The sequence below is a fragment of the Porphyrobacter sp. AAP82 genome (genome assembly GCF_000331285.1).
Classification (GTDB): Bacteria; Pseudomonadota; Alphaproteobacteria; order Sphingomonadales; family Sphingomonadaceae; genus Erythrobacter.
On sequence record NZ_ANFX01000012.1, the window covers coordinates 173,014 to 222,317 of the forward strand.

General features: G+C 68.6%; 45 protein-coding genes, 1 tRNA gene and 1 riboswitch (1 of these 47 running past the window's edge). Of the genes, 34 read left to right on the top strand and 12 right to left on the bottom strand.

The features are described 5' to 3' along the window. Positions 1–2,607, top strand: partial view of a translocation/assembly module TamB domain-containing protein gene (locus D620_RS0102905; protein WP_017664289.1) — the 3' portion only. Its footprint begins 1,638 nt before the window's first position; the window shows 2,607 of its 4,245 coding nt (coding positions 1,639–4,245); its start codon lies beyond the left edge, outside the window; it ends in the stop codon at positions 2,605–2,607. A gap of 21 nt (positions 2,608–2,628) precedes the next feature. Here the strand turns inward: D620_RS0102905 and D620_RS0102910 are convergent, their stop codons facing one another. Beyond that, on the bottom strand, positions 2,629–3,195 hold the full coding sequence (locus tag D620_RS0102910; RefSeq protein ID WP_017664290.1) for a lysozyme: 567 nt from the start codon (positions 3,193–3,195) through the stop codon (positions 2,629–2,631). A gap of 203 nt (positions 3,196–3,398) precedes the next feature. On the opposite strand from D620_RS0102910, the gene D620_RS0102915 reads away from it, so the two are divergent. Then, positions 3,399–3,620 carry a helix-turn-helix transcriptional regulator gene (locus tag D620_RS0102915; RefSeq protein ID WP_017664291.1) on the top strand — a complete coding sequence of 74 codons (222 nt, stop codon included), beginning with the start codon at positions 3,399–3,401 and terminating at the stop codon, positions 3,618–3,620. After that, positions 3,617–4,288, top strand: coding sequence for a hypothetical protein (locus D620_RS0102920; RefSeq protein ID WP_017664292.1), 672 nt, complete (start codon positions 3,617–3,619; stop codon positions 4,286–4,288). The genes D620_RS0102915 and D620_RS0102920 overlap by 4 nt, the downstream gene beginning before the upstream one ends. Positions 4,289–4,364: 76 nt before the next feature. Here D620_RS0102920 and D620_RS0102925 read toward each other — a convergent pair whose 3' ends face one another. The 6 genes from D620_RS0102925 to D620_RS0102950 form a co-directional block, all read right to left on the bottom strand. Further along, positions 4,365–7,751: an autotransporter domain-containing protein gene (locus tag D620_RS0102925; RefSeq protein ID WP_017664293.1), complete on the bottom strand. Its 3,387-nt coding sequence runs from the start codon at positions 7,749–7,751 to the stop codon at positions 4,365–4,367. A 305-nt stretch (positions 7,752–8,056) separates the two neighbouring features. Then, on the bottom strand, positions 8,057–9,466 hold the full coding sequence (gene glnA, locus D620_RS0102930) for a type I glutamate--ammonia ligase (RefSeq protein WP_017664294.1): 1,410 nt from the start codon (positions 9,464–9,466) through the stop codon (positions 8,057–8,059). 64 nt (positions 9,467–9,530) lie between these two features. Further along, positions 9,531–9,869, bottom strand: a complete 339-nt coding sequence (locus tag D620_RS0102935; protein WP_017664295.1) for a P-II family nitrogen regulator — start codon at positions 9,867–9,869, stop codon at positions 9,531–9,533. A 240-nt stretch (positions 9,870–10,109) separates the two neighbouring features. Further along, a complete protein-coding gene (gene argC / locus D620_RS0102940) occupies positions 10,110–11,042 on the bottom strand; it encodes an N-acetyl-gamma-glutamyl-phosphate reductase (protein ID WP_017664296.1) in 933 nt (310 codons plus the stop codon). 6 nt (positions 11,043–11,048) lie between these two features. Beyond that, the gene (locus D620_RS0102945) at positions 11,049–11,411 is read right to left on the bottom strand and encodes a hypothetical protein (protein ID WP_017664297.1); all 363 of its coding nucleotides are present in this window, start codon (positions 11,409–11,411) and stop codon (positions 11,049–11,051) included. Between the two features lie 104 nt (positions 11,412–11,515). Further along, positions 11,516–12,916: a leucyl aminopeptidase family protein gene (locus D620_RS0102950; protein WP_017664298.1), complete on the bottom strand. Its 1,401-nt coding sequence runs from the start codon at positions 12,914–12,916 to the stop codon at positions 11,516–11,518. 67 nt (positions 12,917–12,983) lie between these two features. On the opposite strand from D620_RS0102950, the gene D620_RS0102955 reads away from it, so the two are divergent. Both D620_RS0102955 and map read left to right on the top strand, forming a co-directional pair. Next, the gene (locus D620_RS0102955) at positions 12,984–13,835 is read left to right on the top strand and encodes a DUF4163 domain-containing protein (protein ID WP_155799952.1); all 852 of its coding nucleotides are present in this window, start codon (positions 12,984–12,986) and stop codon (positions 13,833–13,835) included. A 32-nt stretch (positions 13,836–13,867) separates the two neighbouring features. Beyond that, positions 13,868–14,695, top strand: a complete 828-nt coding sequence (gene map / locus D620_RS0102960; RefSeq protein ID WP_017664300.1) for a type I methionyl aminopeptidase — start codon at positions 13,868–13,870, stop codon at positions 14,693–14,695. 67 nt (positions 14,696–14,762) lie between these two features. Here map and D620_RS0102965 read toward each other — a convergent pair whose 3' ends face one another. Genes D620_RS0102965 through ccmA form a run of 3 tightly spaced genes read right to left on the bottom strand, consistent with a single transcriptional unit; the run spans position 14,763 to position 16,683 of the window. Next, a complete protein-coding gene (locus tag D620_RS0102965) occupies positions 14,763–15,425 on the bottom strand; it encodes a hypothetical protein (RefSeq protein WP_033376049.1) in 663 nt (220 codons plus the stop codon). Next, on the bottom strand, positions 15,425–16,075 hold the full coding sequence (locus D620_RS0102970; protein WP_017664302.1) for a heme exporter protein CcmB: 651 nt from the start codon (positions 16,073–16,075) through the stop codon (positions 15,425–15,427). Before D620_RS0102970 ends, D620_RS0102965 begins: the two co-directional genes overlap by 1 nt. Beyond that, positions 16,072–16,683, bottom strand: coding sequence for a heme ABC exporter ATP-binding protein CcmA (gene ccmA, locus D620_RS0102975; protein ID WP_017664303.1), 612 nt, complete (start codon positions 16,681–16,683; stop codon positions 16,072–16,074). The genes D620_RS0102970 and ccmA overlap by 4 nt, the downstream gene beginning before the upstream one ends. A 64-nt stretch (positions 16,684–16,747) precedes the next feature. Here ccmA and D620_RS0102980 point away from each other — a divergent pair, with 64 nt between their 5' ends. Continuing rightward, the gene (locus D620_RS0102980; RefSeq protein WP_017664304.1) at positions 16,748–17,050 is read left to right on the top strand and encodes a 4a-hydroxytetrahydrobiopterin dehydratase; all 303 of its coding nucleotides are present in this window, start codon (positions 16,748–16,750) and stop codon (positions 17,048–17,050) included. On the opposite strand, the gene D620_RS0102985 is transcribed toward D620_RS0102980, so the two are convergent. Together D620_RS0102985 and D620_RS0102990 are read right to left on the bottom strand one after the other, a co-directional pair. After that, positions 17,039–17,842: an SDR family oxidoreductase gene (locus D620_RS0102985; RefSeq protein ID WP_017664305.1), complete on the bottom strand. Its 804-nt coding sequence runs from the start codon at positions 17,840–17,842 to the stop codon at positions 17,039–17,041. The genes D620_RS0102980 and D620_RS0102985 overlap by 12 nt on opposite strands. Before the next feature lie 68 nt (positions 17,843–17,910). Then, the gene (locus D620_RS0102990) at positions 17,911–18,528 is read right to left on the bottom strand and encodes a DNA-3-methyladenine glycosylase family protein (RefSeq protein ID WP_017664306.1); all 618 of its coding nucleotides are present in this window, start codon (positions 18,526–18,528) and stop codon (positions 17,911–17,913) included. A 375-nt stretch (positions 18,529–18,903) separates the two neighbouring features. Between D620_RS0102990 and D620_RS0102995 the strand changes: the two genes are divergently transcribed. From D620_RS0102995 to D620_RS0103130, 28 genes are all read left to right on the top strand, one after another. After that, the gene (locus D620_RS0102995; protein WP_017664307.1) at positions 18,904–19,221 is read left to right on the top strand and encodes a 2Fe-2S iron-sulfur cluster-binding protein; all 318 of its coding nucleotides are present in this window, start codon (positions 18,904–18,906) and stop codon (positions 19,219–19,221) included. Between the two features lie 26 nt (positions 19,222–19,247). After that, the gene (locus D620_RS0103000) at positions 19,248–19,619 is read left to right on the top strand and encodes a DUF1905 domain-containing protein (protein WP_017664308.1); all 372 of its coding nucleotides are present in this window, start codon (positions 19,248–19,250) and stop codon (positions 19,617–19,619) included. A 47-nt stretch (positions 19,620–19,666) separates the two neighbouring features. Next, positions 19,667–20,689 (top strand): cysteine synthase A, encoded by a 1,023-nt coding sequence (locus tag D620_RS0103005; protein ID WP_017664309.1) that lies wholly within the window; start codon positions 19,667–19,669, stop codon positions 20,687–20,689. Next, entirely contained in the window at positions 20,686–21,105 is a 420-nt protein-coding gene (locus tag D620_RS16530) for a hypothetical protein (RefSeq protein WP_017664310.1), read from the top strand. The genes D620_RS0103005 and D620_RS16530 overlap by 4 nt, the downstream gene beginning before the upstream one ends. Further along, the gene (locus tag D620_RS0103015) at positions 21,086–21,865 is read left to right on the top strand and encodes a hypothetical protein (RefSeq protein ID WP_017664311.1); all 780 of its coding nucleotides are present in this window, start codon (positions 21,086–21,088) and stop codon (positions 21,863–21,865) included. Before D620_RS16530 ends, D620_RS0103015 begins: the two co-directional genes overlap by 20 nt. Positions 21,866–22,282: 417 nt before the next feature. Then, positions 22,283–22,768 carry a division/cell wall cluster transcriptional repressor MraZ gene (locus tag D620_RS0103020; RefSeq protein WP_017664312.1) on the top strand — a complete coding sequence of 162 codons (486 nt, stop codon included), beginning with the start codon at positions 22,283–22,285 and terminating at the stop codon, positions 22,766–22,768. After that, a complete protein-coding gene (gene rsmH / locus D620_RS0103025) occupies positions 22,768–23,712 on the top strand; it encodes a 16S rRNA (cytosine(1402)-N(4))-methyltransferase RsmH (protein ID WP_017664313.1) in 945 nt (314 codons plus the stop codon). The genes D620_RS0103020 and rsmH overlap by 1 nt, the downstream gene beginning before the upstream one ends. After that, complete coding sequence (locus D620_RS0103030) at positions 23,709–24,260, top strand: hypothetical protein (protein ID WP_017664314.1); 552 nt, start codon at positions 23,709–23,711, stop codon at positions 24,258–24,260. Before rsmH ends, D620_RS0103030 begins: the two co-directional genes overlap by 4 nt. Continuing rightward, positions 24,257–26,029, top strand: a complete 1,773-nt coding sequence (locus D620_RS0103035; protein WP_017664315.1) for a penicillin-binding transpeptidase domain-containing protein — start codon at positions 24,257–24,259, stop codon at positions 26,027–26,029. The genes D620_RS0103030 and D620_RS0103035 overlap by 4 nt, the downstream gene beginning before the upstream one ends. Next, entirely contained in the window at positions 26,026–27,495 is a 1,470-nt protein-coding gene (locus D620_RS0103040; protein ID WP_017664316.1) for a UDP-N-acetylmuramoyl-L-alanyl-D-glutamate--2,6-diaminopimelate ligase, read from the top strand. The genes D620_RS0103035 and D620_RS0103040 overlap by 4 nt, the downstream gene beginning before the upstream one ends. Further along, positions 27,496–28,971, top strand: a complete 1,476-nt coding sequence (locus tag D620_RS0103045) for a UDP-N-acetylmuramoyl-tripeptide--D-alanyl-D-alanine ligase (RefSeq protein ID WP_017664317.1) — start codon at positions 27,496–27,498, stop codon at positions 28,969–28,971. It begins immediately after the preceding gene. Between the two features lie 49 nt (positions 28,972–29,020). Continuing rightward, the gene (gene mraY / locus D620_RS0103050; protein WP_017664318.1) at positions 29,021–30,091 is read left to right on the top strand and encodes a phospho-N-acetylmuramoyl-pentapeptide-transferase; all 1,071 of its coding nucleotides are present in this window, start codon (positions 29,021–29,023) and stop codon (positions 30,089–30,091) included. A gap of 15 nt (positions 30,092–30,106) precedes the next feature. Then, the gene (gene murD, locus D620_RS14550) at positions 30,107–31,489 is read left to right on the top strand and encodes a UDP-N-acetylmuramoyl-L-alanine--D-glutamate ligase (protein ID WP_017664319.1); all 1,383 of its coding nucleotides are present in this window, start codon (positions 30,107–30,109) and stop codon (positions 31,487–31,489) included. Then, a complete protein-coding gene (locus D620_RS0103060) occupies positions 31,486–32,718 on the top strand; it encodes an FtsW/RodA/SpoVE family cell cycle protein (RefSeq protein WP_017664320.1) in 1,233 nt (410 codons plus the stop codon). Before murD ends, D620_RS0103060 begins: the two co-directional genes overlap by 4 nt. After that, positions 32,715–33,953, top strand: coding sequence for an undecaprenyldiphospho-muramoylpentapeptide beta-N-acetylglucosaminyltransferase (gene murG / locus D620_RS0103065; RefSeq protein WP_017664321.1), 1,239 nt, complete (start codon positions 32,715–32,717; stop codon positions 33,951–33,953). The genes D620_RS0103060 and murG overlap by 4 nt, the downstream gene beginning before the upstream one ends. Then, entirely contained in the window at positions 33,950–35,383 is a 1,434-nt protein-coding gene (gene murC, locus D620_RS0103070) for a UDP-N-acetylmuramate--L-alanine ligase (protein ID WP_017664322.1), read from the top strand. The genes murG and murC overlap by 4 nt, the downstream gene beginning before the upstream one ends. After that, positions 35,380–36,345 carry a UDP-N-acetylmuramate dehydrogenase gene (gene murB, locus D620_RS0103075; RefSeq protein WP_017664323.1) on the top strand — a complete coding sequence of 322 codons (966 nt, stop codon included), beginning with the start codon at positions 35,380–35,382 and terminating at the stop codon, positions 36,343–36,345. Before murC ends, murB begins: the two co-directional genes overlap by 4 nt. Continuing rightward, the gene (locus tag D620_RS0103080; protein WP_051020519.1) at positions 36,315–37,331 is read left to right on the top strand and encodes a D-alanine--D-alanine ligase; all 1,017 of its coding nucleotides are present in this window, start codon (positions 36,315–36,317) and stop codon (positions 37,329–37,331) included. Before murB ends, D620_RS0103080 begins: the two co-directional genes overlap by 31 nt. Then, on the top strand, positions 37,309–38,253 hold the full coding sequence (locus D620_RS0103085) for a cell division protein FtsQ/DivIB (RefSeq protein ID WP_017664325.1): 945 nt from the start codon (positions 37,309–37,311) through the stop codon (positions 38,251–38,253). Before D620_RS0103080 ends, D620_RS0103085 begins: the two co-directional genes overlap by 23 nt. Beyond that, entirely contained in the window at positions 38,253–39,596 is a 1,344-nt protein-coding gene (gene ftsA, locus D620_RS0103090; protein WP_017664326.1) for a cell division protein FtsA, read from the top strand. Before D620_RS0103085 ends, ftsA begins: the two co-directional genes overlap by 1 nt. 167 nt (positions 39,597–39,763) lie before the next feature. Continuing rightward, entirely contained in the window at positions 39,764–41,500 is a 1,737-nt protein-coding gene (gene ftsZ, locus D620_RS0103095) for a cell division protein FtsZ (protein ID WP_017664327.1), read from the top strand. A gap of 65 nt (positions 41,501–41,565) precedes the next feature. Continuing rightward, positions 41,566–42,966 (top strand): SPOR domain-containing protein, encoded by a 1,401-nt coding sequence (locus tag D620_RS0103100; protein WP_017664328.1) that lies wholly within the window; start codon positions 41,566–41,568, stop codon positions 42,964–42,966. A gap of 174 nt (positions 42,967–43,140) precedes the next feature. Further along, on the top strand, positions 43,141–43,647 hold the full coding sequence (locus tag D620_RS0103105; protein WP_026091913.1) for a YbjN domain-containing protein: 507 nt from the start codon (positions 43,141–43,143) through the stop codon (positions 43,645–43,647). A 15-nt stretch (positions 43,648–43,662) separates the two neighbouring features. Then, complete coding sequence (locus D620_RS0103110; RefSeq protein ID WP_017664330.1) at positions 43,663–44,454, top strand: pyrroline-5-carboxylate reductase family protein; 792 nt, start codon at positions 43,663–43,665, stop codon at positions 44,452–44,454. A 143-nt stretch (positions 44,455–44,597) separates the two neighbouring features. Next, positions 44,598–45,377, top strand: a complete 780-nt coding sequence (locus D620_RS0103115) for a Bax inhibitor-1 family protein (RefSeq protein WP_017664331.1) — start codon at positions 44,598–44,600, stop codon at positions 45,375–45,377. 192 nt (positions 45,378–45,569) lie between these two features. Further along, the gene (locus D620_RS14555; RefSeq protein WP_017664332.1) at positions 45,570–46,505 is read left to right on the top strand and encodes a hypothetical protein; all 936 of its coding nucleotides are present in this window, start codon (positions 45,570–45,572) and stop codon (positions 46,503–46,505) included. Between the two features lie 112 nt (positions 46,506–46,617). After that, positions 46,618–46,693, top strand: a tRNA-Ala gene (locus tag D620_RS0103125). A 217-nt stretch (positions 46,694–46,910) separates the two neighbouring features. Next, a riboswitch (cobalamin riboswitch) is annotated at positions 46,911–47,109 on the top strand. Positions 47,110–47,229: 120 nt separating this feature from the next. Next, positions 47,230–49,206, top strand: a complete 1,977-nt coding sequence (locus tag D620_RS0103130) for a TonB-dependent receptor plug domain-containing protein (RefSeq protein WP_017664333.1) — start codon at positions 47,230–47,232, stop codon at positions 49,204–49,206. The last annotated feature ends 98 nt before the right edge of the window (positions 49,207–49,304 follow it).

The following is a 49,304-nucleotide window of genomic DNA, read 5'->3' on the forward strand; positions in this document are numbered from 1 at the left end:
AAGGGCGAGCTCGGCATGGGGGCGGGCCAGCCGATCATCTTCAGGAACACCGCCATCACCGCCCCGCGCCTCACCGCACGGCTCGACAGCAAGGTCGTCACCGGCGGCGGCGTGACCCGCACCGTGCTCGCAGGGCAAGGACGGCAGGCACAATATGGCCCGTTCCGCTTCGATGCCGAGATCGCCGCCGATGGCCCGCGCGCGGTGCTGGTGCTCGCCGATCCCTACCCCGCAGCTGGGCTCAAGGACGTGCGCATCGCGCTCGCACTCAGCAAGGAGCGCTTCGGGCTCGATGTCGAAGGCCAGTCGCTGCTCGGTGCATTCGACGGCGCGCTCGAGCTGTTCCTGCCCGAGAACGCGCCGACGCGGATCGCGGTGGGCCGGCTCGATGTCTACCGCACCACCGTCACCGGCGAGGTCATGCTGCTCGACGCGGGCGTCTCGGGCGATCTCCGGCTGGCGGGCGGCGGGGTTGACGGGACGCTCGTCTTCCGGCCGCAGGGCAAGGGTGTGATCGGCTTTGCGGTCGATCTGGCGGCCCGCAATGCGAGCTTCGGCGGGGCGACCCCGATCACCATCGCCCGCGCCGATATCGATGCCACGGGCCGCATCGCTGATGGCAGCACCAGCCTCGATGCCGACATCACCGCGAGCGGCTTCGAATATGGTGGGCTGTCGCTGGCGAACCTCACCGCGAGGGCCGCCATCACGGACGGGCGGGGCAAGGTCACCGGCACGCTCTCCGGCCGGCGCGCGGACCGCTTCGCGCTCAATTTCGACGCCAATGTCGCTCCGGACCAGATCGCCGCGGCGGCGCGCGGGCAGTATGGCAATGCCCGGATCACCATGCCGCGCCGCGCGGTGCTCACTGCACAGGAGGCAGGCGGCGGCTGGAGCCTCGCGCCGACGCAAGTCGGCTTCGGCGGGGGCTTTGCAATCGCCCAAGGCAGCTTCGGTGGCGGCACCACCGCGCTCAATCTGCAATTGTCGAAGATGCCGCTGCGGCTGCTCGATCTGGCGGGTGCGGACTTGGGCCTCGGCGGGCGGCTGACCGGGATCATCGACTATCGCCAGTCGGGCCGCGACGCCCCGACCGCGAAGGCGCGCGGGCGGATCGAGCGGTTCAGCCGCGCCGGGCTGGTGCTCTCCTCCAAGCCCGTGGGCGTGCTCGCCGTCGTCGATCTCGGCGCCGACCGCCTGACCGCCGCCGCGCGCCTGTTCGAGGGCGAGGAGCGGCGCGGCGACGTCTCGCTGGCGGTGCTCGGGCTTGCTCCCGATGGCCCCTTGGGCGAGAGGGTGATGCGCGGCCGGCTGGGTGCACGGCTCGCCTTCGATGGCGCGGCCGAGACCCTCTGGCGCCTCGCCGCGGTCGAGGCCTTCGACCTTGCCGGCCCCGTCAGGATCGATGCCCGCGCCACCGGCACGCTCGCCGATCCGCGCATCACCGGCAATGTCGCCAGCGACGATCTCACCGTGCAAAGCGCGCTCACCGGCACCCGAATCACCGGCGTCAAGGCGCGCGGACGGTTCGCCGGATCGCGGCTCGAACTGGCGAGCTTTGCCGGGCAGACCGGCGGCGGGGGCACGGTGAGCGGCAGCGGCACGGTTGACCTTGCGCAGATGAGCCGTGCGCGCGGCCCCACGCTGGATCTGCGCGCGGCGGTGAGGAACGCGCGGCTGCTTGATGCCAATGGGCTCGAGGCGACCATCACCGGCCCCTTGCGGATCGTCTCCAACGGCATGGGCGGCACCATCGCCGGCCGCGTGAGCGTCGATCGTGCACGCTGGGCGCCGGGCAACGCCGCCGAGGACCGCGCCCTGCCGCGCATCGCCACGCGCGAGATCAATGGCGAGGACGGGCGCACACGGGCGCAAGGCTCGGGCCGCGACGCGGCGTGGCGCTACCTCGTCAACGCCAGCGCCCCGGCGCGCGTCACGGTCGAGGGGCTGGGACTGGAGAGCGAATGGGGCATCGACATTGCCTTGCGCGGCACCGTCGCCGACCCGCGCATCGGCGGCACCGCGCGGCTGGTGCGCGGCGATTACACCTTCGCCGGCACGCGCTTCGATCTGAACCGCGGGCGGATCCTGTTCGACGTGGGCGAGGCGATCAACCCGCGGCTCGACATCCTCGCCGAAACCGCCAAGAACGGCACCAATGTCGATATCGCGATCACCGGCAATGCCCGCTCGCCGAGCATCACCTTCTCGAGCGATCCCTCGCTTCCCGAGGAGGAAATCCTCGCGCGGCTGCTGTTCGGCGGTTCGGTCACCTCGCTCTCGGCAACCGATGCCGTCCAGCTCGCCGCAGCGCTGGCCGCACTACAGGGCGGGGGCGGGGGGCCCGACCCGATCGGCTCGCTGCGGCGCACGATCGGGCTCGACCAGCTGCGGATCGTCAGCGCCGACCCGCTGACCGGGCGGCAGACAGGGATCGCGATCGGCAAGAACATCACCCGGCAGATCTATGTCGAACTGGTCACCGACGGGCGCGGATACAGCGCGACCCAGGTCGAATACCGCATCACCAGCTGGCTGGCGCTGCTGGGCACGGTCTCGACCATCGGGCGCGATTCGGTGCTGGTCCAGGTGAGTAGGGATTACTGAGGAGGTGCGGCCCCGCCAGCCCTAGCCGCCCTCGCTCATGTACAGTTCCGCCTCCGCGGCGCGGCGGCGCACCAGCCCCTGCAACACCCGCCCGCCCGCGCGCGTCCAGCGCGAGAATTCGTGCGCGGCGCCCGCGTAATCGCCCGCGATGTGCTTGCGGGTCAGCGTCGCGGTGCGGATCGCGCCGGTGTTGTAGTGGAAGCTGACCATCGCATCGAACTGGCTCTGGGTGGTGAGCGCGGGGCCGATCGCCTCGGCGACATCGGCGGCATAGCGGACCAGATCGGCAGCAAGGCGCGAATCGCATTGCGCCTGCGTCCAGCGCGTGCCGGGGCCGATCCACGAGCCGTTGAAGAAATCGCGCCCGGTCGCGCCCCAGCCGATCGTCCACGGCTCGTCGCCGGTGGCGGGATCGGGATAGGCCTCGACGGTGCCGTCACCGCACAGGCGCGCGCAGCCCTCGAAACGCTTGATGAGCGCGATGCCCGCCGCGCCGACATTGCGGCTGGACGAGGCACGCAGATTGGCGGGCAGGCCGGCAAGCTCGCGCAGATAGGCGATCAGCTTGGTCGAATGCGGGTAGGTCATGGAGAGCCTCTTCTTGCGTGAAGTGAGGCCCGACGATTCAGCACGTTTCTTGCGAGTAGGAAAATGGTTTCGTGCAGCGCGAGGCACGGGGGTGACAAGAGCTCTTGACTGACAAGAGTTCTTGTCTGTAAAGAGCTCTTGTCAGGAAACGGGGCGATTCGGAACAATCCCTGCTCCGGGGCCGGAATGCGAACCATCAACAGATGTCGGAAGCGAACGTGGAAAACCGTCTGAAACACTACCGCGACGAAAAGGGCTGGAGCCAGGGCGAGCTTGCCCGGCGGCTTGGCGTGTCGCGGCAGACGATCAACGCGGTCGAGACCGACAAGTACGATCCCTCGCTCCCCCTCGCGCTGCGCATGGCGCGCCTGTTCGGGGTGGCGGTGCCGGATCTGTTCATCGATCACTGGGAGCCTGTAGAATGATGACCGAGGAAAAGTCCCCCGAGACCCCGCGCACCCAGACCCCGAAATGGGTCAGGAAGCTGCTGATCCCGATGCTGATCGGGGGCGTTGCGGGCTATGCCGGCGCTGCCGCGGCGCTGCATTTCATCGACAGTTCGGCCGTTGGCGGGCTCGGCAAATCGGCGACCATCGCCGCGCTGGTGGCGGTGCTCTACATCATCATCGGCCTCGGCGTCGCGCTGGGCACGGCGAGCCCCAAGGTCGGCGCGCGGTTCCTCAATGTCGAGGATGCGGACGAACTGCGCGAACAGAAGAAGGTCCTGACCGGTTCGGGCGCGGCGATGGTGCTGTGGGGTGCGGCGCTGATGGCGCTGGCCTTTGCGGCCCCCGACGGCCCGCTGCCGCAGGCTGCGGCGCTGGCGCTGGGCGCGGGCGGGCTGGTGATCGGCACGCTGCTCTCGATCCCGGCCTACCGGCTGAGCGACGAGCTGATGCGCGCGGTCAACCTCGAGGCGGGCGCGCTAAGCTACGGGCTGATGCTGCTGTTTGCCGGCGGCTGGGCGATGTTCGCGCACCTCGGCTATGTCGCCGGGCCCGCGCCGCTCGACCTGCTGTCGCTGTTCTATGTTGTGGTGCTGGTGGCAAGCTTCATCGCCGTCGGCCGCCGCGGGATGCTGATGCCGCGCTGACCCCCGGGGACGCGCAAGAAAAAAGGGGCGCCTGCCGGCTGGCAGGCGCCCCTTTTCGTTGGGTGTGCCGGCGGCCTCAGAACTTCCAGGTCGCGGTGCCGCGGATCACCTGCGCATTGGCATCGGCGCGGGCGATCGTCGAATCGAGCGCGGCGCTGATCTGCACCGGCCCTGTGCCGAAGGTGGCGCTCACGCCCACTTCGCCCCAGGTCCGGTCGGCCGTGCCGAGCGCGAAGGCCGCGTCCGGGCCCGTGCCGCTGGTGAAGTTGGCGTTGAGCACGTTCGGACCCTGCTCGAGCTCGCGCACCAGCTGGGCGTTGGCATTGAGCACCACCGACTTGCCCTTCTTCTGCCAATCGAAACCAGCGCGCAGCTGCGTGCTCTTGTAGGTTTCGCGGTCGAAGCTCAATGCCAGCGTTCCGCCGCTTTCCTTGGTGCGGGTGAAGGCGATGCTGGCATAGCGCGCCTCGATCCCCGGGGAGATCGTGCCGGCCGAGGTTTCCAGATCATAGGAGACGCCAAGCGCGCCCGAGACCAGCAGGTCGTCAGAACTGGATTCGAGCGTCTGCGGCGCGTTCAGGAAGGTCACGGTGCGGCGCGTGTCGATGCCCACGCTGCCCATGCTGAACTGGCCGTCGACTGCAACGCCGCTGGCGAAATCGTGACGCATGTAGAGCGAGGCCGCATAGGTGTCGCTCTGGATGCTCTGGCCCAGCGGCACGTCGGCGTCGATCGTGCTGTAGTGGCCCGAAATGCCGATCATCGTGCTGTCGCCCGGGTAGAACTCGGCCCCGCCGGCCAGATACCAGCCCGAATACTCGGTCGGATCGGCGAGGAACTGCCCGGCGATCTGGTTGCCGGCTTCGTAGCCCGGAAGCGAAACTGCCTCGCCCGAGATGTAGCCGCCCGACAGGAACAGGCCGACATTGTCGGGCAGGTCCGCATCGTGCAGCTCGGTCTCGCCGTCGCCTTCCTGCATGCCCATCAGCGCCCCGCCCATCGGCTGCATGGCGGGCGCGAGCCCGGCCTGGGCCATTTCGAGCGGACGCCCGGTGATCGCCACCTTGCCCCCGGCGCGCGACTTGTCGGCCTCGCGCAGGCGGGCATCGTTGAAGTTTTGCAGCAGGTTGACCGATTGCGCCGCGAGCGAGCGGACCGCCTGCTCGTTGACCGGCGCAAGCCGCGCGAAGGTGCCGCGGATCGTGTCGACCGTCGCGAAGTCAAGCCCGTAGAGCGCGCTCAGCGAGGTGTTGGCGCGGTTCTGGTCGAACAGCTGGGCATAGGCGACCTGGGCCGGATCATTGGCGTTGATCACCGTATTGTAGCTCGCCGCGTTGACCTCCATCAGCACCGCATTGGGCTGGTAGATGAAGTTCTGGCTGAGGATCGGCGAGATCGTGCGCGCGGTGAAGGTGCCGCTCACCCCGCCCGTGGCGGTGAGGATGGTGTAGCGCTCGCCGAGGCCGTTGACGCGCGAGCTCACCCCGGTGCCGATGCCCACCACGCCGCCGACACTGGCCTGCCCGGTGACCGCGAGGCGATCGGAGGCGGTGCCGGTGCCGAGGTCGACGAGGAAGGTCGAGCCCGAGGACATCACCAGGTTGCCATCGATCGTCAGCGTGCCGGCGGTGCCCATCGTCGCGGGCGAGAAGACGCCGGTGACGCTGGTCAGGAACGGCGCGCGGACCGTGCCGGTTCCGCCCAGCATGCCGGCGAACAGGGTGTAGTCGCCGACCGAGGCAAGCCGGCCATTGACGTTTACCGTCCCGCCGAACTGGCTGACGTCGATCAGCGAGGTGAGGTTGCCCGCGGCAGCGACGCTGAGCCCGGCAGCGCCGCGCACCGTCAGCCGGTCGATGGTGACCGTGCTGGACAGGGTGGTGGTGCCGGTCTGGCTCAGGGTCACATCGAAGAAGCGCGGGTCGACGCGGGTCGTCGGCGTGGTCACCGCGTTGACGTTGTTGGCGACAAAGCCGGTCGCGCCGGGCAGGCCGTTGGCGAGCGTCGGGGCGGGCAGGGTGACGGCGTTCGCCTGCGGGGCGACTTCCGACACCAGCGCCGTGCGCGGGCCGGTGGTCGTGGTGGTTGCAGCGCCTTCGCCGGTGCCGGCAGTGGCGAGATTGAAGGTCGCACCGATCCCGCCGACATCTTCGAGCGAGACTTGCGCACGGCCATTGGTCATGTTGCCGGCTGTGTTCTGCGAAGGCGGACGGGTGTCGATGAAGTTGCCGGTCGCCTGGTCGACGCAGCCGTCACCGGGAGCTTCGAACTCGACGCAGATCGCGCCGAAATCGCCGCCGGTCCCGTTCGGGCCGAGCTCGGGCGTGGTGGGCAGGCCGTTGACGACCTGGCCTTGCGCGTTGATCACGCGGTAGGCCGGGTCCAGCAGTGTCACCCAGCGGGTCGAATCTTCCCAGTTACCGTCGCCGGCGGTGGTGCCGACATAGCGGTAGGGGTTGGTCGCGGCGATATACTGCCAGTAAAGCGAGAGCGGCTGGTAGAAGCTGGTCGTCCCGATCGAGCTGAACGCCTGGCCGCCGAAGAAGCGCGAACCGCCCGACAGCACGCCGATCACCAGATCCTCGTTCGAGAGCCGGTTGTTCGCCGCATCGAGGATCAGCGGACCGCCCGAATCCCCGCCGGCGGTGGTGCCTTCGTTGGGCAGGGCATTATCGCGGTGAACGTTGATGTCGCGGGACGGCACGCGGTTCTGCGAATCGAAGTCGAGCTGGTAGAGGTTCTGCGGGAAGGTATCGGGCCCGGGGCCGAACAGGACATTGTCCTGGTCATCGAGCGAGAAGAACCCGCCGAGCATGTTCTCGGCCGCGCGGCGGCGGAAGTCGATGCCGTTGATGGGGCCCTGGGTCGCATTGCCCGAAGCGCCGTAGCCGGTGATGTTGACGTGGTAACCGGTGCCGCGCACCGGATCGCTGGTCGCAGGGGTCGGCAGGGTGCTGAACAGCAGCGCCCAGGTCGGGATGCCGACCGCCGGGGTATCGAGCGCGGCGAGCGCGATGTCGGCCTCGATGAAGCCGAGCCCGCCCGCGTCCTGCAACGAGCGCTGGTCGTAGAACACGCGGCTGATGTTGTAGACGGCAAGGTTCGGGTTCGAACGGAAGTTGTTGGCGAACCAGTTCTGGAAGCCGGGCAGCGCGTTGACGTTGAACGAGAAGGCGGCGGCGATGTTGGCGGCGTTGTAGGCCTCCTCGGGCACGTCGTTGACGCAGTGCGCGGCGAAGATGACGGTGCGCGGGTTGATCAGCGTGCCGGTGCACACGAACCCGTCGGCGCGGAAGAACATGCCGACGCCGCGGAACTTGTCAGGGGTGTCGACGATATCGGCGCGGGTCTTGGTCTCGTTGGGAACCACGGCGTGGGCCGGGGTGGCGAGAGCGGCGATCGACAGGGCGGCAAGGGCCGTGCCCGCCAGAAACTGGCGGCGCGGAGCGGACAACGTCTTCATGGGCGTTCTCTCCATTGGGATTCGGTCGTGGGATCGACCGTCTGATGGCAGTCTAACGGCGCACAAGAGCTTCCGACAATTGCGGTTCGCCAGCTGTGGCTGCAAATGTGTCCCACTGTTGCAATAATGTGTCAGCGCCGCAATGTGCAGCCGGATGCGTGGCAGGTGTTGGCGCCTGGGGGCCGCGCGCGCGGACCGGCTGCGGCAGCGCACGCCTGCCAACCCCGGCGGGCGGGAAAGTCCAAGCAAAAGGGGCGGGAGGATCGCTCCTCCCGCCCCCTTGTGACGCATTCGGCCGGGCCGGATTACATCGAGTAGTACATGTCGAATTCGACCGGGCACGGCGTGGTTTCGGTGCGGATCACCTCTTCCCACTTCAGTTCCATGTAGGCTTCGATCTGGTCCTTGGTGAACACGTCGCCCTTGAGCAGGAATTCGTGATCGGCAGCCAGCGAGTCCAGCGCTTCACGCAAGCTGCCGCACACGGTCGGCACCTCGGCGAGTTCGGCCGGGGGCAGATCGTAGAGGTTCTTGTCCATCGCCTCGCCCGGGTGGATCTTGTTCTCGATCCCGTCGAGGCCCGCCATCAGCAGCGCCGAATAGGCAAGGTAGGGATTGGCGAGCGCATCGGGGAAGCGGAATTCGACGCGCTTGGCCTTTTCGCCGGCACCGTAGGGAATACGGCACGAGGCCGAACGGTTGCGCGCCGAATAGGCCAGCAGCACCGGCGCCTCGAAGCCCGGCACCAGACGCTTGTAGCTGTTGGTGGTCGGGTTGGTGAAGGCGTTCAGGGCCTTGGCGTGCTTGATGACGCCGCCGATGTAGTAGAGGCACATTTCCGACAGGCCGGCATATTCGTTGCCCGCAAACAGCGGCTTGCCGTCCTTCCAGATCGACATGTGGGTGTGCATGCCCGAGCCGTTATCGGCCTTGATCGGCTTGGGCATGAAGGTCGCGGTCTTGCCATAGGCATGGGCGACCTGGTGCACGACATACTTGTAGATCTGCATGCGGTCGGCGGTCTGCACCAGCGTGCCGAAGGTCAGGCCGAGCTCGTGCTGGGCAGCGGCGACTTCGTGGTGGTGCTTGTCGCAGGGCAGGCCCATTTCGAGCATGGTGGAGACCATCTCGCCGCGGATGTCGACCGCAGAATCGACCGGCGCGACGGGGAAGTAGCCGCCCTTGGCGCGCGGACGGTGGGCGAGGTTGCCGCTGTCATATTCCTTGGCGGTGTTGGTCGGCAGTTCGATATCGTCGATCGAGAAGCCCGAGCCGGCATAGCCGTCCTCGAAGCGCACGTCGTCGAACATGAAGAACTCGGCCTCGGGGCCGACATAGACGGTGTCGCCAAGGCCGGTCGACTTCAGGTAGGCTTCGGCGCGCTTGGCGGTGGTGCGCGGGTCGCGCGCATACCAGTCACCGGTCGAAGGCTCGACGATGTCGCAGTTGATGATCAGCATCGGCGTGGCGCTGAAGGGATCGACCCAGGTTTCGGTGAGGTCGGGCTTCAGGATCATGTCGGATTCGTTGATCGCCTTCCAGCCGGCGATCGACGAGCCGTCGAACATCAGGCCGTCCTCGAGCTCGTCCTCACCCATCACGCCGGCGACCATGGTGAGGTGCTGCCACTTGCCCTTGGGATCGGTGAAGCGCAGATCGACCCACTCGATTTCCTCGTCCTTGATCTTCTTCAGGACGTCTTTTGCTTTCGACATTTTGGTATTGCCTCCAAGTATTTGGTGCCGGCCCGCCCCCGTGGCAGGCTGGAGAGGAAAAGGGTCAGATCGCCTCGTCGTCGGTCTCGCCGGTGCGGATCCGCAGCGCGCTTTCGATGGCGGTCACGAAGATCTTGCCGTCGCCGATGCGCCCGGTCTGGGCGGCCGACGCGATCGCTTCGACGACACGTTCGGCCTGCTCGTCGGCGACCACGACTTCAAGCTTCACCTTGGGCAGGAAGTCGACGACATATTCGGCGCCGCGGTAAAGTTCGGTATGGCCCTTCTGGCGGCCGAAGCCTTTTGCTTCGGTGACGGTGATGCCGGACACGCCGATTTCGTGCAGCGCCTCCTTCACCTCGTCGAGCTTGAAGGGTTTGATGATCGCCTCGATCTTTTTCACGTCGTCCCCGTTCGGTTGGGCCCATCCGCGCCTGGCAGATTGCTGACCGATTCTTAACAAGAACCGTGCCAAGCTGCGTGCCAGGCCCAGGGTGCGGCCTTGAACGATCCTTGCCGCTTGAAGACTCAAGGGAGCGGATGTCTTTCGCCTGTCACGGCCGGTTAGCAACATTATGGTGCACCGCGCAATGGTGCACAGCATCTCATCGCGCCGTGCCTATATTTTAAGCAAACCTTGCCGTCAGCCTAAGCGCAGACCCGTTGTCTCGGGCAGGCCGCACATGATGTTGAGGTTCTGGATCGCGGCCCCCGAAGCGCCCTTGCCGAGGTTGTCGAGCCGGGCGATCAGGCGGGCCTCACTGCCGTCGGAATTGGCGAACACGAACAGTTCCATACCATCGTGCGGGGCGCTGTCTGCATTGATGAGCAATTCGCCGGGTGCCTCGTGCGGGCCGTGCACGGCGATGACCGGACCCGCGAAATAGAAGGCCGCCAGCGTCTCGCGCATCGCCTCGATCTGCGGGGCATCCGGCATGGCACCGAGCGCCAGCGGAACATCGACCACCATCCCGCGATGGGCAGGGATCACGCTGGGCGAAAACACCGGCGGGCGGGCAAGGCGCGCATAGGCCTGCATCTCGGGCAAATGCTTGTGGCCAAGGGCGAGGCCATAGGCGCGAAAGGAGATAGTCGGATCGGCCTCGAACCGGTCGATCAGCGCATTGCCCCCGCCCGAATAGCCGCTTACCGCGTTGACGGTGTAGGGAAAGTCGGCGGGCAGCAGCCCCGCGCGCACCAGCGGCGCGACGAGGGCGAGGAAGCCCGTGGGGTAGCACCCGGGGTTGCTCACGAATTGGGCATTGGCGATCGCCTCGTGCCCGATCAGTTCGGGAAAGCCATAGGTCCACCCCTCGGCCACCCGGTGCGCTGATGAGGCGTCGATGATGCGGGTGCCGGAGCCCTCGGCCAGCTTCACCGCCTCCTTCGCGGCCTCGTCCGGCAGGCACAGGATGGCGATGTCGGCAGCATGGAGCGCGTCGCGGCGGGCGGCCTCGTCCTTGCGCTGGGCATCGTCCAGGACGATCAGGTCGAACTCGCCGCGCCCCAGCAAACGCTCGCGGATTTCGAGGCCCGTGGTGCCCGCAGCCCCGTCTATGAACAGCCGGACCGCCACCGCGCGTCAGGCGTCAGCGGGGGCGAGGTCGCTCGCCCGGCACCAGCCGGCAGGGCCCTGAGGCCCGGGGCAACCCCACACCCATTCGCCCGCCACATCGAGCAGCTCGAAGCGGCTGGCGGGGGGAAGCTGGGCGAACTCCTCGGCATCGGCACGCGGAGAGAGGCGCAGCCCTGCGCCCGCCGCGCCGACGGTGCGCACATGGGGGATGACATAGTGCGCGGCGAGATGCGTTCCTGCCAGCGCCATGTGCGCCAGATCGCCGCGCAGGGGCAGGCTGCCGGGCGCAGGGCGCTCGACCGGACCTTCGAGGCCTAGCACGCCCGCAGGCACTGCATAGTCACTGTCGTTGCGCGTCGCGCCGTTCATCTGGCTTCTGGCTTCCCGATTTTGGCCGATACTGGTGCCGCCGCTGCGTCTCCCCAAGCGCGGTGTGGCAGGCCCGTTAGCGGCAAGCGGCCCGCTCGGCAAGCTTAGCCCGCGTAACGGCTGCGGATGGCATGCCACGATGCGCGCAGGCCGAGGCCGCGTCCGCCGCGCGCACGGCCGGGCTTGGGAGCGGGCATCCAGGCGAACGTGTCGAAATGGACCCAGTCGATCGGCGTTCCGTCTTCCCTCGCGCCGACGAAGCGGTCGAGGAACAGCCCCGCCACGCTCGCTCCGGCAAAGGGATTGGGCGCGGAGTTCGCCATGTCGGCAATGTCCGAGGCGAGGTATTCGCGGTAGGCATCATGCAGCGGCAGGCGCCAGGCGGGGTCGTCATTGGCGCGGCCCGCGGCAAGGAAGGCCTCGGCGGTCTCGTCGCGGCGGGCGAAGAGCGCAGGGAGATCCGGCCCCAGCGCCACGCGCGCCGCCCCGGTCAGCGTGGCGAAATCGACAATCAGATCGGGGTTCTCCTCCGAGGCGCGGGTCAGCGCATCGCCGAGGATCAGGCGGCCTTCGGCATCGGTGTTGTCGATCTCCACCGTCAGCCCCTTGCGGGTCTTGAGAATATCGCCCGGGCGGAAGGCATTGCCCGAAATGGCGTTCTCGACCGCGGGGACGAGGAGGTGCAGCCGCACTTTCAGCCGCGCCGCCATGATCAGCCCGGCAAGCGCGATCGCATGCGCTGCGCCGCCCATGTCCTTCTTCATCAGGCGCATCCCCGCCGGCGGCTTGATGTCGAGCCCCCCGCTGTCGAAGCACACGCCCTTGCCGACCACCGCCAGAACGGGGTTCGCCGGATCGCCCCACACGAGGTGCATCAGCCGCGGCGCGTGGTGCCGCGCGGCGGCGCGCCCGACCGCATGGATCATCGGATAGTCCTGCTCGAGCGCATCGCCGCGAATGACCGTCAGTTCGGCCTTGTGCGCCTTGGCAAGCCTTTCGCACTCGGCCTCGAGCGCGGCCGGGCCCATGTCCTCAGGGGGCGCGTTGACGAGGTCGCGCAGAAGAAGTTCTGCTTCTGCTTCAGATACATAACCGTCAATCTGCCCGACCTGCCCGGTCAGCAGCACGCGCGGGCCTGAGGCCTTGTCCTCGCTCTTGTAGCGGGCGAAGCGGTATTGCCCCGTCACCCATCCGAACATCGCCGCGCCCGCCTCGGCATTGGCGAGGCGGTAGGTGCCCTCGGGCAGTTCCTCGGCGAGCTTGGCGAGGCACCAGGCAGAAAGGCTTTCGGGGTTTGCCACGCCCCCCACCGCCATCCACGCATCGCCATCGGGAAGGATCGCGGTCTGGAAGCCGACCCCCTCGAACTTCTGCGCGGCAAGGCTGGCGCGCTGGACCGGCAAGAGCGCCTTGGCGAAGGCTTCAAAGCCGTCCTTGCTCATGAGATGGATGGCAGTCGCGGGCTCGCCGCGGTCGGGACGGATCAGGGCTTTGGCTTCATGCATTGCCGTTCCATAATCGCCGGCGCCCCGATGTCACCAGCAGATTCGGGCCGGGCGAGGGAGAGTGCGGATGAAAGTTCCTGAAATGTTCCACGTGAAACATTGGCTGTCCGGCCGCGCAGGGGCAGCTGCGCTGGCGCTGGCGGTGCTCGCCGCGTGTTCCTCGCCCGAGGAAATTGCCGCCAAGACCGGCACAGCGGCAAGCGCCAAGCCCCCGGCCCCGCCCAAGCCGCCCGCGCCGGCGCCCTCCAAGGTGACCTTCGAGGACACTGCCAGCCAGGGCGAGGCAACCCGCGACTTCCCCTATTCCTGGCCCGCCAAGGCCACCGCGATCCCCGTCCTTGCCGCGCACCTCACCGCCGAGCGCGACCGGCTGCTCGCCGAACAGAAGGCCGAATGGCAGGAGGCGCTGGTCGAGCTTGCCGCCGACGAATGCGGGGCCTGCACCAACCGTTCCTACGAAAAGACCTGGGACGTGGTCGCCGATCTGCCGCGCTTCCTCTCGCTCTCGGCGGCGTGGAATGCCTATTCGGGCGGGGCGCACGGCAATTACGCATGGGACGCGCTGGTCTGGGACCGCGAGGCGATGACCGCCTTCGATCCCAAGACGATGTTCACCTCGCCCGCCGCGCTCCAGGGCGCGCTCGGGGGGGCATGGTGCAAGGCCCTGACAGCCGAGCGGATCAAGCGGCTGGGCGAATACGCCGATGACGGCATTTTTCCCTGCCCGCCGATCGCCGATCTGACCGTTCTTGTAGGATCCTCCGACCGCAAATCCTTCAACCGCATCGGTCTGATCGCTGCGCCCTATGTGGCCGGCTCCTATGCGGAAGGCGAATACGAGGTGACGCTCAAGGTCACGCCCAAGGTGCTGGCTGCGGTAAAACCCCGATACCGGGCGGCTTTCGCGGTGGGAAAGTAGCAATCGGAGCTTGGCCACGCTATGTAGGGGCCATGCACGATTATCAACTCGTCGACGGCGACACCACCGTCTACCGCGATGGCTCCATCAAGCTCCACACGCCTGCGGGGTTCGAAGGGATGCGCAAGGCCGGGCGCCTCGCCGCCGAAATCCTCGATGCGCTGGCCGATATGGTCAAGCCGGGAGTGACGACCGGCGCATTGGACGATGCGATCCGCGGCATGATGCTCGATGCGGGCGCGATTCCCGCGACATTGGGCTACCGCGGCTATGCGCATTCCTCCTGCATTTCGATCAACCATGTGATCTGCCACGGAATTCCGGGCGACAAGGTGCTCAAGGATGGCGATATCCTCAACATCGACGTCACCCCGCTGGTCGATGGCTGGCACGGCGATACCAGCCGCATGTTCTACGCGGGCGAGCCTTCGCTGAAGGCAAGAAAGCTCGTCGAGGTGACCTATGAGTGCATGATGCTTGGCATCGCTGCGGCCAAGCCCGGCGCGAGGCTCGGCGATATCGGCGCGGCGATCGAGGCGCACGCCAACCAATTCCGTTACGGCGTGGTGCGCGAATTCTGCGGGCACGGCCTCGGCCGCCTGTTCCACGACGCCCCCGAAGTGGTCCACGCCGCCCGCGCCGGCACGGGGCCGGAATTGAAGCCGGGGATGTTCTTCACCATCGAGCCGATGATCAACCTCGGCAAGCCCTGGGCCAAGGTGCTCGGCGACGGCTGGACCGCGGTGACGCGCGACAAATCGCTCTCCGCGCAGTTCGAACACTCGATCGCGATCACGGAAGACGGGAACGAGATTTTCACGAAGAGCCCGACGGGGCGGGACTGCCCGCCTTATGTGTGACGGCACAATCTGACCTTCACGCCTCTCCGGGCTTGACGCGGGACGGGGGAGCGGAGGTGAGGGGTGGCTACAGGAAAAGCACTGCCAGACCTACGCTCATCACCACCACCAGCCCCACCGAAAACCCCAGCATCGCGATCACCGGTTTTGTCACGCGCCCGTGCAGCACCCAGTCGTATCCGGCCGAGACGAGCACCGTGATCGGCACCTGCACCGCGATTGCGACCGGATCGGGCAGGCCCAGCACTTGCACCACGCGGGCATAGGCCGGGGTCATCAGCGCCAGCGTCGCGATCAGCATCGCCTGCCGGTGGGCGGCGATGTCGCGGCGGCGGGCGTAATGGATCGCGAGGAAATAGAGCGGCACGAAGGTCGCGAAAGCGGCGAGGTTCACCACCGTCACCTCGGGCCGGCCGAGTTCCAGCCCGATGCGCCACGAGATCACCCCGCCGCTCACCAGCATGGCGCCGACGAGTGCGATCGAGGCGCGGCCGGTCGCGCGGTGGGCCGCAAGGCGGTATCTGGCGGCGAGGAAGCTCTGGCTCGCCAGCAGGATCAGCCAGGCAATCATGCTCCCGGCGTGGAACACCACGATAGGCGTGTAGCGCGCCTGCACCTCAGGGTGCGCCGCAGCCTTGAGCGCGAAGGCGAACAGCGTGAACGCCAAGAGACCGAGCGCAATCCGGCCCATCAGCAGGTGCCCGCGGGTGTGGCTTTCTGGCGCTCTCACTAGTTCTCCCTCGCGGCGCGGATCGCGGCCCCGGCGGCGAAGGGGGCGATGGCCAGCAGCCCGAGACTTATCGCTCCAACGAAGCCGAGGCTCACAGGATCCTGCCGCGCCAGCGCGCCCGCGCCGAAGATCAGGATCGGCAGGGCCAGCGGGATCAGCAGCAGCCCCGAAAGCGCCGCGCCTGCGCGCAAGGAAGCGGTCAGCGCGGCGATCATCAAGCCGATGGCGGCAAGGCCCGGCGTGCCAGCCAGCAGCCCCAGCAGCAGGATGTCGAAGGTCTCCCCCTCGATCTTGAGCAGGGCTGCGGCGGGGAAAGTCGCGATCAGCAGCGGCGGGCCGAAGCTCAGCCAATGGGCGAGGAGGCGCACCGCCATCATCGCTTCCTCGGCCAGCCCGCGCAGCTTGAGCTGGTCGAAAAAGCCCAGTGCGATGTCGCGCGCCACCAGCTTCTCGAGCGGCAGGATCGCCGCCAGCAGCGCCGCGATCCACACCACCCCGCCGCCGGTCTTCGCCAAGAGGTTGGCGTCGGGCCCCACCGCAAAGGGGAACAGCATGGCGACCGCGACGAAGAACACCACGGGAAGTGCGGCACCACTGCCTGTAAACGGGAAGAATTGTCCGAGGTCGCGGCGCAGGAGGGCGAGGATCATGCGTCATCCTCTTCAGGAGCGGGCGCGAAATCCTCGATCGCGAAGCTCGTCATCCCCGGCACGTCCAAAGCCTGGTGCGAGGCGATCAGCGCGATCCCGCCGCCGCCGACATGGAGCCGGATCAGGGCGGTCACCTTGGCAATCGTCTCGGCGTCGAGCCCCGAAAGCGGCTCATCGAGCAGCCAGATCGGCACCCCGCGATTGAGCAGCGCGGCGAGCGCCGCACGCTTCTTTTGCCCGGTCGATAGAAACCGCACCGGCACCTCGAGCAGCGGTGCCAGCCCGAGGATCGTGATGGCGCCGTGCGGACTGGTGCAGCCGTCGACCTGTTCCCAGAAGGCCAGCGCGCGGCCAAGCGGCAAGTCGGGATCGAGCCCCGTGCGCTCGTCGAGCAGGCCCAGGCTGCCCGCGCTGCGCACTTGCCCGGCATAGGGCGTCGCGAGGCCCGCCAGCGCGCGGATCAGCGTCGTTTTCCCTGCGCCGTTCGCGCCGGTCACATGGCATGCCGCGCCTGCCTCCAGCCGGAACGACAGCCGCCGGAACAGCAGCCTTTGCCCCCGCCGGCAGGCGAGGTTTTCGGCGGCGAGGAAGGGGGAGGGCGCTTGCATTGGGCCGCAGCGTTAGGGAAAAGGGCCCGCCTAAACAAGCGACCCCGCAACCGGAGCCCCTGTCATGTCTGTCCCCGAACTCACCGCCGAAGAAACCGCCGCGCTGCTCGCGGCGCACCCCGCATGGGAACTGGCGCGCGAGGGCAAGGCGATCGCGCGGACGTTCCGCTTCAGGGATTTCTCCGAGGCCTGGGGCTTCATGTCGCGGGTCGCCTTGCTCGCCGAGGCGCAGGATCACCACCCGGAATGGTTCAACGTCTACAACCGGGTGGAGGTGACGCTGACGACGCATGATGCAGGCGAGACCGGCGGCCTGTCCGCGCGCGATGCGCGGATGGCGGCGGCGATCGAGGCCTTACTGGCCTAGCGGGCGCAGGCTGTTTTTCAGCTGTTTTCTCACCCGCCCCGGCATCCAGCGCTTGGCGAAGGCCATGCGCCTGGCAGTGGCGCCCACGTAATAATCGAGCTTGTCGCCGTGCACCGCGTCCCAGATCGTCTGCGCGACGTGCTCTACCGGCGTGATCTCCAGCCCTGCGGCCTGCACCCGCGCGCGGATCGGCTCGTTCGACTTGCGGTTGCCGGTGCCGTTGAGGAGCGGCGTCTCGATGAAGCCCGGGCATACCGAGGCGACGGTGATCCCGTCCGCGACCCATTCGGCATCGAGGCTTTCGGACACCGCGCGCACACCGAACTTGGTGGCGCAATAGACGCTCATCCCTGCGCTGCCGACGATCCCGGCAGCGCTGGCGATGTTGATGCAGGCCGATCCCGGACCGCTCTTCTGCAACCACGGATAGGCGGCCTGCGCGCCGTAGAGAACGCCCTTCAGATTGATGTCGAGACAGCGGTCGATCTCTTCGGGGTCGAGCTCGGAGAGCGAGCCGCCCGTGCCGATCCCGGCATTGTTGACCAGCACGTCGATGCGGCCCCCGGCGGCTGCGGCGAATTCGGCGAGCGCCTCGTCCCACCGCGCGCGGTCACGCACGTCGAGCTTGCCTGACCACTTGGCCTCGCCGGCGATGAGGGCGAGGGTTTCGGCCATCCCCGCCTCGCTGATGTCGGCGACCCCCACGAACCAGCCCTTTGCCGCGAAATGCTGCGCGGTGGCGCGACCGATACCCGAGCCGCCGCCGGTGATGAAGATGCTGCGCTGTGTCACTCCCGGATCCCTCTTCCCGATTGCTGTTTGCGGGCCTGTCTAGTGCCAACTGACATGCTTGTCAGCAGCTAGAGTGCGGGGTTCGCATAGAAGTGCCAGGTGAAGATCGCCATCGCCCCCCTTTGGGGCGACCACGGTTCCGCCAGCGCACGGGTCGCCTTCTCCCCCGGGCGTTCTTCCAGCCCGAGCAAGCGCTTCACGCCTTCCTGCACGGCCAGATCGCCCGCCGGCCAGATGTCGGGGCGGCCCTCGGCGAAGAGCAGGTAGATCTCCGCCGACCAGCGGCCGATGCCCTTGATGCGGGTGAGCAGCGCGATGGCTTCCTCGTCATCGGCGGGCAGGCTTGCAAAATCGAGTTCCCGCGCCTCCACCAGCTCGCACAACGAGCGCGCATAGCCCTGCTTCTGGCGCGAGAGGCCGCAGGCGCGCAGGGCGTCGAAGTCGCGCTTCAGCAGGCAGCCGGGCGTGAACTCCGGCCCCAGCTCCGCCTCGAGCTTTCTCCACATCGAAGCCGCCGCCGCGACCGAGACCTGCTGGCCGACGATGGTGCGCAGCATCGTCACGAAGCCGCGGTCGCGCAGCCGCGGTTCGGGGTATCCGATGCGCTGCAATTCGGCCGCCAGCCGCGGCTCGCGCGCCGCCAAGGCATCGAGGTCTTCACGCAATTTTTCCGCCGTCAGCCCCACTCGCACTTTCCCCTGAGCCTGTCTCACCAAGGTGGGAGCACTTGCATCTCACCAGCAAGCCCGCTGGACAGGAGCGGCACGTAGCAGGGGCTGTCTGCCCCTGCCAGTGCCGTGACGCAGCCAGCGGGCTTGCTGGTGCGACCCCGAAGGGGCGGGCCGCATTTGGCCCAGCGCGACGTCTCTCGTCGGTCACTATGCTTTGGCATGGCTCCCTCCTCGTTCCTTGCGCCGGGCCAAATTCGGCTCCGTGCAAGCGTTCCCACCTTGGTGAGACAGGCTCCCGCTTGCACTGGTCGCCAGACTATCTTAGCAGCGCGCACGAGCCTCTCACAGCGCAGTGTCTTGCGCCCAATAGCCGAAAAGGAACACCGATCCATGCCCAGACTGGTCGTCACCAACCGCGAAGGCGCCACCAGCGAGATCGAGGTCGCAGAAGGTCTCACCGTGATGGAAGCGATCCGCGACAATGGCTTTGACGAGCTGCTGGCGCTGTGCGGCGGGTGCTGTTCCTGCGCGACCTGCCATGTGGTGGTCGATCCGGCCTTCGCCGACAAGCTGCCCAAGATCAGCGAAGACGAGGACGATCTGCTCGAATCCTCCGATCACCGCGCGCCCACCAGCCGCCTGTCGTGTCAGATCCCCTTCACCAGCGATCTGGATGGCCTCCACGTCACCATCGCACCCGAAGATTGATGGGCCGCGGGTGAGGGGCGGGGCCGGTGGATGCTGACCTTGCCCGTTTCCTGCGCGATGAACTGGGTGTCGCACCCGAAAGCGGTGCGGCTGGCCCCTGGACGGCCAGCGGCCCCGTATGGCTGTGGCAGGGCGCGGACGGCGCGCCGGCCAAGGGATCGTGGTATTTCCTGACCATTGCCGGCGAGACCGCGCAGGCGATCCGCGCGGGCGCATCCAAGGCCGACGCCTGGGGTTCGGTGCGGATCGAGGCAACCATCGGCGGCACCACCTGGCGCACGTCGCTGTTCCCCTCCAAGGCCCACGGTGGGTGGCTGCTGCCCCTGAAGGCCGCGGTGCGCAAGGCCGAAAAGATCGCCGAGGCAGCGGTGGTCGAGGCACGGCTGGCGCTGGTCTGAGGGACTTCGCCGTTGCGGCCCGCTCTCCGAGCGCCTAATTCAGCCCCATGAACATCACCCGCCCCTTTGGCGACACGCTCGCGCTTATCGGCAATACCCCCATCGTCCGCCTCGCCGGCCCCTCCGCTGCCGCCGGCTGCGACATCTGGGGCAAGTGCGAATTCGCCAACCCCGGCTCCTCGGTGAAGGACCGCGCGGCGCTTTACATCATCCGCGATGCCGAGGTGCGCGGGGAACTCCAGCCGGGCGGCACGGTGGTCGAGGGGACAGCGGGCAACACCGGGATCGGCATCGCGCTGGTCGCCAATGCGCGCGGCTACCGGACGATCATCGTCATGCCTGACAACCAGTCCAAGGAGAAGATGGACACCCTGCGGGCCCTGGGCGCCGAGCTGGTGCTGGTGCCGCCCACCAAGTTCGCAGACAGCGGCCACTTCGTCCACACCTCGCGCCGCATCGCGCAGGAAACGCCGGGCGCGGTGTGGGCCAACCAGTTCGACAATATCGCCAACCGCCGCGCCCATATCGAGGGCACCGCGCCCGAGATCTGGGAGCAGCTGGGCGGGCGGGTCGATGGCTTCACCTGCGCTGCGGGCACCGGCGGGACGATCGCGGGCGTGGGCCTCGGGCTCAAGGCGCTTGATGAAAACGTCCGCATCGCACTCACCGACCCGCACGGCGCGGCGCTCTACAACTACTATGCCCACGGCGAATTGAAGGCCGAAGGCTCTTCGGTCGCCGAGGGGATCGGGCAGGGCCGGATCACCGCCAATCTCGAAGGCGCGGCGATCGACACGCAATACCGCATCAGCGACGAGGAAGGCCTTGTCTGGGTCGAGCGCCTGCTGCGCGAGGAGGGCCTGTGCCTTGGCCTGTCGTCGGGCATCAATGTGGCGGGCGCGGTGATGCTCGGCAAGGAACTGGTCGCCGAGGGCCGCGACAAGCCCCAGGTGGCAACGATCCTGTGCGACACCGGTTTTCGCTACCTCTCGACGCTCTACAACCCCGAATGGCTGGCATCGAAGGGCCTGCCCTCGTTCGACTGGCTCGAGAAGGGAGCCGCGGCATGAGCGGGCTGTCGTGGCGCGAGCGGATGCGGCGCATGAACCAGCGCAGCCTGTTCCGTCCCGCAGCCACCCCCGGCGAGCTGGCCGGCGCGTCCGATGATGCGCCGCCCCTCACCACCGTGCGCGCCGAGGCGATGCAGCGCCTTCAGGTCGGCGTGTTCGGGGTCGGCGCGATGGTGCTGCTGGTGGGCCTTGCGAGCATCATCGGCGGTCAGGCAGAGCGCAACGACAAGCTTGCCGTGCCCGAGGCCGCGCCGACCACCGAACCGAGCGCCGCGCCCGCGCAGGCCAATCCGCTCGCCGATGCCGGGGTGGTCCCCGATATCGCCGCGCAGCCGAGCCCCTCGCCTTCGGTCAAGCCGCTCGACCTGCCCCCGCCGGGCCAGCGCGCCCCGGGCAATGCCGCGCCCTCGCAATAGCCGCGCGCGCGCGGCGGCGCTGCTGCTGCTCGCGCTGCCGGTGGCCGGGTGCGACACGGCGCCCGCCGCGCCGGACAGCGCGCCCCCCCGCGACAAGCTGGGGCTGATGACCAGCCTGCCGCTCTACTGGCCGCTCGAGGCCGGGGTGGAGGAGATCGCCTCCGGCCGCGCCCCCGTGCCGTGGCAGCGCGCGGCGCTGGAGGCGGCCCATGTGATCGAGCCGCTCGACAGCCTCGCGCCCGTCCCCGGCCTCGGGGCCGGTGCGCCCGCCCTTGATCCCCTCGCCGGACTTGCGCGCCTTGCGGTGATCCAGCCGCGCGGGCTTTCGCCTGCCGATAATGTCGCGCTTGACGCTTGGGTGCGCGCCGGAGGCCGGCTGCTGCTGGCGCTCGATCCGGCGCTGACGGGGGAATACGACCTTCCGCTCGGCGATCCGCGTCGCCCGGCCGAGGCTGCGCTGATCCCGCCGGTGGTGGCGCGCTGGGGGCTTGCGGTGCGCTTCGACGAGACGCAGGACGCAGGGCTTTCCGAGCGGGCGCTGGGCAAGACCGCGCTCCCCATCGCGCAGGCAGGCGAGGTGACAGTGATCGATCCTTCAGCAGCGGATTGTGCGCTCCTTGCCCAGGGGGCGGCGGCGCAGTGCAAGGTCGGCAAGGGGGTTGTCACCCTCATCGCCGATGCCGCGCTGTTCGAGCACCGCGAACTGGCGGGCGGGGATGCCCGGCGCCTCGGCGCGCTGGTCCGCGAGGTGCTGGGGTGAGCGGGCCCTTCGGGGAAAATGCGGGACGGGCCGGATTCGGAGTCGGGTTGTCCGGGGAAATTGCGGGAGAGACACGATTTGTTCCGCCAAAATCAGGCGTTTCTCGGGATTATCTGCTATGGTTCATGACCTAGGGAATTGATCAAAACTTCGTGATTCCAGCTGGATAACGAGTTTTCCCGCAAAATCCCCGAAAAATCCCTTCCATCCCCGCGCCTTCCCCGATATGACCGGGGTCCATCAGACATGCCTGTATGTCTCGCGTCCGTCCTGTGGGGGTCGGACGGCCTTGCCGCATGCTTGCGGCGGGGGCGGGAGAGGCATGTCCGGGGGAATTCGGGCGTTTCATGTGCGCAAGGGGGCCGGCGAGGCGCCCTTGCGGGGGATAGAGGGGATTGCAGGCAAGTGTCTGCTTCTGTGGGATATAACGGCCAAGCTTACTCGCCTGCGGGCGAGAAGGGCCGGTTTGTCCTTCCTCCGGCCTTCCGCAAGGCGGTGAAGGAAAGCTCGGGCGGCAACCGCACCTTGTGCCTGACCGTGCACGACCGCTTCGATTGCCTGGTCGGCTTCGGCCTCTCGCATGCCGACAAGTTCGAAGCCCAGCTCGACCGCGAGGAAGACCGTGCGATCCGGCTCGGCATCGCCGAATTCGACCGTGATGTGCGCGCAGCCCAGCTCTACGGCTTCGAGCAGCTGCCCTTCGACGAGAGCGGCCGCTTCGTCATGCCCGAACACCTGCGCGGCCTCGGCAAGATCGCCGACGGGCTCTATTTCCACGCCGCGGGCGACCGCTTCTTCGTCTGGGCACCGGGGGAGCTCAGGAAGATGGGCCCCGAATGGAAGGGCGCGCAGGCGGCCTGCGAGACGCTGATGGCAGCGGCGAAGAAGGGGAGCGCGGCGTGATGACGCAGGATGCCCCGCACATTCCCGTGCTGCTCGACGACGTCCTCGCCGCCCTCGCGCCGCGCCCGGGCATGACCATCGTCGACGCAACCTTCGGCGCGGGCGGATACACCACCGCACTGCTGGAGGCCGGTGCGACCGTGCACGCCTTCGACCGCGATCCCGACGCCATTGTCGCAGGCCAGACGCTGGTCGCGCGCTATGCAGGCCGCCTCGCGCTGCACGCCGCGCGCTTTTCGGCGATGCGCGCCGAGCTGGCCGCGATCGGCGTGGCCCGTGTCGATGCGGTGGTCATGGATATCGGGGTCTCCTCGATGCAGCTCGACCAGGGCGAGCGGGGCTTTGCCTTCATGCACGATGGCCCGCTCGACATGCGGATGAGCCAGGCGGGGGAAAGCGCTGCCGATTTCCTCAACACCGCCGACGAGGAAGCGATCGCCGATGTCCTCTACCGTCATGGCGAAGAGCGCCAGTCGCGCCGCGTCGCCCGCGCGATCGTCGCCGCGCGCCCGCTCACGACCACCGGCGAGCTTGCCCGCGTGGTCCGCCGCGCGCTGGGCTACAAGCCGCACGACAAGAAGGATCCGGCCACCCGCACCTTCCAGGCGGTGCGCATCCATGTGAACGACGAGCTGGGCGAGCTGGAGGCCGGCCTTGCCGCCACCGAGGCGCTGCTGGGCGAGGGCGGGATCCTTGCCGTGGTCAGCTTCCACAGCCTCGAGGACCGCATCGTCAAGCAGTTTCTGAGGTCCGCCAGCGGGGCAGGGCGCGCGCTGTCGCGCCACCTGCCCGGGGAAATCCCCGCCCCCCCGCCAACCTTCATGCAGGTTTCCAAGGCTATCCGACCCTCGGAGGCCGAGATCGCCCGCAACCCGCGCGCCCGTTCGTCCACCCTGCGCCATGCCGTCCGCACCGGCGCGCCGCCGAGGAGTCTCGCCGCATGATGACCAGCACTCAGGCCCGTTCGCTGGGTTGGGCCGCCGTCCTCGGCGCGTGTTTCGCCGCGCTGGTGGTGCTGAGCTTCAAGGTGCATGCAGTGCGCAGCGAGGTGCTGCTGGCCGAGCGCCAGCTGATCGCGCTCCAGCGCGAGACGATCCTGCTCGAGACCGAGTTCCAGACCCGCGCCAGCCAGCGCCAGCTCGCCGAATGGAACGCGGTCGAATTCGGCTACGCGGCCCCGCGCGCCGGACAGTTCCTCGATGGCGAGCGCCAGCTGGCGAGCCTTGGCGAGGTGCGCGGGCCCGATGCGCCTTCGCCGATCCGCCTCGCCAGCGCCGATGCGGCAGAGGCCGGCGCCGCCGATGCGCCGATGCGCTCGCCGGTGTCGGGCGCGAAGGTCGCCGTGGGCGGCGCGGCGGCACAGCGTGATGCGGGCTCGGTCTTCGCCGATGCCTTCGGGGACTTCCTGATCGAAGCCTCGCCGATCCGCCCGGCGCGCGCCGAAACGCCCGCCCGCGCAGCCAAGGCTGCTGCCAAGGGAAGCGCAGAATGAACGCGCTGGCGGCCCGCCCCGTCTTGCCGGGTCTTGCCGCCCCGCTCGCTGCCGCCGCCCATGCCGCAACCCCGGTGATCCCCGCCGGCCGCCTGCCGGGCGCTGGCTTGCGCGCGCAGATGCTGTGGTCGGCGCGCCTCCGGGTGCTGTGGCTGTTTGCCGGCTTCGGCGCCATCGCGCTGGTCGCGCTGCTGCGCATCGCCACGCTGGGTCTTGGCGGAAATGCCCCGCAGCGCACCAGCATGGAGGAAGCCCTGCTGCCCCCGCGCGGAGAGATCACCGATCGCACCGGCGCCCCGCTTGCCCGCGCCTTTCCGGCCTATGCCATGTGGTTCAACCCGCAGGCGATGGGCGACAAGGGTTCGCCGCTGGTGCGCAGTCCCGCCGAGGTGGCGCGCGCGCTCAAGGAAATCTTCCCCGACATCGACGAGGCGCGCATGACCCGCCGCCTCGCTTCGGGTCAGGCCGGCTACCTGCGCCGCCGCCTGCTGCCCGAAGAGGCCAACCGCGTCTTCGCGCTGGGCGAGATCGCACTCGAAATCCCGCGCGAGACCGATCGCTACTACCCGCAAGGCACGCTTGCCGCGCATGTGCTGGGCTATGTGGTCGAGGAAAAGGGCGGCATGACGGGGATGGAGCAGGTGCTCGACAAGCGGCTCAGCAACTCTGCCTTGCGCGATGCGCCGGTGGCGCTGTCGATCGACGTGCGCGTCCAGGGCGCGCTCGAGGACGAGCTGCGCCGCGGGATGCTGGCGGCCAATGCGCTGGGCGCGGCGGGGCTGGTGCTCGATGTCGACACCGGCGAGGTCATGGCGATGGCGTCCTTGCCCGAATTCGATCCCAACACGGCCGGCGCGAGCGGGGCGGTCAATGTCTTCAACCGCGCGACCAACGGGGTCTATGAACTGGGTTCGACCTTCAAGCCGCTGACCGTCGCCGCGGCGATCGATGCAGGCGTGGTGCGCGATCTGGCCCGCCAGTGGAATGCCGCGCCGGTGCGGGTGGGAACCCGCACGATCAAGGATTCGCACGATCTGGGCGCAAGCCTCAACGTGCCGCAGGCGCTGGTCCGTTCCTCGAACACCGTCACGGCGCGGGTCGCCGATGAACTGGGCGCGGAACGCCTGCGCCGTTCCATGATTGATCTGGGCATGGACCGCCGTCCCTTCATCGAACTGCCCGCCCGGGGCAAGCCGCTGTGGCCGCAGGGCGCGTGGAGCCGCGTCACCAACATGACGGTCGGCTTCGGCCATGGCCTTGCGGTGACCCCGCTGCACCTGGCGACAGCCTATGCGGCGATGGTCAACGGCGGGTTCTGGCGCCCGGCGACGCTGACGAAGCTCGAACCCAAGGACGTGCCGCGCGGGCGGCGGGTGTTCAAGGAATCGACCTCATCGCGCATGCGCCAGCTGCTGCGCATGATCTCGCTCTACGGAACCGGCAAGAGCGCCGATGCGCCCGGCTACCGTGTCGGCGGCAAGACCGGCTCGGCGGAAAAGGCGGGCGTGGGCGGCTACAACAAGACCGCGCTGGTCTCCTCCTTCGCCGCCGCCTTCCCGATGGACGCGCCGCGCTATGTCGTGGTGGTGGTGATCGACGAGCCCAAGGGCACCATGGCCTCGAGCTTCCAGCGCACCGCCGCCTTCACCTCGGCGCCGATCGTCGGCAAGCTGGTGCCGCGGATCGGCCCGATGCTGGGCGTGCAGCCCGACGACAGCCGCGATGTCGACATCTCGGACCTGCGCTATCTGGTGGACAGCGGGGCATGAAGCTGGGCGAACTGCTGCACGCGGCCGGCGTGGCGGGCGGCGGCGAGGCCGCTGTCACCGGCTTTGCCATCGATCACCGCAAGGTTGCCCCCGGCACCGTGTTCGGCGCCTTCGAGGGCGCCGCAGTCAATGGCGAGGATTTCATTCCCGCCGCAATCGAGGCGGGCGCGATTGCCGTCGTTGCCCGCCCTGAAGCCCGCGTCGAGGGTGCGCTCCACCTTGCCGACGTCAACCCCCGACGCGCCTTCGCGCGCCTTGCCGCCGGCTTTTTCTCTCCTTACCCGAGCCTCATCGTCGCGGTGACCGGGACCAACGGCAAGACCTCCACGGTCGAGATGACCCGCCAGATCTGGCGCATGGCCGGCGAGCGCGCGGCGAGCATCGGCACGCTGGGCGTGACCACCCCGGACGGGAGCGTCTCGACCGGCCTCACCACCCCTGACATCGTCACCTTTCTCGCCAACATGGCCGGGCTGGCGCGCGAGGGCGTGACCCATGTCGCTTACGAGGCTTCGAGCCACGGCCTCTCGCAATACCGCAACGAGGGGCTGAGCCTCGCAGCATCCGCCTTCACCAATTTCAGCCGCGACCATCTCGATTATCACGGCACGATGGAGGCCTATTTCGCGGCCAAGATGCGGCTGTTCACCGAGGTCGTCGCGCCCGGATCGCCGGCGGTGATCCATGACGCGGGCGACGGGTCGGAATGGACCGCCAGGGCGATCGCTGCCGCACATGCGCGCGGTCTCGACGTGCGGACCGTGGGCGAGGGGGGCAGCTTCCTCAGGCTCGCCGTGCGCGAACCCGGGCAGCTGGGGCAGCTGCTGACGGTCGAGCATCACGGCGAGACGCGGAAGATCAATCTGCCGCTGATCGGGGCCTATCAGGCGGCCAACGCGCTGGTCTCGGCGGGGCTGGCACTGGCGACCGGGGTGGCCGCATCGTCGGTCTTCGATGCGCTCACCCGCCTGCAACCCGTGCGCGGACGGCTCGAGCGCGCCGCGCTCAATGCGGCGGGCGCGCCTGCCTATGTCGATTATGCCCACACCCCCGATGCGCTCGAAGCCGCCATCGCCGCGCTGCGCCCGCATGTGGCGGACGGCGGCAGGCTGATCGTGGTGTTCGGCGCCGGGGGCGACCGCGACGCGGGCAAGCGCCCGCAGATGGGCGAAGTCGCCGCGCGCGCCGCCGACATCGCCATCGTCACCGACGACAACCCGCGCTCTGAAGACCCCGCCGCGATCCGCGCCGACATCATGGCCGGGGCAGGGGAAAACACCCGCGAGATCGGTGATCGCCGCGCGGCCATCGCCGCCGCAATCGGGGAAGCGGGCGCGCGCGATATTGTGCTCATCGCCGGCAAGGGCCACGAGCAGGGACAGATTTTCGGATCGGGAGAGACCATGCGGATCGAAGCTTTCGACGATGTCGAAGTGGCGCGCGAATGCGCCGGAGGGGCCTGTTAGATGAATATGCCGCTCGCCCATCCGATGCTCCACCAATGGCCCGTCACGCCGCGCGACAGCCTGCCGCTCGCGCTGTGGACCGCGGCCGAGATCGCCGCGGCCTGCGGCGGCACCGCCAGCCATGATTTCCAGGCCAGCGGCGTCGAGATGGATTCGCGCGATGTGAAGCCGGGCGATGTCTTCGTGGCCCTGAAGGGCGAGGCGATGGACGGGCACCGCTTCATCGCGGCCGCCTTTGCCAGGGGCGCGGTGGCCGCGATCGTCGACCGTCCGGTGGATTTCCCCCACGTGCTGGTCAAGGACACCACCGCCGCGCTCCACGCGCTCTCCCATGCCGCGCGCGAGCGTGCAGCCGATGCGGTGCGGATCGCGATCACCGGATCGGTCGGCAAGACCGGGATGAAGGAGGCGATCTTCAACTGCCTCGACCGCGCCAGCCGCGGCGCCGCTCACCGCTCCGTGCGCAGCTACAACAACCACGTCGGCGTGCCGCTCAGCCTCGCGCGGATGCCCGCCCGGGCCAAGTTCGGCGTGTTCGAGATGGGGATGAACCACGCGGGCGAGATCGCGCCGCTCGCCGCCCATGCGCGCCCGCATGTGGCGCTCGTCACCACCATCGCGCCCGCGCATATCGAGAACCTCGGCAGCATCGAGGCCATCGCCGACGAGAAGGCGCAGATCTTCACCGGCCTCGTGCCCGGCGGGGTCGCGATCATCCCCGCCGACAGCGAATGGGCCGAGCGGATGATCGGCCATGCGAGGGCTTGCGGCGCGCATGTCGTGACCTTCGGACGCGCTGCCGGTGCCGATGTGCGCCTGCTCGACGCGATCCCGGCTGCGGGCGGCTCCGGTTCGCTGGTGACCGCCGATCTCGGCGACCGGCGGATCTGCTACACCATCGCCGAACCTGGGGAGCACTGGATCGTCAATTCGCTGGGCGTCATGGCGGCCGTGCGCGCAGCAGGGGGCGATCTGGCGAGCGCCGGCCTCGCGCTTGCGGAGATGGGCGGATTGAAGGGCCGCGGCGCGCGGCACACCATCGCGGCGGCGGGCGGTACGGCCGTGCTGATCGACGAGAGCTACAACGCCAACCCCGCCTCGATGCGCGCGACCCTCAAGGCGCTTGCGGCAACCCCCGCCGCGCGCCGCATCGCGGTGCTGGGTTCCATGAAGGAGCTCGGCGACTTCGGCGATGCTTTCCACCGCCAGCTGGCCGAACCGGTCACCGCGGCAGGCGTTGCCCATGCGATCCTCGTCGGGCCCGAGATGGCCGCTCTGGCCGAGGAACTGGGGAAAGCTGCGACAAGTTCGCTTGGCAAGGGCCCGAGCTTCGCCCATTGCGGGGGGCCTGCCGAGGCGATTGCGCTCCTCGGGCAGTTCGGCCTCGCAAATGGGGATGCGGTGCTGGTCAAGGGGTCCAACTCGGTGGGGCTCGGCAGGCTGGTGACACATTTTATCGAGAATGCCCGCGCCTGAGGCGCATCCGGAGGCTCAGGCCCGGTCACGGGCACCAAAGGACGACTGAATGCTCTACCTGCTTGCCGAGTGGCTTGGCTTTGAAGGCATCCTCAATCTGGTGCGCTACCAGAGCTTCCGCGCGGGTGCGACGCTGATGACCGCACTGGTGATCGGCCTCTTGATCGGCGAACGCTTCATCAATTTCCTGCGCGTGCGCCAGGGCAAGGGCCAGCCGATCCGTCTGGACGGCCCCCAGACGCACCTCGCCAAGCGCGGCACCCCGACGATGGGCGGGCTGATGATCCTCGTCGCGCTGTCGCTGTCGCTGCTGATCTGGATGGATTTGACCAGCCCCTTCGTGTGGGCGTGCCTTGCAGTGACGATCGGCTTCGGCATCATCGGCTTCCTCGATGATTACGACAAGGTCGCCAAGAACAGCCATGCGGGGGTCCCCGCGCGGGTCCGGCTGCTTGGCGAGTTCGCGGTGGCAGGGGTGGCAAGCTGGCTGATCGTCAGCCAGATCAACACCAACCTCTACCTCCCCTTCCTCACCGGGGTGAGCATCCCGCTGGGCCCGGCCTATTATGTCTTTGCCGCCTTCGTGATCGTGGGTGCGGGCAATGCGGTGAACCTCACCGATGGCCTCGATGGCCTTGCGATCATGCCGGTCATCATCGCGGCCGGGACCTTCGCGATCATCGCCTATCTGGCGGGGCGCGCGGATTTCAGCGCCTATCTCGGCATCCCGCATGTGCCGGGTGCCGGCGAGCTTGCCATCTTCTGCGCCGCGATCATGGGGGCGGGGCTCGCCTTCCTGTGGTTCAACGCGCCGCCTGCCGCGGTGTTCATGGGCGACATCGGCTCGCTGGCCCTGGGCGGCGCGCTCGGCGCGATCGCGGTCGCCTCGCACCACGAGGTCGTGCTCGGGATCGTCGGCGGGCTGTTCGTGCTCGAGGCGGTCAGCGTCATCGTCCAGGTGTTCTGGTTCAAGCGCACCGGCAGGCGGGTCTTCAAGATGGCCCCCATCCACCACCACTTCGAACAGCTCGGCTGGAGCGAGAGCAAGGTCGTGATCCGCTTCTGGATCATCGCCATCGTGCTCGCCCTGATCGGGCTGTCGACGCTGAAGCTGAGATAGGGGAGGGGTCAAGGCGTGATCACTTCCCCCGCCTTCAAGGGCAAGCGCTATGCGGTGCTCGGCCTTGCCCGTTCGGGCGCGGCGGCGGCCGAGGCCTTGCTGGCGAGCGGCGCGGAAGTGATCGCCTGGGACCGCCAGCCGCATGCGCGCGAGCCCTTTGAGGGACGCTGCCGCCTGATCGACCCGCTGGAGCTTGACCTTACCGGCTTTGCGGGCGTCGTCGTCTCGCCCGGCGTCCCGCTCAACTCCCACCCGATCGGGCCGCACACCTGGCAATACGGCCTGCCGGTGATCGGCGATATCGAGCTCTTCGCCGCCGCCCGCGAAAGCCTGCCGCCGCACAAGGTCGTCGGCATCACCGGCACCAACGGCAAGTCGACCACCACCGCGCTGGTTCACCACATCCTTGCCACCAACGGCGTGCCCACGGTGATGGGCGGCAATATCGGCGATCCGGTCCTCGGGCAGGCGCCGCTGCCCGAAGGCGGCGTCTATGTGCTCGAACTGTCGAGCTTCCAGATCGACCTCACCTTCACGCTCGATTGCGATGTGGCCGCGCTCACCAACATCACCCCCGATCACCTCGATCGCTATGCCGGGTTCGATGCCTATGCCGCCGCCAAGGAACGCCTGTTTCAGATGCAGCAGACCGGCACCGCGATCATCTGCGACGAGGACGAGCCGACCGCCGCCATCGCCGAGGGGCTGGAGACCTCCGCCAAGCCGCTGGTGCGGGTGAAGAGCGCCGATCTCGATGCCGCGGGGCTTGCCGCCGGGCGCTCGCCGTCGCTGGCGGGGCCGCACAATGCGCAGAACGCGGCGGTCGCGGTCGCGATCTGCCGCCAGCTCGGGCTCAGCGACGCGCAGATCGCGCAAGGCCTCGCCACCTATCGCGGCCTGCCGCACCGCATGGAGCGCGTCTGCGAGACCGGCGGGGTCACCTACATCAACGACAGCAAGGCGACCAACGCGGCCTCGGCCGCCCCGGCGCTCGCGGCCTTTCCGCCCGATCCTGCCATCAATGACGGGCTCCCTCGCATCCACTGGATCGTCGGGGGCTTGCCCAAGGAAGATGGCCTTGGCGCCTGCGCCGATCATCTCGCCAATATTGCCGCGGCCTATACCGTGGGCGAGGCCGGGCCGATGTTCGCCGACCTTCTCGAGGGCCATGTCCGCACCGAGCGATGCGAGCTCATCAGCGAAGCCGTGCGCCGCGCCGCCGATGCCGCGCGGCCGGGCGAGGTGGTGCTGCTGAGCCCGGCCTGCGCCTCCTACGACCAGTTCCGCGATTACGAGAAGCGCGGGCACCACTTCCGCCAGATGGTTGGCGTCATCACCGGCTGCGAGACCTGCGGCGAGACCGGCAGCGATGCCGATGACAGGAGCTTCCTGCCATGAACGCGCCCGCCTATTCCTCCCCCGCCGCGCGCGGGCCGGGCGCCTACCTGCCCCCGGTTCCGGTGCAGCGGCGCTGGCGCGACAGCATCCGCATCTGGTGGCGCGAGATCGACAAGCTGCTGCTGCTGCTGATCGGCCTGTTGATGACGATCGGCCTTGTCGCGGTCGCGGCATCCTCCCCGGCCAGCGCCGCGCGCCTTTCGACAGGCAGCGTGAGGCTTGACGAGTTGATGTTCTTCAAGCGTCACCTGGTGTTCCAGTCGATGGGCCTTGTGCTGATGATCGGGATCAGCTTTCTCAGCCGCGATCAGGCGCGCAGGCTCGGCATCCTGGTCGGCGGGGTGATGCTGGCCCTGCTGTTCGTGGTGCCCTTCATCGGCGAGACGGTGAACGGCGCGCGGCGCTGGATCAATCTCGGCATCAGCCTTCAGCCCTCCGAGTTCCTCAAGCCCGGCTTCGCGATCATCTGCGCCTGGGTGCTGAGCTGGCGGCTGCGCGATCCGGGCCTGCCGGTGATCCTGCCCGTAACCGGCTTCTTCGTGCTGGTCGCGGGGCTGCTGATGCTCCAGCCCAATCTTGGCGATGCGATCCTGTTCGGCGGGATCTGGCTGGTGATGGTGCTGCTCGCCGGGATGCCGTGGCAGCGCATCGCGGCGCTCGGCGGGGTGGGTCTGATCGGCCTGACGCTCGCCTATTTCCTCTACGACAACGCCCGCAACCGCATCGACGGGTTCCTTGCGGGCGGCACCGCCTTTGACCAGGTCGATCTGGCCCAGCGCACCATCACCGCGGGCGGGTGGACCGGAACCGGCCTGTGGCTCGGCATCCGCAAGATGAACCTGCCCGAGGCGCACACCGATTACATTTTCTCGGTGATCGGCGAGGAGTTCGGCCTCGTCATGTGCGCGGTGATCGTGATGCTTTACTGTGCGCTGGTGATGCGTGCGCTGCTGCGCTTGACCGGCGAGGACAACTTCTTCGCGGTGCTCGCCGCGGCCGGGCTCGTCACCCAGTTCGGCGGGCAGGCCTTCATCAACATCCTTGTCAACCTCAAGCTGTTCCCCTCCAAGGGGATGACCCTGCCGCTGATTTCCTATGGCGGTTCATCGACACTGGCGGTGTGCTTCACGCTTGGGCTATTGCTGGCGATCACGCGGCGCAATCCGTTCCTCGCACGCGAGGGAGGGTCCCTGCGCGACCTGATCGAACGCAAGGAAGAACGCCCATGACGAGCGAACCCGGCAGCCCCGCGCGCACAGGGGCATCGCGCCACTTCGTGCTGGCGGCAGGCGGCACCGGCGGACACCTGATCCCCGCCTTCGCGCTCGCCGCCGAGCTGCACGCGCGCGGCCATCATGTCGCGCTGATCACCGACGAGCGAGGGAGCAACATTCCCGGCAAGCCCGATTTCCTCCCCGCCCACGTCCTGCCCGCCGGCCGCTTCGGCAAGAACCCGCTGGGCTGGCCTGCGGGCATCCGCGCGGTGCTCGAAGGCCGGGCGATGGCGCTCCGCCTGTTCGAGCACTTCCAGCCCTCGGCGATTGTCGGCTTCGGCGGTTACCCGGCGCTGCCCGCGCTGCTCGCAGCCACGGCCGCCGGGCTGCCGAGCATCGTCCACGAACAGAACGCCGTGCTCGGCCGGGTCAACCGGCTCCTGGCAGGGCGGGTAAACGCGATCGCGACCTCCTACGAAAGCGTCGACCGCCTCAAGCCCAAGCACGCGCACAAGGTCCACCTTGTCGGCAATCCGGTGCGCGCCGAGGTGCTGGGCTTGCGCGATCAGGATTTCCCGGCCTTCACCGAGGAGAGCCTGCTGCGCATCCTCGTCACCGGCGGATCGCAAGGCGCGCGGGTGCTTTCCGAGGTGGTGCCCGATGGCCTCGCCATGCTCCCGCCGGCGCTGCGCCAGCGCTTGCAGGTCACCCAGCAAGCCCGGCCCGAGGACCTCGAGGCGGTGCGCAAGCGCTATGCCGAACACGGCATTCCCGCCGAACTCGGCACCTATTTCGAGGACATGCACGAACGCCTCGCCGATGCGCACCTGTTCATCGGCCGCGCGGGCGCATCGACCATTGCCGAACTGACCGCCGTGGGCCGCCCGGCGATCCTTGTGCCGCTGCCCATCGCCACTGACGATCACCAGGCGGCCAACACCCGCGAGATGGTCAAGGCCGGCGGCGCGCGGATGGTGCGGCAGGAAGCCTTCCAGCCCAAGCAGCTCGCCAAGCAGATCCAGGCGATGGCGATGAACCCGGCCAGCCTCGCCAACGCCGCGCATTGCGCCTTCAACTGCGGCCGGCCCGATGCGGCGCGCGATCTCGCCGATCTGGTCGAGACGATGAGCGGGATCGATCTGATGGACGTGATCCGCGTTGGCGAAAGCGCGCCTGCCGCCGCCGCCGCAGCAGCGCGCCCCGCCACCGGCGCGGCGCGCAAGGCAGCCAGGGACAGCGTGGAACAATGAAGGGCGTCGGCACCGATATCGGCATCATCCATTTCGTCGGCATCGGCGGGATCGGCATGTCGGGCATCGCCGAGGTGATGCACAATCTGGGCTATCAGGTGCAGGGCAGCGATATCGCCGAAGGGCCGAGTGTCGAGCGGCTGCGCGCGCGGGGGATCACCGTCCATGTCGGGCACCGCGCCGAAAATGTCGCGGGCGTCGCGGTGGTCGTCACCTCTACCGCCGTGCGCCGCACCAATCCCGAAGTCGCCGCCGCGCTTGAAGCCCGCGTCCCGGTGGTGCGCCGCGCGGAAATGCTCGCCGAGCTGATGCGCCTCAAATCCACCGTCGCGGTGGCAGGCACGCACGGCAAGACCACCACGACCTCGATGATCGCGACGCTTCTGGATGCCGGCGGGATCGATCCCACGGTCATCAACGGCGGGATCATCGAACAATACGGGTCCAACGCGCGCCTTGGCGACAGCGACTGGATGGTCGTGGAGGCCGACGAGAGCGACGGCAGCTTCCTGCGCCTCGACGGCACCATCGCGGTCGTGACCAATATCGATCCCGAGCACCTCGACCATTACGGCAGCTTCGCGGGCGTGAAGCGCGCCTTCGTCGAGTTCATCCACAACGTCCCCTTCTATGGGGCGGCGGTGCTGTGCGTCGATCACCCGGTGGTGCAGGCGGTGATCGGCGAGGTGCGCGACCGCAAGGTCGTGACCTACGGCTTCTCGCTCCAGGCCGACATCTGCGGGGTCAATGTGCGCAGCGAAGATGGTGGCAACCGCTTCGATGTGATCGTGCGGCAGCGCGGACTCGAAGACCGGCGCATCGAAGGCGTGCACCTGCCGATGCCCGGCCGCCACAACGTCCAGAACGCGCTCGCGGCGATCGCCGTCGCCATCGAGATGGGCTGTTCGGACGAGGTGATCCGCACCGGCTTTGCCCGCTTTGGCGGGGTGCGGCGGCGCTTCACGCGCGTCGGCGCGGTGGAACTTGGTGGCGGCAAGGTCACGGTGATCGATGATTACGCCCACCACCCGGTCGAAATCCGCGCCGTGCTCGCCGCCGCGCGCGAGGCGGTCGGCGGCAGCGGCGGGCGGGTCATCGCGGTCGCCCAGCCGCACCGCTATTCGCGCCTCAGCGACCTGATGAACGACTTCCAGTCGTGCTTCGATGATGCCGACATCGCCTATGTCGCCCCGGTCTATCCGGCGGGCGAGGAGCCCATCGAAGGCGTCGATCATGCCGCGCTGGTGGCGGGCATGAAGGCGCGCGGGCACCGCGCCGCGCGCGAGATCGCTGGCGCTGACGCTCTGGCCGAGACGCTGGCGGGCGAAGTCCAGCCGGGCGATCTCGTGGTGTGCCTCGGCGCGGGCGATATCACCAGGTGGGCCGCAGGGCTCGCCCCGGCGATCACCGCCAGGCGAGGGGCGGCATGAACCAGCCGGGCGACACCTCGAATTTCGACGATGGCGCGGCGCCCACCTGCGCGGTCGAGGGTGCGGTTGCCGCGCCCGTGCCGCTTGACGGCATCCGCGGCAAGCTCACCTGCAAGGCCCCGCTCGCGCCTTACACATGGTTCAAGACCGGCGGGCCTGCCGACTGGCTGTTCGAGCCTGCCGACATGGAGGATTTGAAGGCCTTTCTGGAACGGCTGGATGGCGAGATTCCGGTGATGGCATTGGGCCTCGGCTCGAACATGATCGTGCGCGACGGCGGGGTGCCGGGCGTGGTGGTGCGGCTCGGCAAGGCCTTTGCGGGCGTCGCGCACACCGGTGAGCTGGAACTCACCTGCGGCGGCGGGGCGAGCGGCATTCTGGTCGCCTCCAGTGCGCGCGACCTCGGCATTGCGGGGCTGGAATTCCTGCGCGGCATCCCCGGCACGGTCGGGGGCTTCGTGCGCATGAACGGCGGCGCCTATGGCCGCGAGGTGGCCGACGTGCTGCTCGACTGCGCGGTGATCCTGCATGACGGCAGCTTCATCACGCTGACGGGCGAGGAATTGGACTATTCCTACCGCCACTCGGCCCTGCCCGAAGGCGCTATCGTGGTCTCCGCGCGCTTGCGCGGGCACCCGGGCGAGCCTGCCGCGATCGGCGCCGAGATGGACCGCATCGCCGCCGCGCGCGAGGCGAGCCAACCGCTGCGCACCAAGACCGGCGGATCGACCTTCAAGAATCCCGAGGGCCACAAGGCGTGGGAACTGGTCGACCGCGCCGGCTGCCGCGGCCTCACCCTGGGCGGCGCGCAGGTCTCCGAGAAGCACACCAACTTCCTCATCAACACCGGCACCGCCACCAGCGCCGACATCGAAGGCCTCGGCGAAATGGTGCGCGACAAGGTCTACGCCGCGACCGGGGTGAGCCTTGAATGGGAAATTCAAAGAGTGGGACGCCCGTGACTTTCGCCAAACCCTTGCACGTCGCCGTCCTGATGGGCGGCTGGGCGAACGAGCGGCAGGTTTCGCTGACCAGCGGCGCGGGCGTGGCCGATGCTCTGGAAAGCAAGGGGCACCGCGTCACCCGCATCGACATGGGCCGCGATGTTGCGCTCAGGCTGCACGAGGCCAAGCCCGATGTCGTCTTCAACGCGCTCCACGGCGTGCCGGGGGAGGACGGGACGGTGCAGGGGATGCTCGACCTGATGGGCCTCGCCTATACCCACTCCGGCCTCGCCACCTCGGTGATCGCGATCGACAAGCAGCTGACCAAGCAGGCGCTGGTGCCGCACGGCATCCCGATGCCCGGCGGGCGGATCGTGACGCGCGAGGAACTTCACGCGCGCGACCCGCTGCCGCGGCCCTATGTGCTGAAGCCGGTCAACGAGGGATCGTCGGTGGGCGTCGCCATCGTCACCGACAACAGCAATGTCGGCAACCCGATCTCGCCGGACGCGAAGGGCCCGTGGCAGGAATTCGCCGAACTTCTCGCCGAGCCCTTCATCAAGGGCCGCGAACTGACCGCCGCGGTGCTCGACGGCCCCGATGGCCCGCGCCCGCTTGGCGTCACCGAACTGATCGTGGCGAGCGGCTTCTACGATTATGAGAACAAGTATACGGCGGGCCGGACCGAACACATCTTCCCCGCAAAGCTCCCGCCCGAAATCACCGCCTTGTGCGAGGCCTATGCCGTAAAGGCGCATCAGGTCCTGGGCTGTCACGGCACCAGCCGCACCGATTTCCGCTGGGACGAGGAAGCGGGCGAGGACGGCTTGTTCGTGCTCGAAACCAATACCCAGCCGGGCATGACGCCCTTGAGCCTCGTCCCCGAACAGGCGGCGGGCTGCGGGATACCTTACGCGGATCTCGTCGAGATGCTCTGTGCAGAGGCGCTCCGGGTCCACGCTCTGAAACAGGGAGGCCGGCATGGCGCAGCAGATCCGGCGTAGCTCCGCAGGCGGCGTGCGCCGCGCCGCCAAGGCGCAGAGCCGGGCGGTCACCGTGCGCAAGGCGCGCGGGCAGGCGAGCGGCATGATCGACCGGATCATGGGCTTCCTGCCCTTCACCGAAGAACAGTGGAGCCGCATCTGGCTCGCGATGATCATCGGCGGCGGGGTGGGGATCGCCTTCGTCATCGCCAGCCTTGCAGGCGTCCCCGCGCTGGCGCAGGCGCAGGTCGCCGCGATCGCTGCCGACGCGGGCTTCGAGGTGCGCCACGTGCGCGTCACCGGCACGAGCCGCATGGACGAACAGCAGGTCTATGCCCGCGTCCTCGCCCAGCGCAACCGCGCCATGCCCGATGTCGATGTCGCCGCCCTGCGCGCCGAATTGCTGGCGCTGCCGTGGGTCAAGGACGCGCGGGTCTCGATCCAGCTGCCACACACGCTTGCCATCGACATCGTCGAGCGCACCCCGCATGCGGTGCTCGAGCGGCCCGACCGGCTGATGCTGATCGACGCGAGCGGCGTGGAGCTTGAACCCGTCGCCGCCGAAAAGACCAAGGGGATGCTGCGGCTGGCAGGTCCCGGTGCGGGCAAGCAGGCGCGCGCGCTCGAGGCGCTGCTTGCCGCCGCGCCCGCGCTTGCCCCCAAGGTCGAGGCCGCCGAATGGGTCGGCAACCGCCGCTGGAACCTCACCTTCACCACCGGGCAGCTGCTGGCGCTTCCCGAAGGCGAGGTCGAGGCGGCGACGGCGCTGGTCAAGTTCGCGCGGCTCGATGGCAAGAACCGGCTGCTCGGCGGCACGGTGCTGGCCTTCGACATGCGCACCCCGCCGCGGCTCTACATGCGGCTGCCGCAGGCCGTGGGCGAGCCCAAGGTCGTTGCCGCGCCCGAAGAGGGCGGCAACAAGACCCCCGGGGAGACCACCTGATGGCATCGCGCGCCGGTTCCAGGTCATCCACCGCCGCCCACCGCCGCCTCGCGCGGACCTATGCCGCGGTCAATATCGGCAGCTTCCGCATCAGCGCCATGATCATGGGCGAGACCGAGAGCGGCGACCTCCAGGTGCTCGGCAGCGGGCATCGTGCCAGCGCCGGGGTCAAGCGCGGCTATGTCACCGACATGGCGGCTGCCGCCCACGCGATCCGCGATGCGGTCGAGCGCGCCGAGAAGGCCGCGAACACTCCGGTCCGATCGGTGTGGATCGCCTGCGCGGGCGCGGGGCTGGCCAGCCACGTGGTCGCGGTCGACATCGAGATCGGCGGGCGGCGGATCGAGGACGAGGACATCGAGGCGCTGCTGGTCGAGGCGCAGGACATGATCCAGCCCGATGGCCGCAAGGTGCTCCACGCGCAGCCCGCCCACTACACCCTCGATGGCGCCCACGGTGTCGCCAACCCGCGCGGGCTCCATGCCGAGCGGTTGGGGGTCGATATCCACGTGATGCTGGCTGATGGCGCACCGGTCCGCAATCTCACCGAAGCCGTGCAGAACGCGCATCTCGAGGTCGAGGGCGTGGTGGCGGCGCCGATCGCTGCGGGCCATGCCTGCCTGACGGGCGAGGAACGCGACCTCGGCGTCGCGCTGGTCGAGATCGGTGCGGACATCACCAATGTCGCGGTGTTTGCCGGCGGCATGCTGCTCGGCCTTCACGCGGTGCCGATGGGCTCGGGCTCGATCACCGATGCGATTGCCTCGAGCTTCGGCATCCGCCGCTCGCAGGCCGAACGGCTCAAATGCGTTGCCGGTTCGGCTATTGCCAGCCCTTCGGACCACCGCGAGCTGATCCCGGTCAACGGGCCGGGCGAAGGGGGCGAGAGCGGCGCGCCGGTCGGGCCGGTCGCGCGCGGGGCGGATGACAAGAACCGCATCGTGCGCGCCGAACTGATCGCGGTCGTGACCCAGCAACTGGGCATGCTCACCGGCGAAATCGGCAAGGCGCTGCGCACCATGGGCTTTGCCGGACCAAGGGCGGGACAGGTGGTGCTCACCGGCGGGGGAGCCGAGCTTGCCGGGATGGCCGATTTCATGCAGGGTGCGCTCGGGCAGCCGGTGCGGCTCGGCCGTCCGCCGCAGCTCACCGGCATGCCCGAAGCGCATCATGCGCCCGGCTTTGCGACACTGGCCGGGCTGTGCCTCTACGCTGCCGACGACCCGGTCGATATCCGCGCGGTGGGCGCAAAGCGTGCCGGGGTATACCGCGCCTTCACGCGCGAGGCCGGCTTGATGGCGCTGGTCGCGCGGCTGTTCCGGGCGCTGAGGGAATATTTTTGAGCGGCTCACCTTGCACGCTTTACGTCGCGGCATCAGGTGGTTTGTGCGCCCCGATGCTGTGGATAAGGGTTTTGCCGCTATAAAATATGAACGATGATTATGTCACATAAGACAATTGCGCGAGGAAAAATGAAAAAATTCTGTCCCTGCGCCTGGAGGACCAGCTGATGAGCATCAATATCGGACCCGCAGCGAGCGACGATCTGCGTCCCCGCATCACTGTGATCGGCATCGGCGGGGCCGGCGGCAACGCGATCGCCAACATGATCGCGGCCGAGATCGAGGGTGTCGAGTTCATCGTCGCCAATACCGATGCCCAGGCGCTGAGCACCTCGCCGGCCGAAAAGCGCATCCAGTTGGGCCCCGACATCACCGGCGGCCTGGGTGCGGGGGCGCGTCCCGAGGTCGGCAAGGCGGCGGCGGAAGAGACCGTCGTCGAGATCGAAAAGGCGCTCGAGGGCGTCAACATGTGCTTCATCGCCGCGGGGATGGGCGGGGGCACCGGCACCGGCGCCGCGCCGGTGATCGCCGAAGCCGCGCGCCGCATGGGCGTGCTCACCGTGGGCGTCGTCACCAAGCCGTTCCTGTTCGAAGGCACCCGCCGCATGCGCGCCGCCGAAGCCGGGATCGAGGAACTCCAGAACCATGTCGACACGCTGATTGTCATCCCCAACCAGAACCTGTTCCTGGTCGCCAAGGCGGAAACCACCTTCAAGGAAGCCTTCCAGCTGGCCGACGAGGTGCTCCAGCAGGGCGTGCGTTCGATCACCGACCTGATGGTCATGCCCGGCCTCATCAACCTCGACTTTGCCGACGTGCGCTCGGTGATGAGCGAGATGGGCAAGGCGATGATGGGCACCGGCGAGGGCGAGGGCGAGAACCGCGCGCTCGATGCCGCCGAACAGGCGATCGCCAATCCGCTGCTCGACGGGGTCAGTATGGCCGGCGCCAAGGGCGTTATCATCTCGATCATCGGCGGCGAGGACATGCGCCTGCTCGAAGTCGATGAAGCCGCCAACCACATCCGCGAGCTGGTGGATGAAGACGCGAACATCATCTGGGGCTCGGCCTTCAACCCCGATCTCAAGGGCAAGATCCGCGTCTCGGTGGTCGCCACCGGCATCGAACAGAGCGCGATCGGCCAGTCCGACCGCGCCCAGATGGTCTCGCTCGGCGGATCGCGGGCGCCCAAGCGGCCGGTGCTCGAACTGTCGGACGATGAAGGCTTCGGCGCCGCTCCCCTTCCTGTGACCCCCGAACCCGAACCCTATGGCTTCGGCCGCCCGGCGGCGGCGGCAGCTGCGGCAGAGGATTACGAGGACCACGCGCTCGATCTCGGCGAGGCCGAGGAAGACGATGCCGAGACCGATTACCCCCCGGCCGCGCCCTTCGAACTGACCGGCATGCAGGCCGGCGAAAGCTACGGCGACGAATACGAGGACGATGTCGACGGGATCGTCGATCCGCTCGCGGGTCTGCGCGGTGCCGGAGATACGGGCGGCTATGGCGGCTATGGCGGCTACGGCGCGAGCGGTGCGGCAGCCGACGATGAGAATGGCGAAGCGCTCGAACTCGATGACGGCTATGCCGCCTATCCCGATGCCGATGACCACGGCCCGGTGCAGGATGATCTCCTTGCCAGCGCCGACCGGCTGGCCGCCGAAGGCCGCCCGGTCGAAGCGCGGCTCGGCGGGGGGCGGCGTCGCGGGCTGCTTGGCGGTGATACCGGCGGTGCTGGCGGCGGCAGCAGCGGCGGTGGCGGCGCCGGGGCCGGCAGCACGCTGTTCGAGCGCATGGCCAACCTGTCGCGCAGCACAGCGCGTGACGAGGAAGAGGAAGAGGAGGGCGATGACAGCCCGGCGCTCAGCATCCCGCGCTTCCTCGGCCGCCAGAACAACCAGTAACCGCGTGGCTGCCGCGCGTTGTCGCAGCGCGGCTTTCCCGAGCCGAAGGGCCTGATAGGGCACGCATGATGGTGTCGCGCATTCCTGTCCTGTGTGCACTCGCCCTTGGCGCTGGCCTGCTGCCCCTGGGCGGCGCGGCGGCGCAGGATGTGGTATCCCAGCCCGTGGTTCAGGCCTTGCCCTCGCCCGAGGTGCAGCGGCTCAACCGCGCGCTGGTGGCGCTCGCCAAGACCCCGCGCGATCGCACCGCGCTGGTCGAGGCCGGGCAGGCGGCGCTCGGTGTCGATGATCTCGAAGCGGCAATCGGCTTTTTCGGGCGCGCGGCCGATGTCGATCCGGGCCACCCCGATGTCGCGCTCGGCCTCGGCGCGGTGTACCTGCGCGCCGGGCGTGCGGGCGAGGCGCTGGTCCAGTTCGACCGCGCGCTGGCCGCAGGTGCCGACGAGCGCGCGGCGCTGACCGACCGCGCGCTCAGCCTCGATCTCGTCGGCGAGGGCCCGGCGGCGCAAACCGCCTACACCCGCGCGCTCGAGCTTGATCCCGCCAATGACGAGGCGCGCCGCCGGCTCGCGGTGAGCTATGCCATCGCCGGCAACCGTGCGCGCTTCGAGGATACCCTTCGCCCGCTGCTCGACCGCAGCGATCTCGCCGCCCAGCGCGCCCGCGCCTTCGGGCTGGCAATCATGGGCGAGAGCGACCGGGCGGGCGCGATTGTCGAACAGGTCATGCCGCGCGACATCGCCACGCGCCTCGTGCCCTATCTCGGCTACATGCCGCGCCTCACCCGCCAGCAGCAGGCCGCTGCCGCCAATCTCGGGATTTTCCCGCGCTCGGCCGATATCGGGCGTGACGATCCGCGCCTCGCCCGCTTTGCCGCCGAGGAGCGCGCCGACAGCCGGCTTGCGCCTGCCGGGCCGCCGCTCGATGCGCGCGCGGCTTCGGAGAGCGAACCGGCGCGGGTGGCAACCGTTACCCCCGACGCCGTCGCCGCCAGCCCCGTACCCCCGCCGCGTCCGGTCGAGCGGGTTGCCGATGTCTTCGCCGATCTCGGCGCACCCACGGCCGATGCGCGGGTTTCGGGCGATGCGGTCGACCTGTCGCGAATCGCGGTGAAGCGCGAGGCCCCGCCGCCGCTTCCCGCGCCCGTCGCCAAGCCCGCCGAAAAGCCCAAACCCAAGCAGCCCCCCAAGCCCGTCCATCCCAGCCGCGTCTGGGTGCAGGTTGCAACCGGCCGGAAGATCGACGCGCTCGCCTTCGACTGGAAGCGCCTTGCCCGCGAGGGCGGTGCCGCCTTCGGCAGGTTCAAGCCCCACACCGCCCGCTGGGGCGAGACCAACCGGCTTGTCGTCGGCCCGATCGACAGCCGCGACAAGGCGCAGGCGCTGGTGCGCGAACTCAAGAAGAAGGGCCTCGATACCTTCCTGTTCGTGAGCGACGAAGGCGAGGCGGTTCAACCGCTTAAGTGACTTGTGCGGGCCATCCCCGGTTTTTCGTGCACAGGCTTTGCACAGGTCTGTCCGTTTCTCCCCAGCCCGCCCGCGCCGGGCAATTGCCAATCCCCCCGGTTCGCGTCCATCCCTCCACGCGATGGTGACACAACCCCGCCTTACCCCTGCGCCCACCTTCCTGAAGGCCCGGCCATGAGAGCAGCTGACATGGACTATTCCGCCGAGGACGATGCCGCCCCCGTCGACATGCTCGCCAGCCTGTTCGCGGCGCGCGGCTGGCCGTGCGAGATGGTCTCGGAAGACGAGATGACCGGCGAGGTGCAGGGCTCCTGGGCCAATTACCAGCTGCGCGCGATCTGGCGCGCGGAAGACAGCGTGCTCCAGTTCCTGTGTCTCCCCGACATCCGCGTCACCGACGACAAGCGGCCGGCGGCTTACGAATTGCTGTGCCTCGTCAACGAACAGATGTGGCTCGGCCATTTCGACATCTGGTCGAACGGCGACGTGCTGCTTTACCGTCACGGCGCGCTGCTCGGCGATCACGGGCGGTTGAGCCTCGATATGGCGCAGGCGCTGGTCGAGAGCGCGATCGACGAATGCGACCGCTTTTACCCCGCCTTCCAGTTCGTGCTGTGGGGCGGCAAGTCCCCGCGCGCCGCGCTCGATGCGGCGATGGTCGACGCGGCGGGCGAGGCCTGAGCGCGGGAGGGCGGGGTGGACCACCTGCTTATCATCGGCTGCGGCAACATGGGCGGGGCGATGCTCGCCGGATGGCTCGCGGCAGGCCGGCCCGCAGCGCGGTTCGCGGTGCTCGATCCGGGCCTGGCACACGCTCCCGAAGGCGTTGCGCTGTACCGCGATGCCGCCGAGGTGCCCGGCACGCATGACGCGGTGCTGCTCGGCTTCAAGCCGCAGCAGCTTGCGGCGCTCGGGCCGGGCTTGCAGGCGCTGACTGCGGGCCGGACGGCCTGTTCGCTGCTCGCCGGGATCACGCTCGATCAGCTCGCGGAGGCCTTTCCGCAGGCGGCTGCGCACCTGCGCGTGATGCCCAACCTTGCCGCGCGGATCAACAAATCGCCGGTGATCCTCGCCGCGCGCGGCCTCGATGCAGCCGCGCGCGATTCCGCCTTCGCGCTGTTCGATGCTCTCGGCAGCGCGGTGTGGCTCGAAGACGAAGCGCAGTTCGATCTCGTCACCGCGCTCGCCGGATCGGGGCCGGGCTTCGTCTACCGCTTCATCGACGCGCTGGCGGGTGCGGCGATCGACCTCGGACTCGACGAGGCGACCGCTGCCGCCCTCGCGCTCGCCACCGTGGAGGGCGCGAGCGCGCTCGCCGCAGCCTCGGGCGCTGCGCCCGCCACGCTTGCCGACCGTGTCGCCAGCCCGGGCGGCATGACCCGCGAGGGGCTGAACGTGCTCGATGAAGGCGCGGCGCTGCGCCGGCTGCTCGCCGCGACGCTCGCCGCCACGCGCGACAAGGGCGCGGCCCTTTCGCAAGGCAGTTAATATTAACATCGGTTCATCTGAACAGATTGCATGCTTTGCACGCCGGTTTCGCTTGAAATGCGCCGGCGAAGCCACGATATTGCGACACATGGAGAGCGCGCGGATTTTCCCGCGCTCCAGCATGAAAGGCTAAGGGTTTCACAATGGCTGACTGGAATGACCCCTCGCGCAATGCGCAGCGCTTCGGCTCCGTGCCGCGCGCCGGAGGCGATGTCTCAGGCCGCGTGAGCTATGACGAGGGTCTGCGCAGGCACATGCTCTCGATCTACAACTACATGACCTCGGGCGTGCTGCTGACCGCGATCGTCGCGTTGCTGTTCGCCAATTCGCCGCTGTTCGGCTTGGCGTTCGAGACGGTCGTGACCCCGCAGGGCACCGGCATTGCGCCCAACCTCCTCGGCTTTGCGATCATGCTCTCGCCGCTTGCGATCATGCTGTTCTGGTGGTTCGGCGCGGCGCGCGCCAGCGCCGGCACGCTGCAAGTCGCCTTCTGGGCCTTTGCGGTGGCGTTCGGGCTGTCGTTCTCGACGCTGTTCACCTCCTACACCGACAGCTCGATCGCGACGGCGTTCTTCGCGGCGGCGGCCTCGTTTGCGGGCCTGTCGCTGTGGGGCTACACCACCAAGAAGGACATCAGCGGCTGGGGCAGCTTCCTGATCATGGGCATGATCGGCCTGATCGTGGCGAGCCTCATCAACGCCTTCTTCCCTTCGGGCGCGATGACCTTCGTCATCAGCGTGGTGGGCGTGCTGATCTTCGCCGGGCTTACCGCCTATGACACGCAGCGCCTGAAGCAGGAATACTGCTACGTGCGCGGAACCCCGGAAGCCGGGCGTGCGGTGATCTTCGGGGCGCTGTCGCTCTACCTCGATTTCATCAACCTGTTCATCTACCTGCTGCGCCTGCTCGGCAACCGCGAGTAAGGTTGCCGGGCTCCGGCCCGCCGCACAGATGTTGAAATAGCGATGCCCGGGGCCTTTCCTTAGGTCCCGGGCATTTGCTTTGTTAGCCGGGGCGGCTATCGCTCAGGCTTCAGGCTGGAGCAAGCCGCGCCGCCGCATCCTTGCGCGCCAAGCGGCTTGCACACACCGCAGCACGAGAGAGAGAGACACCTGATGAGCGCCGCCGCCGCCAACGCGCCCTGTGAACCGCACCGCGAACCGTCCCGCACCACCACGCGCACCCCCTTCGGCCTTGCGATCACCACGCTCGCGGTTGGCGCGGCGATGCTCGGCGCCTGCGCCACCCCCGCGCCGCCGCCGCCGCCCCCGCCCCCGCCTCCGCCGCCGCCGCCGCGGGTGGTCGAGGCCGTGCCCTACCGTCCGCTCCCGCCGGGCGGCGCCTATTACGTGATGACCATGCCTGCCAAGGGGCCAGACGGGCGGCGCATCACGGTCAATTCGAACCTGTCGAACGACCAGCTGGTCTGGAACCTGCGCTCGGCCTGGAACGTCGCGGCATTGAATTGCCTTGCGCCCGAATACCAGCCGATCCTCGATGGCTACCGCGCCTTCCTGACGAAGAACGTGCGCAGCCTGAAGGCGGTCAATGACCGTATCGAGAAGAGCTACACCAGCCGGTTCAAGGTCCGCCGCGATGCGATCGTCGCGCGCGATGGCTACACCACGCAGGTCTACAACTTCTTCGCCGAGCCCGCCGCGCGCGCCGGCTTCTGCCGCGCCGCGCTCGATATGGCGAACCGCGCTCTCATCATCCCGCCGACCGACCCGCTCGCCTTCGCGCAAGCCAATTTCGAAGGGCTGATGGTGCCCTTCTACGCGTTCTTCGACGAATACGAGGCCTACCAGCGCGCTTCGGCCGAATGGGACGCGAAGTGGGGCACGATGTACGGCGCCTCGCAGCCCGGCTGGGTGGCGGTGCAGCAGCACCGCGCCGGCCTTGCGCCCCAGCCCGGCCCGGGCGCCGCGCAGACCGTGATCGACTTCGAAACCGGCCTGCCGGTGCCGGTCATCCCGGTCACCGAAGGCGTCACCTCGCAGCCCGTCATCCAGCCGATCGCGCCGGGCAGCGGAGGCGCGGGGGGCAAGTAGGGGCAGAGCCCCGAAACGGGGAAAATCGGCGTTGCAAGCCTTGTCGCTTCTCGCTAATGCGCGCGCTCGCCCGCTGCCGTGACAGGCAAGGGGGCGCCGCGAAAACTGGAACGGGGCCGTAGCTCAGCTGGGAGAGCGCGTCGTTCGCAATGACGAGGTCAGGGGTTCGATCCCCCTCGGCTCCACCAGTTAAACGCAAAAGGCCCTCCCCCACGGGGAGGGCCTTTTGCGTTTAACTGGCGGGTTTTTTGTTTGCGCCCTCAAGCGCCGGACGCAGCGCGTCCGCGCTGCTTGGCTTACCTCGCAAAGGCTCGGGCGCGCGTTCGCGCTTGCGGCGCTTCGCGCCGTGGGGGTCCCGACTTTGCTATTCCTTACACCGCTTGCCGTCAGCCTCGCCTGACGCTATCCACCTCCCCGCGTTTCGGTAACGGGAATGCGGTTCGATTCCGCAGCTGTCCCTGCAACTGTAAGCGGTGAGCGTGGGGTGCGCGCCCTCCTTGAAAAGGGGGGCAGCCACTGGGGGTCTTTGCGACCATCCGGGAAGGCGAGCATCCCATGCGGCGATCCGTGAGCCAGGAGACCGACCGGGGCGTGTCGCTCTTTGCCGGGTTCAGGGGTTGGCCAGGCGCGGAAACAGACTTTCGTTGTGAGCGACATCGCTGGGCCGTGGGGGGCGGGCAACCTCCCCTCGTGGCCACCATGTTGCTGATGACGGGAGGAATCCGTGAAGAATTTTACATATCTGGGAAGCGTCGCTGCGGCGGCGCTGGTTTGGGCTGCGCCTGCGTGGGCGCAGGATCAGGCGCGCGAGGAGCAGGTCGAGGACCCGCTGGCCGGTCTGACCATGGCGGAAATCCTCGAGATCGGCGCCGGCCATGCGCCGCGCGGTGACATCATCGTCAGCGCGAGCCGCTCGGGCAACAGGATTGCGCCGGAACAGTATCCCGGCTCCGCGCTCGTCATTACCCCCTACCAGCTCGACCAGCGCCAGACCCGCGACATCGCCGACGTGCTGCGTGATGTCCCCGGCGTGGCGGTCGCGGGCGTCGCTGGCCAGACCCAGATCCGTCTGCGCGGCAGCGAGGCCAACCATGTCCTCGTGCTGGTCGACGGGATCGAGGTCTCCGATCCGTTTGCTGGCGAGTTCGACATCGGCACCCTGCAGGCCGAACCCGGCGCGCGGGTCGAGGTGCTGCGGGGTGCGCAATCGGCGCTCTACGGCTCGGACGCGATCGGCGGGGTGGTCGCCTATCAGAGCGCCAGCGGGCGCAGCAGTCCGGGCTTTTCGGCGCGGATCGAGGGCGGCACGCAAGGCACCGTCAACGGCGCGGCACGCTACGCCGCCAACGGCAAGAACTGGGACGCCGCCCTCTCCGCCGTCATCGTCAGCACCGATGGCCAGCCCAACGCGCGCGGCGGCACCCGCGACATCGGCCGCGACAGCTATACCCTCGCGGGCAAGGGCAGCGTGGACGTGACGGACACCTTCGCCCTGCGCGCCGCCGCCCGCTTCATCCGCACCGAAGGCCAGAGCAACGACAGCGATTTCGACACCGCCAGCCCCACCCTCGGCCTCATCATCGACAGCCCCGGCGTGACCTTCACCAACGAGGCGATCTATGCGCTGGCGGGCGCCAGGCTCGCCACGCTGGACGGGCGCTGGACCCATGACCTTTCCGCCCAGATCGCCAACGTCGAGCGCGAGACCGACAGCCCCTTCGGCATCACCTCGGCGAGCGAAGGCGACCGCTTCAAGGCCTCCTACGTCTCGTCCTTGCGGCTCGACGAACACAACCTCACCTTCGCCGCCGATTACGAGGTCGAAGGCTTCCGCAATGCCACCCCCGGCGGCTTCGTGTTCGACGCGCGGCGCGAGATCGAGCAGGTCGGGCTGGTCGGCGAATACCGCTACAGCGGCGAGGCCTTCGACCTTGCCGCCGCGATCCGGCACGACATCAACGATCTGTTCCAGGACGCGACCACCTTTCGCGTGGGCGCGGGGTACCGGATCACCGGCACCACCCGCATCCGCGCGGCGGGCGGCTCCGGCGTCAAGAACCCCGGCTTCTTCGAGCTCTACGGCTTCGTCGACGGGCGTTTCATCGGCAACGCTGCCTTGCGTCCCGAGAAGTCGACAGGCCGGGAAGTGGGGCTCGACCAGCAGCTCGGCGACAATGCCAGCGTGGCGGTGACCTATTTCGATAGCGAGCTGGACGGCGAAATCTTCACCACCTTCCCGCCGCCGAACTTCATCGCCACCCCGGCCAACCGCACCACGGTGAGCAAGCAGCGCGGGGTGGAAGTGTCACTCAGCGCCCGCATCGGCGAGCAATTCAGCCTCGATGCGGCCTACAGCTACCTCGATGCCGAGGAGAACGGGGTCGAGGAAGTGCGCCGCCCCAGGCACATCGCCAGCGCCGCGCTGACCTGGGAAGCGCCGGAGGATGCCGCCTCGGCGACGCTGGTGGTGCGCTACAACGGCCAGACCCCCGACGTTGCCTTCACCGATCCGAGCTTCGTGCCGGTGCGGGTACAGCTTGGCGATTACACGCTGGTCAACCTCAACGCCCGGGTGAAGCTGACCGAAGCGATCAGCGCCTTCGCCCGCGCCGAGAACCTGCTGGGCGAGGACTACGAGCAGGTGTTCAGCTTCGTCTCGCCGGGGCGCTCGGCGGTGATTGGCGTTGAGGCGAAGTTCTGAAAACTCCCCTCCCGCTCGCGGGAGGGGCAGGGGGTGGGCCCGTGACGCGCGAGTCTTGCGATTCGCGCCCCCCCCCCCCCCCCCCCCCCCCCCCCCCC

What these genes read in the sequence shown, in the direction of transcription:
- D620_RS0102910 (WP_017664290.1), bottom strand. Translation starts at nt 3,195, where the DNA reads ATGACCTACCCGCATTCGACCAAGCTGATCGCCTATCTGCGCGAGCTT.
- D620_RS0102915 (WP_017664291.1), top strand. Translation starts at nt 3,399, where the DNA reads ATGTCGGAAGCGAACGTGGAAAACCGTCTGAAACACTACCGCGACGAA.
- D620_RS0102920 (WP_017664292.1), top strand. Translation starts at nt 3,617, where the DNA reads ATGATGACCGAGGAAAAGTCCCCCGAGACCCCGCGCACCCAGACCCCG.
- D620_RS0102925 (WP_017664293.1), bottom strand. Translation starts at nt 7,751, where the DNA reads ATGAAGACGTTGTCCGCTCCGCGCCGCCAGTTTCTGGCGGGCACGGCC.
- glnA (WP_017664294.1), bottom strand. Translation starts at nt 9,466, where the DNA reads ATGTCGAAAGCAAAAGACGTCCTGAAGAAGATCAAGGACGAGGAAATC.
- D620_RS0102945 (WP_017664297.1), bottom strand. Translation starts at nt 11,411, where the DNA reads ATGAACGGCGCGACGCGCAACGACAGTGACTATGCAGTGCCTGCGGGC.
- D620_RS0102950 (WP_017664298.1), bottom strand. Translation starts at nt 12,916, where the DNA reads ATGCATGAAGCCAAAGCCCTGATCCGTCCCGACCGCGGCGAGCCCGCG.
- D620_RS0102955 (WP_155799952.1), top strand. Translation starts at nt 12,984, where the DNA reads ATGAAAGTTCCTGAAATGTTCCACGTGAAACATTGGCTGTCCGGCCGC.
- map (WP_017664300.1), top strand. Translation starts at nt 13,868, where the DNA reads ATGCACGATTATCAACTCGTCGACGGCGACACCACCGTCTACCGCGAT.
- D620_RS0102970 (WP_017664302.1), bottom strand. Translation starts at nt 16,075, where the DNA reads ATGATCCTCGCCCTCCTGCGCCGCGACCTCGGACAATTCTTCCCGTTT.
- ccmA (WP_017664303.1), bottom strand. Translation starts at nt 16,683, where the DNA reads ATGCAAGCGCCCTCCCCCTTCCTCGCCGCCGAAAACCTCGCCTGCCGG.
- D620_RS0102980 (WP_017664304.1), top strand. Translation starts at nt 16,748, where the DNA reads ATGTCTGTCCCCGAACTCACCGCCGAAGAAACCGCCGCGCTGCTCGCG.
- D620_RS0102995 (WP_017664307.1), top strand. Translation starts at nt 18,904, where the DNA reads ATGCCCAGACTGGTCGTCACCAACCGCGAAGGCGCCACCAGCGAGATC.
- D620_RS0103005 (WP_017664309.1), top strand. Translation starts at nt 19,667, where the DNA reads ATGAACATCACCCGCCCCTTTGGCGACACGCTCGCGCTTATCGGCAAT.
- D620_RS16530 (WP_017664310.1), top strand. Translation starts at nt 20,686, where the DNA reads ATGAGCGGGCTGTCGTGGCGCGAGCGGATGCGGCGCATGAACCAGCGC.
- D620_RS0103015 (WP_017664311.1), top strand. Translation starts at nt 21,086, where the DNA reads ATGCCGCGCCCTCGCAATAGCCGCGCGCGCGCGGCGGCGCTGCTGCTG.
- rsmH (WP_017664313.1), top strand. Translation starts at nt 22,768, where the DNA reads ATGACGCAGGATGCCCCGCACATTCCCGTGCTGCTCGACGACGTCCTC.
- D620_RS0103030 (WP_017664314.1), top strand. Translation starts at nt 23,709, where the DNA reads ATGATGACCAGCACTCAGGCCCGTTCGCTGGGTTGGGCCGCCGTCCTC.
- D620_RS0103035 (WP_017664315.1), top strand. Translation starts at nt 24,257, where the DNA reads ATGAACGCGCTGGCGGCCCGCCCCGTCTTGCCGGGTCTTGCCGCCCCG.
- D620_RS0103040 (WP_017664316.1), top strand. Translation starts at nt 26,026, where the DNA reads ATGAAGCTGGGCGAACTGCTGCACGCGGCCGGCGTGGCGGGCGGCGGC.
- D620_RS0103045 (WP_017664317.1), top strand. Translation starts at nt 27,496, where the DNA reads ATGAATATGCCGCTCGCCCATCCGATGCTCCACCAATGGCCCGTCACG.
- mraY (WP_017664318.1), top strand. Translation starts at nt 29,021, where the DNA reads ATGCTCTACCTGCTTGCCGAGTGGCTTGGCTTTGAAGGCATCCTCAAT.
- D620_RS0103060 (WP_017664320.1), top strand. Translation starts at nt 31,486, where the DNA reads ATGAACGCGCCCGCCTATTCCTCCCCCGCCGCGCGCGGGCCGGGCGCC.
- murG (WP_017664321.1), top strand. Translation starts at nt 32,715, where the DNA reads ATGACGAGCGAACCCGGCAGCCCCGCGCGCACAGGGGCATCGCGCCAC.
- murC (WP_017664322.1), top strand. Translation starts at nt 33,950, where the DNA reads ATGAAGGGCGTCGGCACCGATATCGGCATCATCCATTTCGTCGGCATC.
- murB (WP_017664323.1), top strand. Translation starts at nt 35,380, where the DNA reads ATGAACCAGCCGGGCGACACCTCGAATTTCGACGATGGCGCGGCGCCC.
- D620_RS0103080 (WP_051020519.1), top strand. Translation starts at nt 36,315, where the DNA reads ATGGGAAATTCAAAGAGTGGGACGCCCGTGACTTTCGCCAAACCCTTG.
- D620_RS0103085 (WP_017664325.1), top strand. Translation starts at nt 37,309, where the DNA reads ATGGCGCAGCAGATCCGGCGTAGCTCCGCAGGCGGCGTGCGCCGCGCC.
- ftsA (WP_017664326.1), top strand. Translation starts at nt 38,253, where the DNA reads ATGGCATCGCGCGCCGGTTCCAGGTCATCCACCGCCGCCCACCGCCGC.
- ftsZ (WP_017664327.1), top strand. Translation starts at nt 39,764, where the DNA reads ATGAGCATCAATATCGGACCCGCAGCGAGCGACGATCTGCGTCCCCGC.
- D620_RS0103100 (WP_017664328.1), top strand. Translation starts at nt 41,566, where the DNA reads ATGATGGTGTCGCGCATTCCTGTCCTGTGTGCACTCGCCCTTGGCGCT.
- D620_RS0103105 (WP_026091913.1), top strand. Translation starts at nt 43,141, where the DNA reads ATGAGAGCAGCTGACATGGACTATTCCGCCGAGGACGATGCCGCCCCC.
- D620_RS0103115 (WP_017664331.1), top strand. Translation starts at nt 44,598, where the DNA reads ATGGCTGACTGGAATGACCCCTCGCGCAATGCGCAGCGCTTCGGCTCC.
- D620_RS14555 (WP_017664332.1), top strand. Translation starts at nt 45,570, where the DNA reads ATGAGCGCCGCCGCCGCCAACGCGCCCTGTGAACCGCACCGCGAACCG.